56 protein-coding genes and 10 tRNA genes (2 of these 66 only partly in view) are annotated in these 56,321 nt (G+C 55.8%); 48 read left to right on the forward strand and 18 right to left on the reverse strand.

Translation table 11 applies throughout. The annotated features are described in order from the left end of the window. The 8 genes from alaS to ACXAE6_RS11565 form a co-directional block, all read left to right on the forward strand. Positions 1–2,107 carry the 3' portion of an alanine--tRNA ligase gene (gene alaS / locus ACXAE6_RS11530; RefSeq protein WP_475147879.1) on the forward strand. Its footprint begins 497 nt before the window's first position, so 2,107 of the gene's 2,604 nt are visible here — the last part of the coding sequence; its start codon lies off the left edge, out of view; its stop codon occupies positions 2,105–2,107. A gap of 48 nt (positions 2,108–2,155) precedes the next feature. Further along, a complete protein-coding gene (locus ACXAE6_RS11535) occupies positions 2,156–3,388 on the forward strand; it encodes an aspartate kinase (RefSeq protein ID WP_475147884.1) in 1,233 nt (410 codons plus the stop codon). A 196-nt stretch (positions 3,389–3,584) separates the two neighbouring features. Continuing rightward, positions 3,585–3,779, forward strand: coding sequence for a carbon storage regulator CsrA (csrA, locus tag ACXAE6_RS11540; protein WP_108165838.1), 195 nt, complete (start codon positions 3,585–3,587; stop codon positions 3,777–3,779). 112 nt (positions 3,780–3,891) lie between these two features. Beyond that, positions 3,892–3,981, forward strand: a tRNA-Ser gene (locus tag ACXAE6_RS11545). A gap of 82 nt (positions 3,982–4,063) precedes the next feature. Continuing rightward, positions 4,064–4,140 (forward strand) — tRNA-Arg (locus tag ACXAE6_RS11550). Between the two features lie 77 nt (positions 4,141–4,217). After that, positions 4,218–4,294, forward strand: a tRNA-Arg gene (locus tag ACXAE6_RS11555). Between the two features lie 137 nt (positions 4,295–4,431). After that, positions 4,432–5,358, forward strand: a complete 927-nt coding sequence (locus ACXAE6_RS11560; RefSeq protein ID WP_475147889.1) for an AraC family transcriptional regulator — start codon at positions 4,432–4,434, stop codon at positions 5,356–5,358. 165 nt (positions 5,359–5,523) lie between these two features. Continuing rightward, complete coding sequence (locus ACXAE6_RS11565) at positions 5,524–6,438, forward strand: SDR family oxidoreductase (protein WP_475147892.1); 915 nt, start codon at positions 5,524–5,526, stop codon at positions 6,436–6,438. A gap of 22 nt (positions 6,439–6,460) precedes the next feature. Here ACXAE6_RS11565 and ACXAE6_RS11570 read toward each other — a convergent pair whose 3' ends face one another. Then, positions 6,461–7,411, reverse strand: a complete 951-nt coding sequence (locus ACXAE6_RS11570) for a tRNA dihydrouridine synthase (RefSeq protein WP_475147895.1) — start codon at positions 7,409–7,411, stop codon at positions 6,461–6,463. 325 nt (positions 7,412–7,736) lie between these two features. Between ACXAE6_RS11570 and ACXAE6_RS11575 the strand changes: the two genes are divergently transcribed. The 19 genes from ACXAE6_RS11575 (at position 7,737) to ACXAE6_RS11665 (ending at position 23,791) form a co-directional block, all read left to right on the forward strand. Beyond that, on the forward strand, positions 7,737–7,964 hold the full coding sequence (locus ACXAE6_RS11575; protein WP_475147899.1) for an OadG family protein: 228 nt from the start codon (positions 7,737–7,739) through the stop codon (positions 7,962–7,964). Positions 7,965–8,006: 42 nt separating this feature from the next. Then, on the forward strand, positions 8,007–9,800 hold the full coding sequence (gene oadA / locus ACXAE6_RS11580; protein WP_475147902.1) for a sodium-extruding oxaloacetate decarboxylase subunit alpha: 1,794 nt from the start codon (positions 8,007–8,009) through the stop codon (positions 9,798–9,800). Positions 9,801–9,807: 7 nt separating this feature from the next. After that, positions 9,808–10,974, forward strand: coding sequence for a sodium ion-translocating decarboxylase subunit beta (locus ACXAE6_RS11585; RefSeq protein ID WP_475147905.1), 1,167 nt, complete (start codon positions 9,808–9,810; stop codon positions 10,972–10,974). 121 nt (positions 10,975–11,095) lie between these two features. Next, positions 11,096–12,340 carry a hypothetical protein gene (locus ACXAE6_RS11590; RefSeq protein ID WP_475147907.1) on the forward strand — a complete coding sequence of 415 codons (1,245 nt, stop codon included), beginning with the start codon at positions 11,096–11,098 and terminating at the stop codon, positions 12,338–12,340. After that, the gene (locus ACXAE6_RS11595) at positions 12,337–13,035 is read left to right on the forward strand and encodes an OmpA/MotB family protein (RefSeq protein ID WP_475147909.1); all 699 of its coding nucleotides are present in this window, start codon (positions 12,337–12,339) and stop codon (positions 13,033–13,035) included. The genes ACXAE6_RS11590 and ACXAE6_RS11595 overlap by 4 nt, the downstream gene beginning before the upstream one ends. Then, positions 13,035–13,529 carry a hypothetical protein gene (locus ACXAE6_RS11600; protein WP_475147911.1) on the forward strand — a complete coding sequence of 165 codons (495 nt, stop codon included), beginning with the start codon at positions 13,035–13,037 and terminating at the stop codon, positions 13,527–13,529. Before ACXAE6_RS11595 ends, ACXAE6_RS11600 begins: the two co-directional genes overlap by 1 nt. A gap of 75 nt (positions 13,530–13,604) precedes the next feature. Next, positions 13,605–14,450 (forward strand): TRAP transporter TatT component family protein, encoded by an 846-nt coding sequence (locus tag ACXAE6_RS11605; protein ID WP_475147914.1) that lies wholly within the window; start codon positions 13,605–13,607, stop codon positions 14,448–14,450. A 12-nt stretch (positions 14,451–14,462) separates the two neighbouring features. Next, complete coding sequence (locus tag ACXAE6_RS11610; protein ID WP_475147917.1) at positions 14,463–15,467, forward strand: TRAP transporter substrate-binding protein; 1,005 nt, start codon at positions 14,463–14,465, stop codon at positions 15,465–15,467. Then, positions 15,464–15,949 (forward strand): TRAP transporter small permease, encoded by a 486-nt coding sequence (locus ACXAE6_RS11615; protein WP_475147921.1) that lies wholly within the window; start codon positions 15,464–15,466, stop codon positions 15,947–15,949. The genes ACXAE6_RS11610 and ACXAE6_RS11615 overlap by 4 nt, the downstream gene beginning before the upstream one ends. Beyond that, positions 15,942–17,219 (forward strand): TRAP transporter large permease, encoded by a 1,278-nt coding sequence (locus ACXAE6_RS11620; protein ID WP_475147926.1) that lies wholly within the window; start codon positions 15,942–15,944, stop codon positions 17,217–17,219. The genes ACXAE6_RS11615 and ACXAE6_RS11620 overlap by 8 nt, the downstream gene beginning before the upstream one ends. A gap of 565 nt (positions 17,220–17,784) precedes the next feature. After that, positions 17,785–17,860 (forward strand) — tRNA-Val (locus ACXAE6_RS11625). Positions 17,861–17,866: 6 nt separating this feature from the next. Continuing rightward, a tRNA-Asp gene (locus ACXAE6_RS11630) sits at positions 17,867–17,943 on the forward strand. A 203-nt stretch (positions 17,944–18,146) separates the two neighbouring features. Next, positions 18,147–18,223 (forward strand) — tRNA-Asp (locus ACXAE6_RS11635). Between the two features lie 222 nt (positions 18,224–18,445). Continuing rightward, positions 18,446–18,521: transfer RNA gene (locus ACXAE6_RS11640), tRNA-Val, on the forward strand. Between the two features lie 6 nt (positions 18,522–18,527). Beyond that, positions 18,528–18,604: transfer RNA gene (locus ACXAE6_RS11645), tRNA-Asp, on the forward strand. Between the two features lie 433 nt (positions 18,605–19,037). Beyond that, the gene (locus ACXAE6_RS11650) at positions 19,038–21,056 is read left to right on the forward strand and encodes an oxidoreductase (protein WP_475147930.1); all 2,019 of its coding nucleotides are present in this window, start codon (positions 19,038–19,040) and stop codon (positions 21,054–21,056) included. Positions 21,057–21,122: 66 nt separating this feature from the next. Beyond that, positions 21,123–21,986, forward strand: a complete 864-nt coding sequence (gene ylqF, locus ACXAE6_RS11655) for a ribosome biogenesis GTPase YlqF (protein ID WP_475147933.1) — start codon at positions 21,123–21,125, stop codon at positions 21,984–21,986. 121 nt (positions 21,987–22,107) lie between these two features. Next, positions 22,108–23,169, forward strand: a complete 1,062-nt coding sequence (locus ACXAE6_RS11660; protein WP_475147935.1) for a DUF262 domain-containing protein — start codon at positions 22,108–22,110, stop codon at positions 23,167–23,169. 1 nt (position 23,170) lies between these two features. Continuing rightward, a complete protein-coding gene (locus ACXAE6_RS11665) occupies positions 23,171–23,791 on the forward strand; it encodes an MAE_28990/MAE_18760 family HEPN-like nuclease (RefSeq protein WP_475147938.1) in 621 nt (206 codons plus the stop codon). Between the two features lie 56 nt (positions 23,792–23,847). On the opposite strand, the gene ACXAE6_RS11670 is transcribed toward ACXAE6_RS11665, so the two are convergent. After that, positions 23,848–24,771, reverse strand: a complete 924-nt coding sequence (locus tag ACXAE6_RS11670; protein WP_475147942.1) for a histone deacetylase family protein — start codon at positions 24,769–24,771, stop codon at positions 23,848–23,850. A gap of 73 nt (positions 24,772–24,844) precedes the next feature. On the opposite strand from ACXAE6_RS11670, the gene ACXAE6_RS11675 reads away from it, so the two are divergent. Together ACXAE6_RS11675 and nudC are read left to right on the forward strand one after the other, a co-directional pair. After that, a complete protein-coding gene (locus ACXAE6_RS11675) occupies positions 24,845–27,493 on the forward strand; it encodes a bifunctional acetate--CoA ligase family protein/GNAT family N-acetyltransferase (protein ID WP_475147946.1) in 2,649 nt (882 codons plus the stop codon). Positions 27,494–27,504: 11 nt separating this feature from the next. Then, positions 27,505–28,335 (forward strand): NAD(+) diphosphatase, encoded by an 831-nt coding sequence (gene nudC, locus ACXAE6_RS11680; RefSeq protein ID WP_475147949.1) that lies wholly within the window; start codon positions 27,505–27,507, stop codon positions 28,333–28,335. Here the strand turns inward: nudC and ccoM are convergent. The 14 genes from ccoM to ccoN all read right to left on the reverse strand — a co-directional run bounded on the left by ccoM (position 28,290) and on the right by ccoN (position 39,930). Further along, on the reverse strand, positions 28,290–28,436 hold the full coding sequence (gene ccoM, locus ACXAE6_RS11685) for a cytochrome c oxidase subunit CcoM (RefSeq protein WP_475147952.1): 147 nt from the start codon (positions 28,434–28,436) through the stop codon (positions 28,290–28,292). The genes nudC and ccoM overlap by 46 nt on opposite strands. Before the next feature lie 106 nt (positions 28,437–28,542). Next, entirely contained in the window at positions 28,543–29,283 is a 741-nt protein-coding gene (gene fnr, locus ACXAE6_RS11690) for a fumarate/nitrate reduction transcriptional regulator Fnr (protein WP_475147955.1), read from the reverse strand. 114 nt (positions 29,284–29,397) lie between these two features. Continuing rightward, a complete protein-coding gene (ttcA, locus tag ACXAE6_RS11695; protein WP_475147958.1) occupies positions 29,398–30,294 on the reverse strand; it encodes a tRNA 2-thiocytidine(32) synthetase TtcA in 897 nt (298 codons plus the stop codon). A gap of 74 nt (positions 30,295–30,368) precedes the next feature. Then, positions 30,369–30,836: a hypothetical protein gene (locus tag ACXAE6_RS11700; RefSeq protein ID WP_475147960.1), complete on the reverse strand. Its 468-nt coding sequence runs from the start codon at positions 30,834–30,836 to the stop codon at positions 30,369–30,371. A gap of 75 nt (positions 30,837–30,911) precedes the next feature. Continuing rightward, complete coding sequence (locus tag ACXAE6_RS11705; protein ID WP_475147963.1) at positions 30,912–31,520, reverse strand: gamma-glutamylcyclotransferase family protein; 609 nt, start codon at positions 31,518–31,520, stop codon at positions 30,912–30,914. Between the two features lie 2 nt (positions 31,521–31,522). After that, complete coding sequence (locus tag ACXAE6_RS11710) at positions 31,523–32,173, reverse strand: sulfite exporter TauE/SafE family protein (RefSeq protein WP_475147966.1); 651 nt, start codon at positions 32,171–32,173, stop codon at positions 31,523–31,525. Next, on the reverse strand, positions 32,163–32,345 hold the full coding sequence (ccoS, locus tag ACXAE6_RS11715; RefSeq protein ID WP_392802925.1) for a cbb3-type cytochrome oxidase assembly protein CcoS: 183 nt from the start codon (positions 32,343–32,345) through the stop codon (positions 32,163–32,165). The genes ACXAE6_RS11710 and ccoS overlap by 11 nt, the downstream gene beginning before the upstream one ends. 3 nt (positions 32,346–32,348) lie before the next feature. Continuing rightward, entirely contained in the window at positions 32,349–34,745 is a 2,397-nt protein-coding gene (locus tag ACXAE6_RS11720; RefSeq protein ID WP_475147971.1) for a heavy metal translocating P-type ATPase, read from the reverse strand. Continuing rightward, the gene (locus tag ACXAE6_RS11725; protein WP_475147975.1) at positions 34,745–35,248 is read right to left on the reverse strand and encodes a FixH family protein; all 504 of its coding nucleotides are present in this window, start codon (positions 35,246–35,248) and stop codon (positions 34,745–34,747) included. The genes ACXAE6_RS11720 and ACXAE6_RS11725 overlap by 1 nt, the downstream gene beginning before the upstream one ends. A 24-nt stretch (positions 35,249–35,272) precedes the next feature. Beyond that, the gene (gene ccoG, locus ACXAE6_RS11730) at positions 35,273–36,682 is read right to left on the reverse strand and encodes a cytochrome c oxidase accessory protein CcoG (RefSeq protein ID WP_475147977.1); all 1,410 of its coding nucleotides are present in this window, start codon (positions 36,680–36,682) and stop codon (positions 35,273–35,275) included. A 94-nt stretch (positions 36,683–36,776) separates the two neighbouring features. Further along, on the reverse strand, positions 36,777–37,685 hold the full coding sequence (gene ccoP, locus ACXAE6_RS11735; protein WP_475147980.1) for a cytochrome-c oxidase, cbb3-type subunit III: 909 nt from the start codon (positions 37,683–37,685) through the stop codon (positions 36,777–36,779). Further along, complete coding sequence (locus ACXAE6_RS11740) at positions 37,678–37,863, reverse strand: cbb3-type cytochrome oxidase subunit 3 (RefSeq protein WP_392802913.1); 186 nt, start codon at positions 37,861–37,863, stop codon at positions 37,678–37,680. Before ACXAE6_RS11740 ends, ccoP begins: the two co-directional genes overlap by 8 nt. A gap of 9 nt (positions 37,864–37,872) precedes the next feature. Further along, positions 37,873–38,478 (reverse strand): cytochrome-c oxidase, cbb3-type subunit II, encoded by a 606-nt coding sequence (gene ccoO, locus ACXAE6_RS11745; RefSeq protein ID WP_392802910.1) that lies wholly within the window; start codon positions 38,476–38,478, stop codon positions 37,873–37,875. Positions 38,479–38,493: 15 nt separating this feature from the next. Then, complete coding sequence (gene ccoN, locus ACXAE6_RS11750) at positions 38,494–39,930, reverse strand: cytochrome-c oxidase, cbb3-type subunit I (protein WP_475147989.1); 1,437 nt, start codon at positions 39,928–39,930, stop codon at positions 38,494–38,496. Between the two features lie 344 nt (positions 39,931–40,274). Here ccoN and ACXAE6_RS11755 point away from each other — a divergent pair, with 344 nt between their 5' ends. The 16 genes from ACXAE6_RS11755 to nadA all read left to right on the forward strand — a co-directional run bounded on the left by ACXAE6_RS11755 (position 40,275) and on the right by nadA (position 52,541). Beyond that, positions 40,275–40,550, forward strand: a complete 276-nt coding sequence (locus ACXAE6_RS11755; protein WP_475147992.1) for an acylphosphatase — start codon at positions 40,275–40,277, stop codon at positions 40,548–40,550. A gap of 110 nt (positions 40,551–40,660) precedes the next feature. Next, entirely contained in the window at positions 40,661–42,433 is a 1,773-nt protein-coding gene (gene aspS, locus ACXAE6_RS11760; protein WP_475147995.1) for an aspartate--tRNA ligase, read from the forward strand. A 39-nt stretch (positions 42,434–42,472) separates the two neighbouring features. After that, positions 42,473–43,204 carry a YebC/PmpR family DNA-binding transcriptional regulator gene (locus ACXAE6_RS11765; protein WP_475147998.1) on the forward strand — a complete coding sequence of 244 codons (732 nt, stop codon included), beginning with the start codon at positions 42,473–42,475 and terminating at the stop codon, positions 43,202–43,204. A 19-nt stretch (positions 43,205–43,223) separates the two neighbouring features. Beyond that, positions 43,224–43,748: a crossover junction endodeoxyribonuclease RuvC gene (ruvC, locus tag ACXAE6_RS11770; RefSeq protein WP_392802898.1), complete on the forward strand. Its 525-nt coding sequence runs from the start codon at positions 43,224–43,226 to the stop codon at positions 43,746–43,748. 31 nt (positions 43,749–43,779) lie between these two features. Continuing rightward, complete coding sequence (gene ruvA / locus ACXAE6_RS11775) at positions 43,780–44,385, forward strand: Holliday junction branch migration protein RuvA (protein ID WP_475148002.1); 606 nt, start codon at positions 43,780–43,782, stop codon at positions 44,383–44,385. Between the two features lie 28 nt (positions 44,386–44,413). Beyond that, positions 44,414–45,421, forward strand: a complete 1,008-nt coding sequence (ruvB, locus tag ACXAE6_RS11780; protein WP_392802893.1) for a Holliday junction branch migration DNA helicase RuvB — start codon at positions 44,414–44,416, stop codon at positions 45,419–45,421. Positions 45,422–45,549: 128 nt separating this feature from the next. After that, a complete protein-coding gene (tolQ, locus tag ACXAE6_RS11785; protein ID WP_475148008.1) occupies positions 45,550–46,260 on the forward strand; it encodes a protein TolQ in 711 nt (236 codons plus the stop codon). Further along, a complete protein-coding gene (tolR, locus tag ACXAE6_RS11790) occupies positions 46,257–46,688 on the forward strand; it encodes a protein TolR (RefSeq protein WP_392802887.1) in 432 nt (143 codons plus the stop codon). Before tolQ ends, tolR begins: the two co-directional genes overlap by 4 nt. After that, positions 46,678–47,547 (forward strand): cell envelope integrity protein TolA, encoded by an 870-nt coding sequence (tolA, locus tag ACXAE6_RS11795; RefSeq protein ID WP_475148011.1) that lies wholly within the window; start codon positions 46,678–46,680, stop codon positions 47,545–47,547. The genes tolR and tolA overlap by 11 nt, the downstream gene beginning before the upstream one ends. Further along, a complete protein-coding gene (gene tolB, locus ACXAE6_RS11800) occupies positions 47,544–48,854 on the forward strand; it encodes a Tol-Pal system beta propeller repeat protein TolB (RefSeq protein ID WP_475148013.1) in 1,311 nt (436 codons plus the stop codon). The genes tolA and tolB overlap by 4 nt, the downstream gene beginning before the upstream one ends. A gap of 87 nt (positions 48,855–48,941) precedes the next feature. Continuing rightward, entirely contained in the window at positions 48,942–49,472 is a 531-nt protein-coding gene (pal, locus tag ACXAE6_RS11805) for a peptidoglycan-associated lipoprotein Pal (RefSeq protein WP_475148016.1), read from the forward strand. Positions 49,473–49,478: 6 nt separating this feature from the next. After that, positions 49,479–50,273: a tol-pal system protein YbgF gene (gene ybgF, locus ACXAE6_RS11810; RefSeq protein WP_475148019.1), complete on the forward strand. Its 795-nt coding sequence runs from the start codon at positions 49,479–49,481 to the stop codon at positions 50,271–50,273. A gap of 50 nt (positions 50,274–50,323) precedes the next feature. Further along, positions 50,324–50,998 (forward strand): 7-cyano-7-deazaguanine synthase QueC, encoded by a 675-nt coding sequence (queC, locus tag ACXAE6_RS11815; RefSeq protein WP_475148022.1) that lies wholly within the window; start codon positions 50,324–50,326, stop codon positions 50,996–50,998. A gap of 112 nt (positions 50,999–51,110) precedes the next feature. Beyond that, a tRNA-Lys gene (locus ACXAE6_RS11820) sits at positions 51,111–51,186 on the forward strand. A gap of 79 nt (positions 51,187–51,265) precedes the next feature. Further along, positions 51,266–51,341, forward strand: a tRNA-Lys gene (locus ACXAE6_RS11825). 150 nt (positions 51,342–51,491) lie between these two features. Continuing rightward, positions 51,492–52,541: a quinolinate synthase NadA gene (nadA, locus tag ACXAE6_RS11830; RefSeq protein ID WP_475148026.1), complete on the forward strand. Its 1,050-nt coding sequence runs from the start codon at positions 51,492–51,494 to the stop codon at positions 52,539–52,541. Between the two features lie 9 nt (positions 52,542–52,550). Here the strand turns inward: nadA and ACXAE6_RS11835 are convergent, their stop codons facing one another. Continuing rightward, the gene (locus ACXAE6_RS11835) at positions 52,551–53,858 is read right to left on the reverse strand and encodes a M48 family metallopeptidase (protein WP_475148030.1); all 1,308 of its coding nucleotides are present in this window, start codon (positions 53,856–53,858) and stop codon (positions 52,551–52,553) included. Between the two features lie 139 nt (positions 53,859–53,997). On the opposite strand from ACXAE6_RS11835, the gene ACXAE6_RS11840 reads away from it, so the two are divergent. Together ACXAE6_RS11840 and ACXAE6_RS11845 are read left to right on the forward strand one after the other, a co-directional pair. Next, entirely contained in the window at positions 53,998–54,246 is a 249-nt protein-coding gene (locus ACXAE6_RS11840; protein WP_392802868.1) for a sulfurtransferase TusA family protein, read from the forward strand. Then, positions 54,239–55,360 carry an AI-2E family transporter gene (locus tag ACXAE6_RS11845; protein WP_475148035.1) on the forward strand — a complete coding sequence of 374 codons (1,122 nt, stop codon included), beginning with the start codon at positions 54,239–54,241 and terminating at the stop codon, positions 55,358–55,360. Before ACXAE6_RS11840 ends, ACXAE6_RS11845 begins: the two co-directional genes overlap by 8 nt. Here the strand turns inward: ACXAE6_RS11845 and ACXAE6_RS11850 are convergent. Then, complete coding sequence (locus tag ACXAE6_RS11850) at positions 55,357–55,842, reverse strand: peroxiredoxin (RefSeq protein WP_475148039.1); 486 nt, start codon at positions 55,840–55,842, stop codon at positions 55,357–55,359. The genes ACXAE6_RS11845 and ACXAE6_RS11850 overlap by 4 nt on opposite strands. Positions 55,843–56,054: 212 nt before the next feature. Here ACXAE6_RS11850 and dapA point away from each other — a divergent pair, with 212 nt between their 5' ends. Beyond that, positions 56,055–56,321, forward strand: partial view of a 4-hydroxy-tetrahydrodipicolinate synthase gene (gene dapA, locus ACXAE6_RS11855; RefSeq protein WP_392802859.1) — the 5' portion only. It continues 609 nt past the right edge of the window; only the first 267 of its 876 coding nucleotides appear in the window; it begins with the start codon at positions 56,055–56,057; the stop codon falls past the right edge of the window.

The raw sequence follows: 56,321 nt of genomic DNA on the forward strand, positions 1-56,321 counted from the left end.
TCCTTGTGGTCCGTCCTCAGAAATTTTCTATGACCACGGTCCGGAAGTTCCCGGTGGTCCTCCGGGCAGCCCGGATGATGATCTTGATCGCTATATTGAGATCTGGAACCTGGTATTTATGCAATTCGATCAGGCCGCTGATGGCACTCGTACGCCATTGCCGCGTCCGTCTATTGATACCGGCATGGGATTGGAGCGTCTTGCTGCTGTACTGCAGCACGTGCATTCCAACTATGAAATTGATCTGTTCCAGAATCTGATTCGTGCTGTTATGGCGGCGACCGGTTGCGACGATGTCGAAAACCGTTCGTTGCGCGTTATTGCCGACCACATCCGTTCGACGGCTTTCCTGATCATTGATGGCGTTGTGCCTTCGAACGAAGGTCGTGGCTACGTATTGCGCCGTATTATGCGTCGCGCTATTCGCCACGGTTACAAGCTGGGTCAGAACGAGCCTTTCTTTTATAAGCTGATCGATGCGCTGGGTCAGCAGATGGGCGAAGCCTATCCGCAACTGCTCAGTATGAAAGAGCACCTGCAGAAAGTGATTCTGCTCGAAGAAGAACAGTTTGCTCGTACTCTGGACAATGGTATGGAGGTTTTAGAGGCCGGTATTGCTGAGTTAAGTGGTAAAACACTGCCTGGCGAGTTGGTCTTCCGTCTCTACGATACCTATGGCTTCCCGGCTGACCTGACCGCCGACGTCGCTCGTGAGCGCGATCTTGAAATCGACATGGCAGGTTTCGAAGAACAGATGGAAGCTCAGCGTCAGCGCGCGCGTTCGGCCAGCAAATTTCGCATGGACAAGGATCTCGATCTGCAATTGGCAGGTGCTACCGACTTTCTCGGTTATGACAGCCTGGTTGGCGAAGGTCGGGTTATCAAATTACTGCAAAGCGGCGAGTCGGTTGAGCAACTGAACGCCGGCGACGATGGTGTGATCATTCTGGACCGCACGCCTTTTTATGCTGAGTCCGGCGGCCAGATTGGCGATCATGGTCAACTCAGCGCGTCGGGTGTTGAGGTGGTGGTCGATGATTGTACCAAGCTGCAGGGCCATCACTTGCATCAGGTACGCGTGCAATCGGGCACGGTAAAACTGGGTGACACCTTGCAGGCGACGGTTGCCCGCGCCGAACGTGAAAACACCATGCGTCACCACAGTGCGACTCACCTCTTGCATGCGGCTTTGCGTGAAGTTCTTGGCGATCACGTTCAGCAGCGTGGTTCGCTGGTTACCTATGACAAACTGCGTTTTGACTTCTCGCATCTGGAAGCGGTGACACCCAAGGAATTGCGTTTGATCGAACAACGCGTCAACGAGCAGGTGTTCGCCAATACCGACGTGAGCACTGAGTTGATGCCGATTGAGCAAGCCAAGGCAAAAGGCGCCATGGCGCTGTTCGGTGAAAAATACGACGATGAAGTTCGTGTTTTGACCATGGGTATCAATAACTATTCGATCGAACTTTGTGGCGGCACGCACGTTCGTCGCACTGGGGATATTGGTCTGGTGCGTCTGGTATCTGAAACCGGTATTGCCTCGGGTGTTCGCCGTATTGAAGCAGTAGCCGGACCTTATGCTTTGGCTGAGGTTCATCGGCAAGAAGATCGCTTGGACCAGGTTGCCGCTGTTTTTAAAACCGGTACTGACCAGGTTGTTGACCGGGCAACACAGGCGCAGCAGCGGCTGCGTGAACTGGAGCGTTCGGTTGAGCAACTGAAAACCAAACTGGCCTCCAGTGCCGGTACCGATCTGGCCGCCAGCGCTGTGGAAATCGGTGGTATCAAGGTGTTGGCCGCGGTACTTGAAGGTGCCGATGCCAAGACTCTGCGCGCTACCCTGGATCAGTTAAAAGACAAATTGCAGACAGCGGCCATCGTGTTGGCGGCGGTTAACGACGGCAAGGTGCAGTTGGCGGCCGGGGTAACCAAAGACAGCATTGATCGTCTCAAAGCCGGTGATCTGGTTAATCAGGTCGCCAGTCAGGTGGGTGGTAAAGGCGGTGGTAAGCCGGATATGGCCATGGCCGGCGGCAGTGAGCCGGAAAAACTGGCCGATGCATTGGCATCGGTACCAGCCTGGGTTGAACAACAACTGGGCTGAGCGAATTGCTTAGCCTGCAACAGCATCCTGCAGTCGGGAACGAAACGGATGGCGTTATACGTTCATAAGTACGGCGGCACATCAGTCGGTTCGGTTGAGCGCATCGAACATGTCGCCGATAAGGTGAAAGCCGCTCGCGATGCCGGTGACGATATTGTCGTCGTGGTGTCTGCCATGAGTGGCGAAACCAATCGCCTGGTCGATTTGGCCAAAGGCATTACTGAGCAACCCAATCCACGCGAAATGGATGTGCTGCTGTCGACCGGGGAGCAGGTCACCATCGCTTTATTAACGATGGCCTTGCATAAGCGCGGTTGTGCGGCGCGTTCCTATACGGGTGATCAGGTTCGCATTCTCACTGACAGCGCTCACACCAAGGCGCGCATTCGTCATATCGATGTCGATGCCATGCAAAAAGACCTCAAAGCCGGCCGCGTTCTGGTGGTCGCAGGTTTTCAGGGTGTCGATGAATTGGGTAATACCACAACGCTGGGCCGAGGCGGTTCCGACACCACAGCCGTTGCGCTGGCCGCTGCGTTGAAGGCCGACGAATGCCGCATCTATACCGATGTCGATGGTGTTTACACCACCGATCCGCGCGTGGTTGATAGCGCTCGTCGCCTGGAACAAATCACCTTCGAAGAAATGCTGGAAATGGCCAGTCTGGGTTCGAAAGTGTTGCAGATTCGCTCGGTCGAATTTGCGGGCAAATACAATGTACCGTTGCGGGTGCTGTCCAGCTTTGAGGATGGCCCCGGTACCCTGATTACGCTGGAGGAAGAGAGCAAGATGGAACAGCCCGTCATTTCAGGTATTGCCTTCAACCGGGACGAAGCCAAGCTGACGGTCCTCGGTGTGCCCGATATTCCGGGCGTTGCCAGCCGTATTCTGGGCCCGGTCAGCGCTGCCAATATCGAAGTGGACATGATCGTCCAGAACGTCGCGGCCGATAACAGTACCGACTTCACCTTTACCGTCCATCGCAACGATTACGAACGCGTCCAGCAGGTATTAAGCGAAGTCGCCAACGACCTGGGTGCGCGAGAAGTCCGGGGTGATTCGGCGATTGGCAAGGTGTCTATTGTCGGCGTCGGCATGCGCTCACACGCCGGTGTGGCCTCTAAGATGTTCGATACACTGGCGGCCGAAAACATCAATATCCAGATGATTTCGACCTCGGAGATCAAGGTATCGGTGGTGATCGCGGAAAAATACCTTGAATTGGCAGTACGTGCCCTCCATTCAGCATTCGAACTGGATGAGCCTGCGGAAAGCCGCTAAGGTTTCCCAGCATTATTGGTAAGAAACAGCGTTGTTCGCTGCCCCGAACGACGCTGTGGCCTGACAGTAGTTGAGTCGGCCATTGTTAGGTGTAAGTGGTCTTTCTATGGGGTGCTTGAAGTCACGACTAACGGCTGATGGCGAACCTGGTAGGAGCTGGATAATAAGTAGTTCCAGATAACTTAGGAGAATTTCGATGCTTATTTTGACTCGCCGCGTGGGTGAAACCCTGATGGTGGGTGACGAAGTAACTGTCACCGTACTTGGCGTCAAAGGGAATCAGGTCCGTATTGGCGTAAACGCGCCCAAGGATGTTGCTGTACACCGCGAGGAAATTTATCAGCGCATTCAGCGGGAAATGGGTCAGCCTGAAGGTGACGAAGAGGTTTAAGCTCATTTTAAGGCTAGCGTCGCTTGCCCGATAAGATGAGCTAATCGCTTAATTTTATTGAGTTTTTTCCTTTCATTTTGGAAATAACATGGTAAGATGCGCGCCGTTGTTCGGAGAGATGGCCGAGTGGCTGAAGGCGCGCCCCTGCTAAGGGCGTATGGGAGAAATCTCATCGAGGGTTCGAATCCCTCTCTCTCCGCCATTTGCTCTTGCAGTGCTGGTTGATTGACAGCAGCCTGTCGCAGCAAAATCGATGATCGGTCGCTGACCGGTCATCGCGTTAAGCGCCCGTAGCTCAGCTGGATAGAGTACCTGGCTACGAACCAGGCGGTCGCACGTTCGAATCGTGCCGGGCGCGCCATTTTCAAGGTCAACTTAGCCGCTTTGGTGAAGTTGATAACGCTCTCGCTTCAATAGAGCCTAAAGACGAAGCAATCCGCGCCCGTAGCTCAGCTGGATAGAGTACCTGGCTACGAACCAGGCGGTCGCACGTTCGAATCGTGCCGGGCGCGCCATTTCCCCTTTGTAATATCCCTCCTTTTGGCACTGGTCTTCCCCTCTTGTTGCGTCTTTAATCAAGCCGGCTATGGCATCGCTGTTTGGCTGCTGTACGCACTTCGCCAACGCTCTGACTCAACAAATCCAGGGGCCCATGTCGACGTCTCTGATGATGGCTGTGAACGACATTCTTGATCGGCAGCCAACCGATTCCGGTTGTTTCCATACCGCCGTTGCAGGATTGGACATTATTCGATCCTTTGCGCAGGTGGAGGCCAATCACAGCCTCTATCGTCCGTCACTGTGCGTGGTATTAACCGGTGAAAAACAGATCTTGCTGGCAGACCAATGTTTGTCCTACGGGCAAATGCAGGCTTTGGTTGTGAGTATGGACATGCCGGCCTGCGGGCGAATTGTTGAGGCTTCGAAAGCTGGCCCATTCGTGGGGATTACGCTGGAATTGGATTTTTCCGAGCTGAGTGAGTTGATCTCCCAGATGGACCGTCCGCCCGTTCCCAGCTCGGCTGAAGCAACGAGTCTGTATGTCCTTGATATCGATGATCAACTGGCCGACTGTCTGCTGCGACTGATACGCCTGTCGCAAGATCCCCAGGCGGTTCCAATTCTCGCGCCGGCCATGATGCGTGAAATTCACTACTGGCTGTTGCGCAGCCCTTATGGGGTTGAGTTGTGTAAGTTGGCCGAGCCCGAATCGCAGATGCATCGCATCGCTAAGGCGATTCAGTTGTTGCGTCAGCGCTATACCGAACCGCTGCGCGTTGAAGAAATTGCCAAGTCGGTGCAGATGAGCGCCTCGTCTTTTTATCAACACTTCAAAGCCATCACCTCGCTGTCGCCGATCCAGTATCAAAAGAAATTGCGTTTGCTCGAAGCCAGGCGGCTGATGGTCTCTGGTGCAATCCGGGTAACGGATGCGGCTTACCAGGTCGGCTACGAAAGCCTGGCTCAGTTCAGCCGCGATTACAGCCGTGAATTCGGCGCAGCCCCAAAACGCGATATCACGACATTGCGTGCTCAGTTGGCGACGGTCTATAACGGCCTGGCGATGGCTGCTAACTGAGCTCGAGATGCTGCTGCTCTGGAGCGATTTTTATTATTTGGAGAAATGAGCAAATTTTATAAGGAAAGCCGCAAGCAGATGGCCATTTGAAAGCGCACTTTAGTGGCGAATGGGCTGGTAACTATCAAGGCCAGCATTTTTCGTCACTCATTGCAGGAATTTCAGATGGCAAACTGGACTCAAGACAACATTCCCAACCTGGCGGGCCGCCTCGCCGTTATTACCGGAACCGGCGGAATTGGCTTTGAAACAGCACTGGCGATGACGCGGGCGGGAGCCAGTGTCGTCATTGCCGGCCGTGATCCGGCTAAAGGTGCCGCAGCGGTCAAACGTATCAAGCAAGCAGTACCTACAGCGCGCCTAGACTTCGGTCAGATGGATCTGGCGAATCTCGCTTCAATCAAAGCCTTCGCCACAGAGCTGGCACAGCACCAGCAGCGGTTGGATATCTTGATCAACAATGCCGGCATCATGAATCCGCCTAAGCGGCGCGAGACAGCAGACGGCTTTGAATTGCAATTGGGTACGAATTATCTGGGCCATTTTGCGCTGACGGCCCATTTGTTACCGCTGCTGAAAGCGGGTGATAGACCTCGGGTGGTTTCACTGAGCAGTGTTGCAGCCCGTTCCGGTGCTATTGATCTGAGCGACCTGCAGGCACAGCGCCGTTATGTGCCTATGGTGAGTTACAGTCAGTCGAAACTGGCGTGTCTGATGTTTGCGTTGGAACTCAATCGGCGCAGTGAAGATGCAGGCTGGGGGATTAGCAGCCTTGCCGCCCATCCGGGTGTTTCACGCACTGACTTGTTGCCCAATGGCCCTGGTGCGAGCAGCGTGCAAGCGCGGATACGCCGTTATTTGCCGTTTCTGTTTCAGCCTGCTTGGCAGGGTGCTTTACCCAGTCTCTATGCCGCGACTGAACCGATGGCCAAAGGCGGGCACTATTATGGGCCGGACCGACTCGGCGGCACACGCGGTTACCCCAAAGAAGAAACACCGCCGAAACAGGCGTTAGATCAGACGGTATCGGTACAGTTGTGGGCCCGGTCGGAGGCGCTCACTGGGGCGCACTTTGACTGACCCGGTTGGCGTTGATTAAAGATTAAGGCGTCGTCTGGGTCAGTGGTTGCAAGCGCTGATCCAGACGTTTCAAATCCCGTTCGCCTCGCACGCCTTGCCACAGCTGTTCGGCTTCCGGATGGACCTGCCGTAAATGGTTCAGCCACTGTTTCAATCGACCGGCGCAGTAACGTTCCGGCATCACTTGTCTAACTTCGCCCCAAAACTGCGTGATTAACGGCGCCAGCTGTGACCAACGGGTTTTGTCGGTGGTGGCGGTGTTGCGAATGCGTGCCGCCAGATCCGGATTGCGGATTGCGCCCCGACCGAGCATCACGTCCTCGGTGCCGACGATGCTGACACAGCGTCGATAGTCCCCGGGCGTCCAGATATCGCCATTGGCAATCAGTGGCAGTCGAATGTGTTCGGCCAGCTTTGCTAACTGATCCCAGTGCGCCGGCGGTGCATAGCCCTGAGCTTTGGTGCGGGCGTGGACCGTCAGTTCGGTTGCGCCAGCACTCTCAATGGCCTGGGCGTTTTCAATCATCAGGCTGGCATCGTCATAACCCAGACGCATCTTGGCGGAAACCACTACCTCGGCGGGTAATGCCTGGCGGACGGCTTGAACCACTCGATAGAGTGTTTCCGGCTCGCGCAGCAAGATGGCACCTCCCTGGCTGCGATTGACCGTCTTGCTGGGGCAGCCGAAATTCAAATCGATGCCGAAAGAACCCAGTTCAATCGCTTTTTGCGCGTTCGCCGCCATGGCATCCAGATGATTGCCCAGCAATTGCACGCGCACTGGTGTGCCACTGGCGGTTTGCCCGTTATTCAGCAGTTCCGGGCAGACGCGATGAAAGACGCTGTCCGGCAAAGGCCGATCCACCACGCGCACAAATTCCGATACCACCCAGTCGAAGCCGCCTTGGGCGGTAATCAGGCGGCGTAGAAAGTGGTCGGCGAGGCCTTCCATAGGAGCGAGAATCAAGCGCATGGGAGTCTGAATCGGTGGTTTGCAATGCGCCGAAAGTCTAGTCGAACGCTAGGCTGGATCAAGAGAAAAAGCGCTGTCAATTCAAGATCTTGCAATGAATTGTTGTGAAAGTTGCCGAACCGGTCTCGGTTGCTTGTGTTCTCATTCTTGGGGTAACCTTTAGCGCGCTTGGGCTTGTCCGCCCGCTGGTCGCGGATAACAAATAAGTACAATGAAAGGGCCATTTGAGTGCCCGTTTGAAACCCAACAGCCCGGCCGCCAGGGTCCCGGCCATCTCGAATCGGTCGGACCGAGTGCGTCTGCCGGTAGAGCAAGGACCTGTGCAATGACGAATCTGATGATGAACGGACTTGAGCTAATGCTGCTGGGCATGGGCACCGTCTTCGTCTTCCTCACCTTCCTGGTGATCGGCACCCTGGTGATGTCACGACTGATCATGCTGGCACCGGGAACCCCCGAACCTGAACCTAAGCGCGCTGGCCGTAATGGCCGCGACGACCTGTCTGAGGTCGCAGCGGTGGCTGCTGCGGTCAAGGCGGTACACAGCCGCTGAAACTGATAAAGCACTACGAATTCCACCCTAAGGGCGAGCACCATGACGACTCATAAAAATCCAATACAACTGACAGACGTCGTGCTGCGCGACGCTCATCAGTCACTGTTCGCGACCCGCCTGCGTCTCGACGACATGCTGCCGATCTGTGAAAAGCTCGATCAAATTGGCTACTGGTCGGTCGAATCCTGGGGCGGCGCCACCTTCGATGCCTGCATTCGTTACCTGGGTGAAGATCCCTGGGAGCGCATTCGTGAATTGAAGAAGGCGATGCCCAATACCCGTCAGCAGATGTTGCTGCGCGGCCAGAATTTGCTCGGTTACCGCCATTACGCCGACGATGTAGTCGATCGCTTTGTAGAACGCGCCGTGACCAATGGCGTGGATGTGTTCCGAGTGTTTGATGCCATGAACGACCCGCGTAACCTGCAGCGCGCCATGGCGGCGGTGAAGAAAAACGGCGCCCACGCTCAGGGCACCATTTCCTACACCACCAGCCCGGTACACAACACCGACGCCTGGGTGGAGCTGGCGCAACAGGTAGCCGATATGGGCGCCGACTCGCTGGCGATTAAAGATATGGCCGGCATTCTGACACCTTACGACGCTTACGAACTGGTCAGTCGTTTAAAGGCCACGCTCGATATTCCCATTGCGCTGCATTGCCACGCGACGGCAGGTCTATCGTCAATGACCATTATGAAAGCCATCGAAGCTGGCATTGATCGGGTCGATACCGCTATTTCGTCGATGTCGATGACCTACGGCCATTCGCCGACAGAATCGATTGTCGCCATGTTGCAGGGCACCGACCGTGATCCGGGTTTTGATCTGCACAAGCTCGAAGAAATCGCCGCCTATTTCCGCAGCGTGCGCAAAAAGTACGCCGCTTTCGAAGGCCAGTTGCGCGGTGTCGATTCCCGCATTCTGGTGGCTCAGGTGCCTGGCGGCATGCTGACCAATATGGAAAGCCAACTGAAAGAGCAGGGCGCTGGCGACAAATTCGATCAGGTGCTCGAAGAAATTCCGCGCGTGCGTGAAGACCTCGGTTTTATCCCCCTGGTTACGCCGACTTCTCAGATCGTTGGTACCCAGGCGGTGCTCAATGTACTGACCGGTGAGCGCTACAAGTCGATCTCTAAAGAAACCCAGGCCATCCTTAAAGGCGAATACGGTGCCGCGCCGGCGCCGTTCAACAGCGACTTGCAAAACAAGGTGCTCGATGGTTCGGAAGCGATCAGTTGCCGCCCGGCGGATTTGATCGAAGCCGAGATGGATCGACTCAGTGATGAGCTCGCCGGTATCGCCAAAGAAAAAGGCTTTCAACTGGCGGACGCAGCCGTCGACGATGTACTGACCTACGCCTTGTTCCCGCAGATCGGTTTGAAATTCCTGGAAAACCGCGGCAACCCGGATGCGTTTGAGCCGGTGCCGACCGAAGCCAGCGCTGCGCCAGCGAAAGCAGGCGGTGATAGCGGCACTTACACTGTTGAAGTGAATGGCAAGTCTTATGTCGCTGAAGTGGATGCCAGCGGTGATGTCAGTGTCAGCATCAACGGCAAAGCCTATAAGACGCGCATCAGTGAAGGGGGTGACGTCTCGGCATCCGCAGTGCCTGCTGCCAGTGGCTTGGATATACCAGCCCCCCTGGCCGGCAACATCTTCAAGGTGTTGGTGCAGCCGGGCGACAGCGTGGAAGAGGGTGAGGTCGTGATGATCCTCGAGGCGATGAAGATGGAGACCGAAGTCAGTGCTCCGCAGGCGGGCACTGTTAGTGCTGTTTCGGTCAAGGCGGGCGACTCAGTCTCCGTCGGTGACACCCTGCTGACGCTGTGAGGATGGCATGGATAAACTGAATCTGTTGTTGAGTCAGTCGGGTTTCGCCAACCTGACCATCGGCCAGTTGTCGATGATTTTGGTCGGGCTGCTGCTGATCTTCCTGGCCATCCGCAAGGGCTTTGAACCCTTGCTGCTGTTGCCCATCGGCTTCGGCGCCATCCTGGTCAATATTCCCGAAGCCGGCATGTACGCAGCGCCGGTCTATGACGCCGAAGGCCACTTGTTGGCGGCGGGCGGGCTGCTGTATTACGTCTACCACGTGGGTATCGAAAGTGGGGTTTTCCCGCTGCTGATCTTTATGGGCGTCGGCGCCATGACCGATTTCGGCCCGATGCTGGCGAATCCCAAAACCTTGTTCCTGGGTGCGGCTGCGCAGTTTGGCATTTTTGGCACCATCATCGGCGCGGTCTGGATGAGCTCGATGGGCTGGATGGATTTCTCGCTCACCGATGCCGCCGCCATTGGCATTATCGGTGGTGCTGACGGACCGACGTCCATCTTTATCGCCAGCCGACTGGCGCCGGAACTGCTTGGTGCCATTGCGGTGGCAGCCTACAGCTATATGGCGCTGGTGCCCCTGATTCAGCCGCCGATCATGCGCCTGCTCACCACCAAGAAAGAACGCGCCATCACCATGACGCAGCTGCGCGTGGTGTCTAAGCGCGAGAAGATCATCTTCCCTTTGTTGGTGTTGGTCCTGGTGGCGTTGTTTCTGCCGTCGGCGACGCCGCTGTTGGGCATGTTCTGTTTCGGTAATCTGATGCGTGAAAGTGGTGTCGTCGAGCGCCTGAGCGACACGGCCCAGAATGCCTTGATGAATACCGTGACTATTTTTCTCGGTCTGGCGGTCGGCTCCAAACTGAGTGCTGAGGCGTTTTTGAATGTCGAGACACTGGGTATTCTGCTGCTCGGTCTGGCGGCTTTCTGCGTCGGCACCATGGCCGGTTTGCTGATGGCCAAGCTGATGAACGCCTTCAGTAAAACGCCGATCAATCCGCTGATTGGTTCGGCCGGTGTTTCCGCCGTGCCAATGGCCGCGCGGGTGTCCAACAAGGTGGGACTGGAAGCTAACAACCAGAACTTCCTGCTGATGCACGCCATGGGCCCGAACGTGGCCGGCGTGATCGGTTCAGCCGTGGCTGCCGGTGTGTTGCTGGCCTATTTGGGCTGAAACCGGTCGCTGTCGAATCAACGCCGCCTTCGGGCGGCGTTTTTCGTTCTGGTGAGCTATTTGGTCGCCCGCTCGGCCATGGCATACTGCCGTTTTGATTTTTCCTCTTTAAGGATGGTTCATGGAAATTCTGGCGTCGTTTTCGGCCCTGACCTGGTTCTTTATGGTGGCGATTCTGGGCTTATTGCTGTATTTCCACGGCCCGGTTTATTCAGCTCATACGGCCAACTACACCCCCAGTATTCTGACCTCCATCGGCATCTTCGGTACCTTTATCGGGGTGGCGCTGGGTCTGGCCAGCTTTGATACCAGCGATATTCAGGCCAGCGTGCCCGACCTGCTGAACGGTCTGAAAACCGCCTTCTGGACGTCGATTGCCGGCCTGGCGGGCGCCTTGACGATTAAGTTTCGTTACGCCATTTCCAGCATGAGAGTGCGGGCGCATCGCGAAGCCAAACAGACGGCGACAATGGACGACCTGGCCTGGCATCTGGAACGTATTTCCAACCACCTCAGCGGTGAGGAAGACGAAGCGCTGACCGTCATGCTTAAAGATCAGCACCAGGCACAATTGGCGCGTCAGCAGGAAATGGTCGATGTCATCCGTAACTACCAGGCGGATATGACCGAGGCCAACAAGACCGCGCTGCAGGAAGCCATTGGCCATGTGATGCGCGAATTCAATACCCGCATTGAAGAGCAATATGGCGAAAACTTCCGTCGGCTGAACGAAGCCGTGGGCCGCATGGCGGAATGGCAGCAGCAGAACCGTGAACAAATCAACGAGTTGGTTGAGAGCAATAAGATCAGCGCCGAAAGCGCGCGTGCCGGTGCCGAGGCGTTCGAGCGGTTGATCAAGCAGACGCAGTCTTTCACCAGTGTCGCTGAAGATATGGAAACCCTGCTATCGGCGTTGCGTACCCAGAGCGAAAACCTGCGTGATTACCTGTCGACCTTCTCGTCGCTGGTGGCCGATGCGCATCAGGGCTTGCCGCAGTTGGAGAATCGCATTCTGCAATTGACCGATAGCTTGAGAGATGTGGTCGAAGGCCAGGGCGCCCAGATGCGTCAGCTGCTGGAAGATGCTGCCGGCGGCATTCGCGATACCAGCGAGAAAGTGAACGAAGCGCTGGTTAATGGCACCACCACGGCGCAAACCCGTCTGGGTCAGCAGTTGAATGATTTGCTGGAGCGTAATGACGTGCAGATCAAAAAGCTGGATGAAGCCATGGAAGCCGAACTGAACAAGGCACTGAAATCCTTTGGTTATCAGCTGACCGCTTTGTCGGAGAAATTCGTTAACGACTACACGCCGCTGACCGATCGTCTGCATGACCTGATCAAGGCTGCGGAAGCGTCCAAATGAACAGCGATCAGGAACACATCGAACAGGAAGAGCATTGGGTCTCGGTCAGTGACCTGATGGCCGGCTTGATGATGGTCTTTTTGTTAGTGGCCATCGTCTTTATGGTCAATGCCGAAATTGAACGCAACAAGGTGCGCGATGTGGCGATTTTGTACGATCGCTTGCGTACCCAGTTGTATCAGGATCTGGTTAATGAATTCGCTCCGGATCTTGATCGTTGGGGAGCGGAAATCGATCCCGACCTGAGCATTCGTTTTAATCGCGAGGAGCTGACCTTCGCTCAGGGCGAAAGCAATTTGCGGCCTGAATTTGAAGATATTTTGAGTGAATTTTTCCCGCGTTATCTGCGCATTATTACCTCGGAAAAATACCGTCACGACATTGCCGAAGTGCGCATCGAAGGACACACCTCCAGCGGTTGGGCCGGACAAAGCGAAGATGCTGCCTATATTCTGAATATGGGACTGAGCCAGGCGCGTACCCGTTCAGCGCTCGATTACGTGTTGAATCTGGATGCGGTGGAAGGCGAACGCACTTGGCTGAAACAACATATGACCGCCAATGGTTTATCGTCTTCGAAACCGGTGCTCAATGCCAATGGCAATGAAGATTCTGACCGTTCCCGGCGCGTCGAATTTCGGGTACGGACCGATGCGGAAAGTCGTATCGCTTCCATTCTTGAGAGTCAGCTGTAATGGAATTGCAGGACTTTCTGGAGTTCGAACCGTTCAACCAATTACGAGCGGCCATGGGTACCGACCAGCTTGGTTATTTCGAGCTGTTCGATCCTAATATTCACCTGACCGGCGATGAGCGTTCGCTATTGGAGCGACAGGGTCTGACCTTGCCCCGTCAGCAGGTGGGACGGTTGCTCGATCATACGCTGTGCTACAAGAACAGTCGGGTGGTGCTGGTGGGTCAGGGTTGTTATCACCTGTCACACTGCGAGTCGTTGCAGGCGGATCATGAAGTGACCATTGCCACCAGTATGCAGTCTTTGAGTCCGGTATTGTCCGTCTGTCCGGCTTGTCTGCAATTACTGGGTTACCAGGGTTACGACGCCCAGAAGGCGCGTAAGGAAGGTTACAATGCCCGGGTGTTGGCAGACTTTGCACTGCCGCAATTCTGGCAGGAGTATCCGCCTTATCCGATCAAGCGTGATCGTGAATTGGTTAAAGCCCTGGATTGAAACCCTGTTTGCTCTGTCACGGATATTCAATCGGGTTCGGTTATACTGCCGCCCCCATTTTTGATGAGGAATCGCATGTCTCGCCTTCGCCTCTTGGTTGTATCTGTTCTGGTTGTGTTGCTCACCGGCTGCGCAGCCCGGCAAATACCCGACAATCTGTCCAGCGCCATCCTTGACAGCGACGATCTGCAAACCGTGCAAGACGGCTTGCCCAGCTATCTGCTGATGATTGATGCGCTGGTGGAAACCTATCCTAAAAGCGAAGAGATGAAGCGTACGGCAGCCACCTTGAATGGCGCCTACGCCGGTGTCTTTGTCGAGGTCGAAGCGGTTGAACGCCGTCAAAACATGACCGCCAAGGCGCTGAATTACGCCTTCGATGCCTTCTGTACCTATGACAAAGATGCATGCGGTCTGCGCGATGTACCGCCGGACGAACTGGCCTCCATCCTGACTCAGTGGGATGACGAGGATGACCTGCCGTATCTGTATACAGTGGGTACCACCTGGGCGGGCTATATCCAGGCCCACAGTGATGACTGGCTGGCGGTTGCTGAACTCGGTCAGGCGCAGTCTGTTTTAGAGCAGGCAGTGAGTATTGAGCCGGAGTATGAGAAAGGCACGGCCCTGCTGTATCTGGGCGTTATGAACTCGATTCTGCCGCCGAGCCTGGGTGGTAAGCCGGAGGTCGCTCAGGATTATTTTGAACGTGCGCTGGCTGCCGCTGACGGCGATAACCTCATCATTCAGGTCTACTACGCTTCTCAGTACGCACGCTTGTTGTTTGACCGGGAACTGCACGACCGTTTGCTTCAGGAGGTATTAAGCAGTGATCCCTATGTTGAAGGACTGACGCTGCAGAACATTTATGCGCAGCAAGAGGCCGCTCGTTTGCTGGCCAGTGCTGACGATTATTTTTAAAGGATCGAATCGATGACAACCGCTTTATTGCGCAGCCTGATCGCGCTCGCCCTGATGTCGCTGACGGCCATGGTCAGTGCCGCCACTACCTTGAAAATTTCCACCCAATATCCCGACGGCAATGCGGTGCTCAATGAACTGCGCCGTGCTGGCCAGGCGATTGAGAGCCGAACCGAGGGGCGGGTATCGGTGCGCTTTTACCCTGGCGGTGTCATGGGTGACGACCAGGCAGTACAGCGTAAGATCCGTATCGGCCAGCTCCACGGCGCTTTGGTGCAAAGCGGTGCGCTGGCCAACGCCTATCGCGATGCTCAGGTGTTAAATGCACCTTTGTTGTTTCGCAGTTATGACGAAGTGGATGCGGTACGCCGCGAAGTGGACCCCATAATCACCGAGGGTTTGGCCGACAATGGCTGGCTGACATTCGGTTTGATCGAGGCTGGTTTTGCCTATGGCATGAGCCAAAAACCGATTCTGTCGCTGGCCGATCTGGAACAGCAAAAACTCTGGCTGCCGGCGAACGATCCGCTGTCGGAACAGGTTGCACGGGCGTTCGATATCAATCCTATTGTGCTCAATATTGGCGATGTGTTGACTGGTTTGCAGACCGGGGCGATCGACGCCATTGTAGCGCCTCCAGTCGGTGCGATTACTTTGCAATGGTACAGCCGACTGGACTATCTGACCGATGCCCCTTTCATGTACACCTACGGTGTTCTGGCGTTGCATGATCGTGCGTTGCGCGGCGTATCCGAAGCTGACCTGGCCATTATTGATGATGAATTCACAACCGCCAGCCAGGTGATAGACACCCAGACGCGTGAGGATAATTACCGCGCTCTGGATGCGCTGCAGCAGCTGGGTATTGAGGTGTTGCAGCCACAGCCTGAAGACCGCCAGGCGTTGGAGCGCGAATCAACACGCGCGACTCAGCGCCTTATTGAAGAAGGTCAGTTTTCCCAGCAGATATATGATCGTATTGAAGCCTTATTGATGCAGGTGCGCAGCGAATCATGAAATGGCTGTGGCGCATAGATGCTGGCTTGGCCCGGGTTGAAACCCTGCTGTTGGCAACGACACTCTTTGTCATGATCGGCTTTGCCGTTTTGCAAATCGGCTTGCGCAACCTGTTGGGCACTTCCTGGTTCTGGATCGATCCGGCCAACCGCCTGTTGGTGTTGTGGCTGGCCTTGCTTGGCGCTCTGGTCGCTACACGCCGCGGTGAACACATCGCTATCGATGCTTTGCGTCATTATGTCAGTGGCCTTTGGGCGGCCATTATTGAGCGCTTGGCTACCGGTTTTGCTGCGTTGCTGACCGGCATTATGGCCTGGCAGTCGACACGCTTTGTGATCGATGAATATCGCTTCGATACCACCACCTTTGCTGAACTGCCGGCCTGGCCGTTCGAGCTGATCATGCCGATTGCGTTTGGTTTGATGGCACTGCGTTTTGCCGGCCAGGTTGTGACGGGTCGCCCGGAGGTTCGCGATGTCTAGTGTGATGTCGGCCGTTATCGCGGTCTTTGCGGTGCTGGGTGCGCCCTTGTTTGTGGTGATTCTTGCCGCGGCCGCCTGGGGTTTCTGGGCCGCGGGTATCGATCTGATGGTGTTGCCGATCGAGCTTTATCGGCTGACCGAAAACACACTTCTAATGGCGCTGCCGTTGTTTGCCTTTGCCGGTTATCTGCTCAGTGAAAGTCGCACCGCTGATCGGCTGGTACGGGTTTCCAATGCGGCTTTGGGCTGGTTGCCTGGTGGCAGCATTTTGATCGCGCTTCTGGCCTGTGCCTTTTTCACCATGCTGACCGGTGGTTCTGGCGTCACCATCGTCGCCCTGGGCGCGCTGCTGGTGCCAGCGCTGACGCAGGCCGGTTACAGTGAGCGCTTTGCTCTCGGCCTGGTTACCACCTCTGGCAGTTTGGGTTTATTGCTGCCGCCGGCCATCCCGCTGATTTTGTATGGCATTGTGGCACAGCAGATGGATATCAGCGGTGTTGCCATTCAGGATCTGTTTTTGGCCGGTCTCATTCCTGCTTTATTAATGATTGTGGCGCTTTGGGGTCTGGGTCTGTGGCAGCAACGGCATCAATCGGTGCCGTTGGTACCTTTCAATGCGCGTGAACTGGGGGCAGCGCTTTGGGAGGCCAAGTGGGAATTGGGCATTCCGGTGATTGTGATCGGCGGTCTGTTCAGCGGCTGGCTGGTGGTGTCCGACATTGCTGCCATAACAGCGCTTTATGTACTGGTTATTGAAGTTCTGGTGTATCGCGAAGTGCCGGTTCGCCGCCTGGGCAGTATTGCAACCGAGGCGATGAAGGTGGTCGGTGGCATTCTGTTGATTCTGGGTGTGGCCTTGGCCTTTACCAACCTGATGATCGATTTGCGGATACCGGATCATGTCTTTGCCTGGGTCAGTACTCATATCGACAGCCGCTGGGCGTTCTTATTATTCCTGAACATTGCCTTGTTGGTGCTTGGCGCCGTTCTGGATATCTTTGCTGCCTTGATCATCATCGTACCGCTGATCCTGCCGGTGGCGCTGCAATATGGCATCGACCCGATCCATCTGGGGATTATCTTTGTCGCCAACATGCAGATTGGCTACTTCACGCCACCGGTCGGCATGAATCTGTTTATCGCCAGTTACCGGTTTAAGCGCTCCATAACTGAGCTTTATTTAGCGACACTGCCAATGATGTTGGTGCTGATGGCTGTCGTTCTGCTGATCACCTATTGGGAAGGCATGGTGCTTTGGCTGGTGCGTTGAGCGTGACTGGGTAATCTCTAAAAAGTTACGCTAAACGTTTGACTCCATTGAGAAAATCGCTAAAATGCGCAGCACTTTCGGGGGAGCTGAGACGGTTTTAAGTCGCCTGAGTCGCTCGAAAGTGATCAGCCGGAAGGCTTAAAATTCAGCGTTATGGGTGTGTAGCTTTTATGCCCGTAGGGTGCAGCTAGGGCACGAAGTGCTTAGGCGACTCTGGTAACGCAACCAGCCGGAAGGCTTAAAATTTAACAGCGTTATGGGTGTGTAGCTTTTATGCCCGTAGGGTGCAGCTGGGGCACGAAGTGCTTAGGCGACTCTGGCAACGCAACCAGCCGGAAGGCTTAAAATTTAACAGCGTTATGGGTGTGTAGCTTTTATGCCCGTAGGGTGCAGCTGGGGCACGAAGTGCTTAGGCGACTCTGGTAACGCAAAAGCCGGAAGGCTATAAATTTAACAGCGTTATGGGTGTGTAGCTTTTATGCCCGTAGGGTGCAGCTGGGGCACGAAGTGCTTAGGCGACTCTGGTAACGCAAAAGCCGGAAGGCTATAAATTTAACAGCGTTATGGGTGTGTAGCTCAGCTGGGAGAGCATCGCCCTTACAAGGCGAGGGTCAGCGGTTCGATCCCGTTCACACCCACCATAACGCGGAGCGGTAGTTCAGTTGGTTAGAATGCCGGCCTGTCACGCCGGAGGTCGCGGGTTCGAGTCCCGTCCGTTCCGCCATTTTGCTTTACCCAGTGGCATAGACCTGGGTCGCGAGCTGGTACGCCAGCCCGGTCGACTCTCGTCCGTTCCGCCATTTTCACCTTTCGGTGAAAGCGCCACGACTCATCAGTCACTTGGCGCAAAATCTTCCCTGGGCCTAAGGTCAAGTCGAAGACGGGAGCTGATACCCGCCAAACAGAGTGCAGCGCTTAGCTGATAGTGGAGCGGTAGTTCAGTTGGTTAGAATGCCGGCCTGTCACGCCGGAGGTCGCGAGTTCGAGTCTCGTCCGTTCCGCCACTATTTGTAAGACCTGGAGGCATAGGCCTGGGTCGCGAGCTGGAGTGCCAGCCCAGTCGACTCTCGTCCGTTCCGCCACTATTTTTTTGTACAGCCGGAAGGCTTAAAATTTCAGCGTTATGGGTGTGTAGCTTTTATGCCCGTAGGGTGCAGCTGGGGCACGAAGTGCTTAGGTGACTCTGGCAACGCAGCCAGCCGGAAGGCTTAAAATTTCAGCGTTATGGGTGTGTAGCTCAGCTGGGAGAGCATCGCCCTTACAAGGCGAGGGTCAGCGGTTCGATCCCGTTCACACCCACCATAACGCGGAGCGGTAGTTCAGTTGGTTAGAATGCCGGCCTGTCACGCCGGAGGTCGCGGGTTCGAGTCCCGTCCGTTCCGCCATTTTGAAGTCTTTAGGGGTAAACCCGAAGGCAGTGGAGGTCGAAGACCTTGGTCGCGGTCCGGTGTGCCGGCGCAGTCGAGTCCCGTCCGTTCCGCCATTTTGAAGTCTATAGGGGTAAACCCGAAGGCAGTGGAGGTCGAAGACCTTGGTCGCGGTCCGGTGTGCCGGCGCAGTCGAGTCCCGTCCGTTCCGCCATTTCTTTTTCTCCCCTTGCATAGACCTTAGTCGCGCGCCGGAATCCCGGCACAGCCGCACTGGTCAGTGCCTGCATCTATTTCCCCCCTTTTCTGCAATCCTTTTGCTAGCCTCTGATGGAGTAATCAGCGCTACGGTGTTCTGGCCCGGCAAGCACTTCCCGCTTGACTCCAACCACCCCCTGTGGTGCCATTCGCCGGATTAAAACAACTGTTTGAAACGGGTGAAAGAATCGCCATGTCCAGTGCTTATCCTGCTGTGTTCCAACCTCTCGATGTCGGCCCCTTTACGCTGAAAAACCGGTTCCTGATGGGCTCGATGCACACCGGCCTGGAAGAAGCCAAGGGCGGTTTCGAGCGTATGGCGGCGTTCTATGCCGAACGCGCTCGCGGTGGCGTGGCGTTGATCGTCACCGGTGGCATTTCACCCAACGACGAAGGTGTAACCTATCCCGGCGGCGCCAAGCTGACCAATGACGAAGAAGCCAATTCGCACCGCCTGATTACCGAAGCTGTGCATGAAGCCGGTGGCCGTATCTGTATGCAGATCCTGCATACCGGCCGCTATGCCTATGTACCGCACAATGTCTCGGCGTCTTCACTGCAGGCGCCGATCAATCCGTTCCAACCCAAGGAACTGGACGACGCCGGTGTCGAACGCACCATCGATGACTTTGTCCGTTGCGCCCGTCTGGCCAAACAGGCCGGTTATGACGGCGTCGAGGTGATGGGTTCGGAAGGCTATCTGATTAATCAGTTTACTGCGCCGCGAACCAACCATCGCGACGACCGCTGGGGTGGCGAAATCGCCGGCCGTATCAGTCTGGCCGAACACATCGTCAAGGGCATCCGCGCCGAATGCGGCGATGACTTCCTAGTCGTTTATCGGCTGTCGATGCTCGATCTGGTCGAAGACGGCAACACCTGGGATGAGATTGTTGATCAGGCGCACCGCATCGAAGCGGCTGGTGCGCACCTGCTGAACACCGGCATCGGCTGGCACGAGGCGAGGGTGCCAACCATCGTCACCTCGGTGCCGCGTGCGGCTTTTGTGGCGGTGACCGAACGCATCCGCAGCGAAGTCGGCATACCGGTGGTTGCCTGTAACCGCATTAACACGCCGGACGTGGCCGAGCGCATCGTTGCCAGCGGCCAGGCGGATATGGTGTCGATGGCGCGCCCCTTCCTGGCCGACAGCGATTTCGTCAATAAGGCCGAGGCCGGCGATGCCGATGCCATCAACACCTGCATCGCTTGTAACCAGGCTTGTCTCGATCATGTGTTTGAGCTGAAACCGGCGTCCTGTCTGGTTAATCCGCGCGCCGGCCGGGAAACGGAACTGAATTATCTGCCGACCGACAAGGTCAAGCGTGTTGCCGTGGTCGGTGCCGGCCCCGGTGGATTGTCAGCGGCGACGGTGGCAGCGCAGCGCGGTCACAAGGTGACGCTGTTCGATGAGCACGATGTAATCGGCGGCCAGTTCAATCTGGCCCGGCGTATTCCCGGCAAGGAAGAATTCAGCGAGACGTTGCGCTACTTCCGGACTCAACTGGAACGGTTGGGTGTCGAGCAGGAGCTGGGTCGCAAGGTTGGCGCTGATGAACTGGCGGCCTTTGATGAAGTGATCGTCGCCACCGGCATCGTACCGCGCACGCCGGTCATTGAGGGTATCGATCATCCATCGGTGGTGTCTTACGTCGATCTGGTTTCCGGCAAGGTCGCACCCGGCAAGAAAGTCGCCATTGTCGGCGCCGGTGGTATTGGTTTCGACGTTGGCGAAGTGCTGGTTCATGGCGAGCATAGCCCGAGCCTGGATATCGAGGCCTTCGCGCGTGAATGGGGTGTCGATTTCAGTGTCGCCGGCCGCGGTGGGCTGATCGCACCGCAGCCTGAACCGAGCCCGCGTCAGGTCTGGCTGTTGCAGCGCAAGTCATCGAAGCTGGGTAAAAACCTCGGCAAGACCACCGGCTGGGTGCATCGCGCTACTCTGAAACAGAAGGGCGTCGAATTTCTCTCTGGTGTTGACTACCAGCGTATCGATGATGAGGGTCTGCATATTCTGGTTGATGGCGAAGCCAGGACACTGCCGGTCGACCAAATCGTCATCTGCGCCGGCCAGGAATCGCGTCTTGATTTGTTTGAGGCATTGGAAGCCGCTGGCAAAAGCTCACATCGCATCGGCGGCGCCTTCAAGGCGGGCGAACTGGATGCCAAGCGCGCCATTCGCCAGGGCGCAGAAGTAGCGGCTGAGCTGTAATACCTAAGCCGGCCAAACAGGCCGGCTGTGTTACACTGCGCGCCTTTCATTCAGCCAGAGATTTTCATGGCCAAGATTAATTGGTTTCCCGGCCATATGGCCAAGGCACGACGTCAGATCGGCGAGTTGATGCCGAAGATTGATGTGGTTATCGAAATCCTCGACGCCCGCCTGCCACAGTCCAGCATGAACCCCATTCTCGGCCAGGTGCGCGGCGATAAGCCGGTGGTGCGCCTGCTGTCGAAAGTCGATCTGGCCGACCCGGATATCACCGAAGCCTGGCGTCGTCATTTCAGCGAAGAGCACAATATCAGCGTATTGCCGCTGGAAATCACCGACCGTCGTCAGATCAAACGCGTGCCCGATCTGTGCCGTAAGCTGGCGCCATACAGAGGCGGCGTCGGCAAACCGGTGCGCGCTTTGGTGATGGGCATTCCCAATGTCGGTAAGTCGACTTTATTGAACGGTCTCGCTGGTAGGCGTATTGCCAAGGTCGGTGACGAACCGGCCGTCACCCGCCGTCAACAACGCATCCAGATCGCCGATGATTTCACACTGATGGATACCCCGGGCGTGATGTGGCCATCACCGGACAGCGAAGTCGGTGGTTACCGCTTGGCTGCCTCCGGCGCGATTCGCGACACCGCCGTCGAATACGAAGACATCGCCCTGTTCGCGGTCGACTACCTGATGCAGCGCTATCCAGAGCGCCTGCAAGAGCGCTACAAGCTTAAAGAACTGCCCGAGACTGCGATGGACTGCATGGCCGCCATCGCCCGCCAACGCGCCTGTGCGCCGGGAGGACATGTTGACTGGCATCGTGTCAGTGAGATTGTGCTGAAGGAGTTGCGTGGCGGTGTGTTGGGCAGAATCAGTCTGGAAGAGCCCGGTCGGGAAGTGCCGTATCGAGAACTTAGCATTGATGCTTGAAAGTTCTAGCTGCGTAGTGTTTTCTTGTGTCATAGGAAGAAAGTTAAAAACATAGAATAACTTCATCTTTCGAAACGTATGACTTCGCCTATTCATCTTCTTATATATAAGGAGACACCTGATGTCTGAGAATGACTTTCTTGATAGAGAAATAAGAACAACAGCAGTCGATTTTTCATTTGGCGAACTTTTAAATCTACATAATGAAAATGAAGTTGTGATTAGACCAGAATATCAGCGGCTATTCAGGTGGACATATGAACAGCGCTCTAGGTTAATTGAGTCAATTGTATTAGGTTTACCGATTCCACCAATCTTTTTGATTGAAGGTGAGGAAGGTATATTGGAACTGATAGATGGTCTCCAGAGGACCAGTTCAGTTCTACAGTTTCTAAACCATGAAGCGATTGAGGAGCCCGAGCTCAGGCTTTTAGGGTGTGATATTGTAAAAGAACTAAATGGTAAGGTTTTTTCGGATTTACCGTTATCAGTCCGATTAAAAATAAAGCGTTCACCTATTAGAGCAACTATTATTAACAAATCAGGGGATGCGTTTGTTAAATATGAAATGTTTAAACGATTGAATACTGGTGGGTCATTATTGTCTGCTCAAGAAATTAGAAACTGCAGTTCTAGAATGGTTCAAGGTGGCAGTGAATTTTATGATGCAATTCAAGATATGGCGAACTATCCTAGCTTTTCAAAGTCCATAACTCGACTCCCTGAAACTTTTAAAGAGAAAAGGGGGGATGAAGAATTAGTTCTTAGGTTTTTTGCAGTCACTTTATTCCGAAATATGTACCACGGTAATATTGAAGAGTGGCTAGATTCAATTATGGAATCCATACTATTTTCAGAGGTGGAATTCGATTTGGCAATTCAAAGACCAAATTTTGAAAGGGTTTTTAACTTAATCGAATTAAAATTGGGTGAATCTGCATTTACTAGATTCACAGAAGATGGAGAGTCAACAGGCCGATTGGCTCCTGCGTACTATGAGGCTGCGGTTTGTGCGTTTTCAGATTGTTTTGATTGTGTAAAAAATCTTGAGCCTGGCGATGTTCGAGCGAGACTAATGGCTGCTTATTCTGATAAAAAATTTCTTGAGTCAACAGGCCCAGGAGCCAATACAATTCCAAAGTTAGAGCAAAGAATTCAAGTGGTTTCGGAGTATTTCTCCTAACATGAGCGTATTGGATGATGTGATTCGGGACCTTTCATGGAGAGAGTCAGAGATTTCCTCTATGCGAATATTGCTTGTTTCTACATCTGTTTCAAAAGTCCAAAAATCTGCATTGTTAAGAGCAGCATGGGCGATTTTGTACGCGCACTATGAGGGGTTCTGTAAAAATATATTAACTGCATATTATGACGATATATGTTCAATGGGGATTCTCAAGTCGAGTTTACCCGGAGCGACAAAGTTTTTGGCTTTGAGAAGTACAATAAAAGCTCTAAGAGGGCTAAGTGATGAGGAATTTTTAAACGAACTTGAAAATTTTCAGAAGCATCATGTCGAAATTCCTGCAGATTTTCCTGATGTAGATACACAGTCAAACTTATGGCCGAATGTCTTAATAGAGTTGCTTGAGTTTGCCGATTTGTCTTCAAGTAAAGTTCAAGAGCATAGAGTTAAGTTAAAAACACTTGTGGCTCGAAGAAATAAAATCGCGCATGGAGAAGATAATTTCATCCCAGAGTTCGAGTATTATAAAACTTATGAAGACGTAGTTTATGATGTTATTTACGATCTTATATATCAAGTTCAAACACGGCTTAAAAAGCCGCCATTTAATAAAGCATAGCTACCGAAATATATCTTTATTCTACAGTTTGTCAGGAATTGATATTTAATAATTGTTTATTCCATCAACGCCCGTATATGCACCTCAGCGCTGTCAGCCAGCGCCTTGAGGTGATAACCCCCTTCCAGCATCGAGACGATGCGCCCGTCGCAGACTTCCTCGGCCACCTCGACGATGCGCCGGGTGATCCAGTCGTAGTCTTCGGTTTGCCAGTTCAACTGACCCATTGGGTCGAGCGTATGGGCATCGAAGCCGGCGGAGATAAAAATCATCTCCGGTTGGTGTTCTAACAAGGCCGGTTTCCAGCGCGCTTCCCAGTCGGCTTTTAGATCGTCGGCGGTGGCGAAGGTGATTTGCGGCGACAGCACGATGTGCGGATGCTCGCTGGCCCAGTGCGAATTCGGGTAGAACGGATGCTGGAAGCTGGAGCAGACCAGGATTTCCGGCCGGCTTTCGAAGGCTTCGATGGTGCCGTTGCACTGGTGGACATCGAAGTCGATGATGGCGACGCGTTTCAGGCCGTGCTCGGCGATGGCGTGAGCCGCGGCCACGGCGATGTTGTTGAAGAAGCAGAAACCCATGGTGACGTCGGGTTCGGCGTGGTGGCCGGGCGGGCGGATGGCGCAGAAGGCGCGCTGGTATTCGCCGGCCATAATGGCGTCGACAGCGCCGGTGCCGGCACCGACGGCGCGGTAGGCGGCTTCCCAGGTGTATGGACCCATCAGCGTATCGGGGTCGGCCTGAATCAGGCCGTGTTTCGGGCTGATGCGGTCGAGCTGTTCGATGTAGATATCGCTGTGCACGCGGCGCACAGTTTCCGGGCCATCGAGGCGGGCCTCGCGAACAATCAGTTGGTTGACCAGGCCGGTTTCATCGAGCCGGTTGAGGATGGCTTCGAGGCGCTGCGGCGATTCCGGATGACCTTCGCCCATGTCGTGCAGCTGGCAAACCGGATGCTGGATGAGCGCTGTTCGAGTCATGCGGACGGTCCATTGAAAGGCAAGGCAGTATAAGGCTAGTCTTGTCGCGATTCATCCCGACTTTGGTGGTACCGTGCCCGACCTCAGTGCTTTTTTCCAGCCCAAGAGCGTTGCTGTTCTGGGTGCCTCTGAACGACCCGGCAGTATGGGCGCTGTGGTCACCACCAACTTGAAAGACGCTGGCTTCGAAGGCCGCATTTACGGCGTTAACCTCAAAGGTTACGACAGCGTTTACGGCTTCCCCTGTTATCGCTATGTCCGCCAGATTCCCGACCCGGTTGATCTGGCGCTGATCTGTTTGCCGCCGGAAACTATTTTGCGCGTTTTGCCGCAACTTGGCCGTAAAGGCATTAAGGCAGCGATTATTCTGACTGGCGGCCTGTCGCGGCGTCTGGCGGTGGAACAGAAACGCCGTCACCAGCGTATTGAAGAGCTGGCGCGCGAGCTGAATATCCGCGTGCTCGGCCCGCATTGTCTGGGTGTGCTGGTGCCGGATGCGCACCTGAATGCGAGTTTCGCGCATCTGAATGCGCAACCGGGGCGTTCGGCTTATGTCGGTCATTCGGCGGCGCTGGGTTCGGCCTTGTTGGATTGGGCCGGAGCCCGTGGTATTGGCTTCTCGCACTTTCTGACTGCCGGTTCCAGCGCCGATCTGCGCATCTCCGACATCGTCGATCACCTGTCCACCGATCGCCGCGTGCGCGCCATTCTGATTCATCTGGAGCAGATCCGTGACGCCAACCGTTTGTTGATTGCCATGCGGGCGGCGGCGCGTTCGAAAAAGGTGCTGGCGATCCGCACTCAGGTACAGGACAAATTACCGCCGGGCCTGATCGACCGCCGCGCCGTGGATGACGAATTCTTCGCCCGCGCCGGTGTGCTGCAGGTCGATAGCGTCGATGGTTTGTTCAGCGGCCTGGAGGTGCTGTCGCGGGCGCGGCCGTTGCACCGCCCTAACCTGGCCATCGTCAGCAATGGCCTGGGTCCGGCGATGCTGGCACGGCAGCAGTTGCAGGCGCTCGGTGGACAGTTGGCGCCGGTCGACAAGGTCAGCGAACGGCTGACCGATCTGTGGTATGCCGACGAAACCGGCTACAACCCGGCCATCCTGCCGGCCAACGCCAGCGGCGACGACTATGTGCGAGTGCTGACTGAGTTGGAAAAGGAAGGCGCCATTGGCGGCATTCTGGTGGTGCACGGCCCCAACCGACGCTCCGACCCGACCGAGGTGTCGAAAAAACTGTTGCCCTGGGTTAAACGCAGCCGGCGACTGGTGCTGACCTGCTTTTTGGGCGGCGTCAGTATTGGGCCGGCCCGAGCCGCCTTTGATGCCGCTGGCCTGCTGAATTTCGATTCGCCCAACGACGCCGTCGAGGCGTTTTTTACGCTGGCCAAACATGAAATGGCGCAAGAACGCCTGCGTGAGACGCCAACGTCCATGGCGCTGGGTTTTCAGCCCGATCGCGACCAGGCGTTACAGCTGTTCCGTCAGGCAGAGGAAAACAAACGACGCTATTTCACCTGGGCCGAAGCGCGGATGTTGATGCGGCTTTATGGTTTCCAGATGGTCGATTCCACCTTTGGCGTCGACTTCGACCGGGTGCTGGAACGACTGACCGGGCGCTATTTTCCGGCCTCGCTGCGACTGGTTCATGAAGCCTATTGCTATCCCTTTGCCTACAACGAAACGCCCGCCGAACGTTGGCGTGGTGTGCGTATCGAATTGAATTCTGCGGAAGAATTGCGGCAGGCGCGGGCTGAGCTGGAAGCTGAAAAAGCCGAGCGCTTTCCCAACAGCCGTACGCTTGGTTGGGGCGTACAGCCGATGCGGCGTAAGATCGATCATCTGCAATTCAGTCTGGGTATGACGCGCGATGAAGCCTACGGGCCGTTGATTTTGTTTGGCGAAGGCGGCTCGCGCGCCGATATGCTGGCCGACCGTCAGGTGGCATTGCCGCCGCTCAACGCCAGTCTGGCGCGGCAAATGATTCAGCGCTCACACGGTTATCAGGTTCTGGCTGAGCGTTCTGATCATCTGGAAAAAGATCTGGCGCGTTTGACCCGGGCGTTGAAGACGCTGTCGCAGATGGTCATCGATCTGCCTGAACTGGCCGGGCTGGAAGTGAATATTCTGCTGCAGCCGGGCGAAGAGTTGCTGGTGTTGGGCGTGGCCGCCTGCCGTGGTCCGGCTCAGCGTCCGGCCTTGAATCCCTATCCGAGTGAACTGGTTGAACGTCTGAGCCTGAAAGATGAGCGTTCGGTGCTGATCCGTCCGATTCGCGGTGAAGACGAGCCGTTATTGAAAGCCTTCTTCGGTGGCTTTGACAGCGAAGCCCTGCGTTTGCGCTTTTTCGGCAGCCGGCTGCACTTTGAACATCGAGAACTGGCGACTCTGTGCCAGATCGATTACCGCCGGGAAATGGTCTTTGTGGCGCTCATCGATGGCGCCATCGTCGGTGAAATGCGGCTCTGGACCGATGTGAACACCAACGAGCTGGAGTTCGCCATCATGGTCCTGCCGGCTTATCAGGGCAGCGGTCTGGCCGGTCAGTTGATGCGTAAGACGCTGGATTACGGCCGAGCTCAGGGCGTGGATCGGATCGTGGCGGATGTGTTGGCGGAAAATCAGCCGATGCTCGGTCTTGGCCGGCATTTTGGTTTTAGCGTCGAACCCGACGAAGAAGGCGTGGTTCGGCTAGTCTTGCCGCTGAAAGCGGATTAAGGAGTGCGCTTGTGTTGTATGAATTAGGCCAGCACCGGATTGAACTGCCTGGCTCGGCGCCGGCAGTCCGTTCGGATGACCGGTTATTGCTGTGGCAAGACGGCGAACTGGTCAGTCCGGAGGATAACTGGGTACAACGACGCAGTGATTGGCCGAGCGATCAATTGGTCAGCGAAGAATTTGTTGGCTTGCTCGACGGCCATCCTTATTACACCGCCGAATTGGATAACACCGAAAACTGGCCGAGATTGGGTTTGAGAGACATTGGTCTGCGCAGTGAAACGGCCTTTATGTTGGCGGCGCGAGCTCGTGGTCTGTTGGATTGGCGTCGTCAGCATCGGTTTTGTGGCCAGTGTGGCCAGCCGACAACCAGATTGTCGGGCGAGTCGGCCATGGTCTGTGAGCCCTGCAAGCTGCGCTTTTACCCGCGTGTCAGCCCCTGCGTGATTGTGCTGATTACCCGGGGGCCCCAAGTGCTGCTGGCTCAGGGCGTGCGCCATCGCAGTTCCGGCTGGTACAGCACCCTGGCCGGTTTTGTTGAAACCGGTGAGTCGCTGGAACAGGCGGTACACCGCGAAATCCGCGAGGAAGTCGGCGTCGAGGTAACCAATCTGCGCTATCAGGGCAGTCAGACCTGGCCGTTCCCGCATCAGTTGATGCTCGGCTTCTGGGCCGACTACGCCGGTGGCGACATCGTTCCGGAACCGGGTGAAATTGCTGATGCGCAGTGGTTTCACGTCGACCAGCTGCCGCAATTCCCGCCCGGTTTTTCCATTGCCGGCTATATGATCGAGGCTTACCGGCGTTCCTGGTCGTCCGTTGAGGCGCCATTTTCCGGGTGAGCGCGTAAGTCTTGGCGCACGAACCAGGCAATGCCGCCGAAGAAGGCGAACATCAAACCCACGGTGACTAAGCCAGCGATAACTACAGTGTCGAAATACATGGTTGGAACCCCTTGGACTGGAGGATGCGTTCAGTCTAGGGGAGGTCGGGGAGGGGCTATTGATGTGGATCAAGGCCGCGCCGGCGGCCAGTTGATCCAGATCAATTCAGGCGCTGATGCCCAGTTCCAGGCGCTCGCAATCGGCCAGAGAGGCCATTTGCGTCAGCGCATCGAGATCGACGATTTCGATATCCCGCGCACTGCTGCTATCGGCCAGGATGCCCTGGCGCTGAAAACGGGTGAAGACGCGGCTGACGGTCTCTACCGCCATGCCCAGATAGTTGGCAATGTCACTGCGCGCCATGGTCAACCGGAACTGGGTACCGGAGTAGCCGCGGCGGCGGAAACGGGCAGCGAGGTTGAGCAGGAAGGAGGCGATGCGTTCCTCGGCGCTCTTCTTGCTCAGCAGCAACATCATTTGTTGGTCTTCACGCAGTTCGCGCCCCATCAAACGCAGCAGTTGGCGACGCAACTCTGGCAACTGGCCCGATAACGCATCCAGACGATCAACCGGAATTTCACAGACGTTGGTGGTTTCCAGGGCGCGGGCCGAGGCTGGGTAAACCGGAGAGTCGTAGGCGTCCAGGCCAACCAGTTCGCTGGCCAGATGGAAACCGGTGATCTGTTCATCACCTTCCTGAGTCAGCGTATAGGTTTTAACGGTACCGGTCCGTACAGCAAAGACCGAATTGAAAGGTTCACCCTGCGCAAACAGTAACTCGCCTTTTTTGATCGGTCGGCCACGGCGGATGATCGCATCCAGTTTATCCATTTCACTGGTTTTCAGTGACAGCGGCAGGCACAACGGATGCAGACTGCAATTGCTGCAGTGAGTGGTCAGCGACATCGTTTCTCTCCCGTCCAAGGGTGGGATAATCACCTTCCTACAGCCAGAGTAGAACGCCGATTATCTGTTGTTCGCCATCTTAGCCGAAACCGTCGTGCTGTACAGGGTTGTGGCTCAATCGTCGTTCGGCGGAACCCAGGTATTGACGCGGGTTTGCGCCATTGGGCTGTACTCACTGCCTTCATTAACCGGCGCTAATGGGATGCCCGTCGCCTGTAGCGATAGAAAATCGAATTGCTCACGGTCCGCCAGTTGGGACGGTGCGATGTTCTGGATGGACCGAAAAATATTTTCGACTCGACCGGGATGCTGTTTTTCCCAGTCGCGCAGCATGGCTTTGATGGATTGACGCTGCAGATTGTCCTGCGAACCACAGAGGTTGCATGGAATGATCGGGAATTCCCGCTCGATGGCGTATTGCTCGATATCGCTTTCGCGGCAATAGGCCAACGGCCGGATCAGCACATTGGTGCCGCTGTCGGACAACAGTTTGGGGGGCATGGCTTTCAGCTTGCCGCCGTGAAACATGTTCAGAAACAGCGTTTCCAGAATATCGTCACGATGGTGGCCTAAGGCAACCTTGGTGGCACCGATCTGATCGGCAAAGGCATAGAGCGTGCTGCGTCGCAGCCGCGAGCAGATACCGCAGGTGGTTTTGCCCTCCGGTACCATTTCCTGAACCACGCTGTAAGTATCGCGTTCCAGGATGTGGTAAGGCACGCCCAGGTTTTTCAGGTACTGCGGCAGGATGTGTTCCGGGAAACCCGGTTGTTTCTGATCGAGATTGACCGCCACCAGCTTGAAGTCGACCGGGGCGCTGCGCTGCAGGCTGATCAGGATATCGAGCATGGTGTAGGAATCTTTGCCGCCGGACAGGCAGACCATGATGGTGTCGCCGTCTTCAATCATGTTGAAGTCAGCGATGGCGCGGCCGGTTTCCCGGCGCAAGCGTTTTTGCAGCTTGTTGAATTCGGTGCGCGATTTTTTCTCAGCGAGGGTCTGGGCAGTCATGGACAATCGGGTGGCTCGGGGTTGGGCGCGTGTTCTACCACCTCGGGCGCCGAGGGACAAGTGTTGTCGTGAAATCAGGCGGCCTGTTCAGAGGGTTCCATCGAATAGACGCGCCGGAACGGCCGGTCGTCAACCCGGTGGCCGCGATGACAGGCCTGACGCCATAGCTCGACCGCCTGGTCGCTGTCCAAAATGGGGACCTCACCGCCGGCATAAAAGCGGGCGTTCAAGGCCGCCAGGGCCGTGGCATAACCCCAGTTCAGGCTGAGTTCCTGATGGGGATCTTTGAGGAAGCAGCGTTGGCTGGCCAGGCCACGAATCTGACAGGCCAGTTCCGGCCATTGCGCGATGTATTCATCCCAGACGCGTTTGTGTTGCCAGGCGGTCATGCCGAACGGGCCATAGCGGTTGCTGCTGCGACGTTGTTGTTCAGCGCCGGCGACCGCGTCGAGCCAGGCCGGCAGACCCGGATCGGTTAATTGCGCCTGCTGCAGCGCCGGTTCGATGACACAGCTTTTCAAATCCAGACAATACGCCTTCATAGCGGACACCTCCTGAGGTTCGCAGTCAGCCTGCAAAAACAGCACTGAACTCGACCTGAACTGCCTATATCTGGGTTAACGGCCGGCGCTTTCAAGGCTGAAGCGGGTGCGCTGATGAAACAGCTCGGGCAACTCATCGGCGAGTAGTGCATCGATGCGCGGTGGCAGGCGGTGATCGTCCATGGCGCGCGGGTATTGTGGTGCCAGACGGTCATCACTCAGGTGTTGCCAGGGGCTGGTGGAGTGCAGAAAGCGGCGGGCGAAGTCGTCACCGTAGCTGAGGCAGCCGTGCAGGATGACATCGACATAGGTCTGCATAATGGGTCGATGCGGCTGGGGTGTTTCGCTGGAATAACCGACATAAGCCCACAAGGGCAACTCCGTTGGTAAGGACTGCTGGCCGAGCGAACGCACCTCGGACCAGTCGATGCGATGCCGATCATAGCCTTGTTCGCGCTCATCAAAGCGCGCCAGGTTGGTGTCATCGACGATAAAGACGACACCATTGCAGCGACTGTCCGGATTCAGATGCGCACCCACAGCAGTAGCGCCATAATCCGGTACTGGAACTGACCAGCGGCGCTCAATGCCGTCGATCTCCACGGCCAGGGCATCGCCACCGATACCCGTGCGGCGCCGGCTTTCCGCGCTGATCAAGCTGCCATAACCGAAAATTGCCTGCATCGTTAAAAGACCCCCAGCATGCGCGCGGAATTGAACATCAGCCAGCCGGCGAAAAATAACAGCGTTGCCCCGATCAGCGCGCGTAGCGCGGGGCGTCGTAACCAGCCATTCAACTGTTGGCTAAAGGCGCCGGTGGCCAGCATGGCCGGCAGCGTACCGACACCAAAGGCCAGCATCAAAGCGGCGCTGCCCAGGGCGTCGGCCTGGGTCGCCGCATAGCCAAGGGCGGTATAGACCAGGCCACAGGGCAGTAATCCCCAAATCATACCGACCGGATAGGCTTGCAGCGGATGGCGTAACGGCACCCAGCGCCGGGCCAGAGGTTGCAAGCGGCGCCACAGCGGCAGCGCCAGCTTCTCCAACTGAGTGATCCAGGCTTTGATGTTCAGGTAATAGAGCGCGATCAACACCAGCAGCGCAGCGGCGATCAAACGCAGAATAGGGGTGGCAGAGGCGGGCAGCCAATGCAGACCGGCGCCGATCAGCAGGCCGAGCAGGGCGTAGGTGGAAATGCGCCCTAAATTATAAAACAGCAAGCTGCCTGAGCCTTGGCTGTGTAGTCCAAGCGCCAGCGTAATGCCTCCGCACATGCCCAGACAGTGGCCGGCGGAAATCAGCCCGATCAGGGCCGCAGATAGCAGATCAGCGATCACGGTGGGACTTATGGTCGTCGGGAATCATGTCGTCATCGTCGTCGAAGAGGATGCGTTGCGCCGGGCTGTCCAGGTCGTCGTATTGGCCGGAGCGCACCGTCCACCAGAACAGGCCGCCGCCGATCAGCAGCAGGAAACCGGTGATGGGCAGCAAAAGCAGCAGAATATCCATGGCTTAATTCAAACGTCTCAGTCGCAATGCATTGAGCACGACCAGCAAGGAGCTGGCCGACATGCCAATAGCCGCTTGCCAGGGTGTTACCCAGCCCAACGCAGCCAATGGCAGGGCGACGCCATTGTACACCAGAGCCCAGAGCAAATTCTGGCGAATGATGCGCCGGGTCTTGCGCGCGGCCCTGACGGCCGCTGCCAGCACGGTCAGTTTGTCATTCAGCAAGAGCGCATCTGAAGCTTGCTTGGCCAGGTCGGTACCTGAGGCCAGGGCGATGGATACGGGCGCACCGGCCAGCACCGGCGCATCGTTGATGCCGTCGCCGACCATGGCGATGCGCAAGCCGTCGTCCTGTTGTTGATGCAACCAACTTAGCTTATCCGCCGGGCTTAACCCTGAACGGTAGTCTCCGCTCAGCGATAAAGCGTTTAAGCGCGCATCGGGCATGGGGTTGGGATCACCGGTCAAGACATGGCAGCGCAGACCCAGCTCGGCCAATTGCTGTAACGCCGGTGCGGCGGTGGCGCGTAATTCGTCCGCCAGTTGAAACCGGGCCAGGGGGACGCCGTTGTAGCTGAGCCAGAGAGTACCTGGTGTTTGTGGCGTTTGACTCGGCTCGGTCAGTGCAAAGGCGGCGCTGCCCAGACGGTATTCACCGCTGCTATCGCGTCCGGAAACGCCTTGCGACGGGTGCAAGGTTCGCTCGACTAACAAGGGTAACGATGCACCAGCGGCGGCTTCTCGAAAGGCCCGGGCCAGGGGGTGATCGCTGTCGGTTTCGAGGGCGGCGGCCAGTTCGATCAGTTCCGAGGCACTGCGCTGTGCCGATGGCTGTACTTCTGTCTGTACCAGTCGAAACCGGCCTTCGGTCAGGGTGCCGGTCTTGTCGAAGGCAAGATCGGTGATGTCGGCCAAGCGTTCCAGGGTATGGCCGCGGGTGACGATCAGGCCTTCTTTGGCCAGGCTTTGTGTCGCCTGCGCCAGGACGGTAGGCGTTGCCAGGCTGAGTGCGCAGGGGCAGGTGACCACCAACACACTGATAACGATCCAGAAAGCGCGGTCCGGGTCGATCCACAGCCAGGCCAGGCCAATCAGCGCGGTGATGATCAAGGTGGTCCAGACGAAATGTCTTGCCCCGCGATCGGCCAGTTCTGCCAGGCGCGGTTTCTCACTGGCGGCTTGTTCGAGCAGTTGCGTGAGGGCTGAGGCTGAGCTGTCGGCGCCGAGTCGTTCGACCTCGATTTCGACCGCCTGGCTGAGGTTGGTGGTGCCTGCCAGTACCGTATCGCCGCTGGCTTTTGGTTGAGGCGCAACTTCCCCGGTCAGCCGCGCTTCATCGAATTCGCTGGCGCCACTGACAACACGGCCATCGACCGGGCAGAGTTCGCCGGCGCGGACCTGAATGCGCTCGCCGATGACCAGATCGCGTACCGCCTTTTGCTCAAAGTCGTCACCCTGACGCACCCGGCAGGTGGGTGGCAGTTGGCGCGCCAGCGCATTACTGGAGGCATGGACAGAGGTACGGGCACGAAATTCCAGGAAACGGCCCAGCACCAGAAAGAAGGTGAACATCGAGACCGATTCGAAATAGACCTCGCCCTGGCGGGTCAGGGTGGCCCAGACGCTGGCGCCGAAAGCGCCACCGATGGCCAGCGACACCGACACATCCATGCTCAGACTGCGCGCTCGAATAGAGCGCCAGGCGGCGGTGAAAAAGGGGCCGGCGCCGATGATGACGACCGGCAGGGTGATCAGCAGCGAGGTCCAGCGCAGCCAGTGCACATAGGTCGCTTCGATACTGCCGCTGTACAGCGCCACCGCATTCATCATCGCCTGCATCATGCCAATGCCGGCCACGCCCAGACGCAATAAGTAACGTCGTCCCGTTCGCTGACGCAGCGCTTCCTCGGCGTCGGCCTGGTACGGCTGTGCGCGGTAACCGAGCGAATGCAGCGCAATAAACAGCGTCGACAAAACAGCTTCGCCGGGTTGCCAGCGCAGCAGCAAACGGTGAGTGGTCTGATTGAACCGCGCCTCGGCAACGCCGGCTTGCTGATGCAGCCGCTTTTCAATCAGCCAACTGCAGGCGGCGCAACTGACGCCATCGATCATTAACGTCGCTTCGCATTGGCCGGAATCGAGCTGGCGTACAAAATCGGCCTGGACATCATCGCGGTCGTAGAGCGCCAGCTGTTCGCGGTCACGCTCGCTGACCGGTGGTGCGGCCGGGGTCTGGTCGGGATCGTGGAAGCGGTAATACTCGCCCAGACCGCTGTCGATAATGGTCTGGGCAGCGGCCAGACAGCCGACGCAACAGAAAACCCGGGCCTCGCCACCTACCTCGAGCTGAAAACGCTCATCGAAGGCCGGCAGACCGCAATGAAAGCAGGCCTGCGCCATTAGAGTTTGGGCGCAAGCCTGATAATGCTGCGATCGGGGAAGGTGGCTTCGCCATGCAAGCGCCAGTTGGCCTGATCACCAACCGGTTCCAGAATCAGCTGGCGTGTTTCGCTGATCGCTTCGGGCAAGGTACCCAGGTAGCGACCATCGGGCTGACGCTCGAGTTGCACGCTGACGTCCCAGCTGGCTCGTGTTGGGAAAGCATAGGTGAGCTGGAGGGTATTCGGAATCGAATCCAGACTGCCTTCCAGGCGCAGCTGCACACGCTCGCCGAGCGTCTGCAACTGGGCGCTGAGATCGTGCTCGGCCGCCCATTGCGACTGGGTGTTGCGTTCAATAACCGTCATGCCGTCCTCGTAGTAATTATCGAGGATGGCGCCGTCGTTGGTCTGGATGGCAACGGGGATCAACCAGGCCCAGAAACTGACCACGGCGATGATCGGCGCCAGAATGAACCATATCCAGAATTCACGGTACCAGGGTTTGCGAGCGCTCGTGTTCACGTCAGTGTTCTCCTAAACCGTCTATTAAAACCGGGCCGGGCCAAAGAAACGGCTTTCCGCCTCGACGCTCTGGCTTGGGTCGTCGACGGCGACAGCGGTGAAATGAATTTCGTTATTGGGCAGTTGTAACTGATTGGGGTCGATCAGCAGACGCACCGGTAATTGCACCACACCGCCGGCGGTGACGCTGATCACGTCCGGCGCCAGCAGTTGCAAACCGTCCAGACCATCGACGCTGAGGCGATAGCGTCGATCCTGCTCAGTCATATTCATCAGACTGATCTGATAGGAGTTTTCCACCAGCCCGGTGGGCGTCATGCGGTGCAGCGCACCCCGGCCGCGCTCAATGGACAGATCCATCGGAATACGGGTGGCGATGACCCAACTGAACAGCCCAATCATGACCGCCAGCGCCAGCGCATAGCCAATCAGGCGGGGTCTGAGGATACGGCTGGGTTTGCCTTCCAGGCTGTTTTCGGTGGTGTAGCGGATCAGGCCGGGCTCGTAGCCCATCTTATCCATGACCGAATCGCAGGCATCAATACAGGCGGCGCAGCCGATGCATTCGTACTGCAGGCCATCACGGATATCAATACCGGTTGGGCAGACCTGAACGCACAGTTCGCAATCGATGCAATCACCCAGACCGGCATCTTCTGGTTTGATGCCGCGCTTGCGCGCACCTCTGGGTTCGCCGCGTTTTTCGTCGTAGCTGACAATCAGGGTGTCCTGGTCGAACATCACCGCCTGGAAGCGGGCGTAAGGACACATATAGATGCACACCTGTTCACGCAACCAGCCGGCGTTGCCGTAGGTCGCCAGCGTGAAGAAGGCGATCCAGAAAATGGCCCAGCCACCGGCGCTAAAACCGGCCAGTTGCGGCAGCAGCTCCTTCACCGGTACGAAATAGCCGACGAAGGTGATGGCGGTAATCAGCGCCACTGCCAGCCAGAGCAGATGTTTGGCGGCTTTGCGGGCAAACTTTTGCGCGGTCATGGGTTGATCATCGAGTTTGATGCGGGCGTTGCGTTTGCCCTCGGTCTTTTCCTCGATAAACATGAAGATCCAGGTCCAGGCACTTTGCGGGCAGGTGTAACCGCACCAGACCCGGCCGGCGAAAACGGTGACCAAAAACAGCGCAAAGGCGCAGATGATCAGCGCCCAGGACAACAACATAAAATCCTGCGGCCAGAAGGTGATGCCGAAGATGTGGAACTGGCGCGCGGGCAAGTCAAACAGGACGGCCTGGCGGCCGTTCCAGTCCAGCCAGAGGGTGCCAAAGTAAAGCGCGAACAGGGCTGCGCCACCGTAGACTCGCAGGTTTCGATAAAAACCTTTGATGCGGCGGACGTAGATTTTTTCCCTTTCTTGGTACAGGTCGACGGTCGTTACGGCGTCGTCCGTGACGTCTTTGACCTCTATTTTATCGGTCATGTTTTTAGGGGATCAGGAATGGTTTGGGAAGGGCAGGCACGCCCGACCTTTCCAAGCCAGTCCGGGGTGCGTGGGCACGCACCCCGTTGGTCTGTTATTGCTGCGGGTCCAGACTCAGGCTATAGACATAACCGGCGACGATATGCACGCGCTCTTCTCCGAGCACGTTGGCCCAATCCGGCATCCGTCCAGAGCGACCATTTTCCAAGGTGTACTGAACCGAGGCGCGCAGCGTTTCACCCGGAATGCGGTACAACCAAATATCGTCGGTTAGGTTGGGCGCACCCAGAGCGTGGTTACCGGTGCCGTCCTGGCTATGGCAGGCAACACAGCTGGCGTTGAACAGGGCTTGCCCCTGAGTGGCCAGGCTGGTATTGACGTCGTCCTGACCGGACAGCTGCATGACGTACTCTGCTACCGCCCGCACACCGCTGGCACCCAGGGCATCACCCCAGGCCGGCATCTGGCCGCTACGACCCGCCATGATGGTGGTCTTGATGGTGTCACCCTCGCCGCCGTAGAGCCAATCGTCATCGGTCAGGTTAGGGAAACCATAGCTGCCGGTGCCAGCCTGGCCGTGGCACAGGGCGCAGTTGTCTTCGAACAGACGCTGGCCGACGCGCATGGCTTGAGGGTAGTCGTGCAGCTGTTCAACCGGAACCGAGGCCAGACGCTGGTAGATTTCGCCATAGCGGCGTTCATGGGCAACCTGATCGGCGGTCAATTCACCGACAGAGGTCCAGCCCAGTACGCCTTTCCAGTTACCCACCGGCATAGCGATGAGGTAGCCGACGGCAAAGATAATGGTCAGCCAGAACAGATTGAGCCACCACTTGGGCAGAGGATTGTTGTATTCCTCAATGCCGTCGAACTGGTGACCCGTGGTCTGAGCGCCTTCACCGCCCGGATCGGGCATCCGTCGAGTAAAATAAAGCAGTGCGACGATGCCCACCAGAAAGACGGCGGTGATTGCAATAATGTAGAAACTCCAAAAGCTACTCATCGTCATTCCTCTTCTTGTCCGAGGCGGCGTCCATCTGTTCGTCGCGTTCGGCGAACGGCAAGTTGGCCGCATCGTCAAAACGTGCTTTGCGCTTACTGGAATAGGCCCAGAACACCACGCCAAAGAAAGCGATCATGGTGAATACGGTGGCCAGTCCGCGCCAAGTATTGATATCCATGACAGTCCCCTAGCGACCGGTTACGACGGTACCGAGGTGCTGCAGATAAGCGACCAGGGCGTCGATTTCGGTGGTTCCAGCGACGGCTTCCTGAGCGCCAGCGATCTGTTCGTCGGTGTAGGGCACACCAACGGTACGCAGGGCGCGCATCTTGGCCGCAGTATGTTCACCATCAAGAGTGCGTTCGAACAGCCAGGGGAAGGCCGGCATGTTGGACTCGGGAACAACAGAGCGCGGATTGTACAGGTGAGCTTTATGCCACTCATCGCTGTAACGTTCGCCGACACGGGCAAGGTCCGGGCCGGTGCGCTTGGAGCCCCACAGGAAGGGATGCTCGTAAACCATCTCGCCAGCCTGGGAGTAAGGACCGTAGCGCTCAACTTCAGCACGCAGCGGCCGTACCATCTGGGTGTGGCAGACATGGCAGCCTTCGCGAATGTAGATATCGCGACCTTCCAATTGAACCGCGGTGTAAGGTTCCAGACCTTCGACCGGTTCGGTGGTGTCGTTGATGAAGAAGAGCGGCACGATTTCGACCAGACCGCCAAAGCTGATGGCGATGACGACCAGAAAGGCCATCAAGCCAACGTTCTTTTCAACCTTTTCGTGTTGCATCTTATGTCCTACCTATCAAGCGGCCTGGGGCGCGGGTTCAGCCTGAGTCGCCTGATCATTGCGCACAGTGCGCCAGACGTTATAGGCCATCAGCAGCATGCCGGACAGGAAGACGATGCCTCCGATCAAGCGCACCACATAACCGGGCCAACTTACCTCGACACCCTGGACGAAGCTGTACATCAAGGAACCGTCGGTATTGACTGCACGCCACATCAGACCCTGGGCAATGCCGTTAACCCACATGGCCGCGATGTACAGCACGGTACCGATGGTCGCCAACCAGAAATGCACATTGATCAGCGCGATGCTGTACATCTGAGTCTGACCAAAGAGACGCGGAATGGTGTGATAGATAGCACCGATGGAAATCATCGCCACCCAGCCCAGTGCGCCGGAGTGAACGTGACCGATGGTCCAGTCGGTGTTGTGCGACAGAGCGTTGACCGTCTTGATGGCCATCATCGGGCCTTCAAAGGTGGCCATGCCGTAGAACGACAGTGATACCACCAAAAAGCGCAGAATCGGGTCGGTACGCAGTTTGTGCCAGGCACCGCTCATGGTCATCATGCCGTTGATCATGCCGCCCCAGGAAGGGACCAGCAGAATAACGGACATCACCATACCCAGGTTCTGAGCCCAGTCGGGCAGAGCAGAATAATGCAGGTGGTGACCACCAGCCCACATATAGATAGCGATCAGCGCCCAGAAGTGCACGATCGACAGCCGGTAGGAATAAACCGGGCGCTCAGCCTGTTTGGGTACGTAGTAGTACATCATGCCGAGGAAGCCAGCGGTCAGGAAGAAACCAACAGCGTTGTGGCCGTACCACCACTGCACCATGGCATCCATGGTACCCGGATAGACAGAGTAAGCTTTGAACAGAGTGACCGGGATGGCGATGTTGTTGACTACATGCAGCACCGCCACGGTGATGATGAAGGCCAGATAAAACCAGTTACCCACATAGATGTGCGAGGTACGGCGGCGGTGAATGGTACCGACGAAGACCGCCAGGTAAGACAGCCAGACGGCGGCGATCAGGATATCGATCGGCCATTCCAGTTCGGCGTATTCCTTGGACGACGTCAGACCCATCGGCAGGGTGATGACGGCCGCGACGATGACCGCCTGCCATCCCCAAAAGGTAAACTTGGCGAGTCCCTCAAAGGCCAACCGGGCCTGAGTGGTTCGCTGGACGACATAATAAGACGTTGCAAAAAGGGCACAGCCACCAAAGGCAAAAATGACCGCATTGGTGTGCAGTGGGCGCAAACGACCAAAGTGAAAGTAAGGACCGAGATTCAATTCAGGGAAGGCTAACTGGGCAGCAATAATAACACCAACCAGCATGCCGATAATTCCCCATACGACAGTCATGATGGCGAACTGACGAACAACCGTATAGTTGTACGTTTCATTCACCTCAGTAGCGGGGCTAGCATGGCTCATGGATCAGCTTCCGAGGGGCAAAGGGTTAGATACAAAAAGCGGCGCAAGTATGCTCAGCCGCTTGGGGTTTTGCAAATGACCCAGGTCAATTTCCAAGGTAATAGCATTGCAGATGTGCCGCCATTACCCGCTTTGGAACAGAGCCTAGCAAAGGTTTTTCGACTCTGCCGATTGTTCGAAGCAATAGTAAAACGATGCGTTTTTTTAAGATTGTTCGGTGGGTGAATATCGCAATAATTATAATGAGAATTGTTATTATTTAATGCCTGGTTGAGATATCTTTGATTGAACGATGGGCACCGTTAAACTGGCGTGCTTATTAAAGTCGGACTGAGAGGTTTGCAATGCAGTGCATGAAGGCCTGGGTTTACGGCAAAGTGCAGGGTGTCGGCTACCGACTGTTCTGTCGGCGCCGTGCTCGTGAGTTGGGAGTGACGGGCCATGCCATCAATCTGCCGGACGGTCGTGTTGAAGTGATGCTCTGTGGCACTGAACAAGCACTGTCCGATATGGTTGACGCTTTGCACCAGGGGCCGCGCTTTGCTCAGGTTGCCGGTGTCGATGTCGAACGCATCCAACTCGATGAAAGCAAGCTGCCGGCCGACTTCGTCACCGGCTAAACCGCCTTGGCTAACCGTTTTGCCACAGATCACCGGTAGTTAAACGACCGACACCTAGGTATAATGCCGGCCCTTTGCGAACTCCCTAAGCACCAGATTCAGGAACTCCTATGCGAAGCCATTACTGCGGGGAACTCAACGCTTCCCTGATTGACGAAACCGTGACCATCAGCGGCTGGGTTCACCGTCGCCGCGACCACGGCGGCGTGATCTTCCTCGATGTCCGTGACCGTGCCGGCATCACCCAGGTGGTCTTCGACCCCGACGCACCGGAAAGCTTCAATATTGCCGACCGGGTCCGCTCGGAATACGTCATCGAAGTGACTGGCCGGGTGCGTGCCCGCCCTGAAGGCACCGTCAATCCGAATATGGCGACCGGCGAAATTGAATTGCTGGGCAAGGAAATCACCGTCCTGAACTCAGCCAAGACGCCGCCCTTCCCGCTGGACGAATACTCCGACGTCGGTGAAGACGTGCGTCTGCGCTACCGTTTTATGGATCTGCGTCGTCCGGAAATGCAGCAGAAACTGGTGTTGCGTTCGCGCATTACCTCCAGCATTCGGCGTCATCTGGAAGACCAGGGTTTTCTGGATATCGAAACCCCGATTCTGACTCGCGCCACACCCGAAGGGGCGCGTGACTATCTGGTGCCCAGCCGGACCCACCCGGGTGAGTTCTTTGCACTGCCGCAGTCACCGCAGCTGTTTAAGCAATTGCTGATGGTGTCGGGTTTCGATCGCTACTATCAGATCGCCAAGTGTTTCCGTGACGAAGACCTGCGCGCCGATCGCCAGCCGGAATTTACCCAGATCGACATCGAAACCTCCTTCACCGATGAAGCCGGCATCATGGCGCTGACTGAAACCATGATCAGCAACCTGTTTAAGGATGTGCTGGATGTCGATTTCGGCGAATTCCCGCGCATGCCGTATTCCGAAGCGATGGAAAAATACGGCAGCGATAAGCCGGATCTGCGAATCCCGCTGGAGTTGACCACCGTCAGCGATCTGATGACTGAGGTCGATTTCAAAGTCTTCTCGGGTCCTGCGACCGATCCCAAAGGTCGTGTGGCTGCTTTGAAAGTACCGGGTGGCAGTGAGCTGACCCGTAAGCAGATTGACGATTACACCAAGTTTGTTGGCATTTACGGTGCCAAAGGTCTGGCTTATATCAAGGTCAACGACAAGAGCAACCTGCCGGACGGTCTGCAATCGCCGATCGTTAAGTTTATTCCGGAAGCTGTGCTGGCTCAGTTGATCGAACGTCTGGACGCTAACGATGGCGACCTGATCTTCTTTGGTGCCGATAAAGCCACCCTCGTTAACGATGCATTGGGTGCGTTGCGCTGCAAGATCGGCGAAGACATGAATCTCTATACTCAGGATTGGGCGCCGCTGTGGGTGGTCGACTTCCCGATGTTTGAAGAGACTGGTGAAGGTCGCCTGGCCGCGCTGCATCATCCATTCACGGCGCCGTCGTGCAGTCCGGAAGAATTGAAAGCTAACCCGGAAACGGCCTTGTCACGCGCTTACGACATGGTATTGAACGGCGTTGAATTGGGTGGTGGTTCCATCCGTATCCACGACGAAGCCATGCAGCACGCGGTGTTTGAAGTGCTCGGCATCAGCGAGGAAGAGCAGGAGGAGAAGTTTGGCTTCCTGCTGTCGGCGCTGCGCTATGGTGCACCGCCGCACGGTGGTCTGGCCTTTGGTCTGGACCGTCTGGTCATGCTGATGACCGGCGCAGAATCGATTCGTGAAGTCATCGCCTTCCCGAAAACCCAGACCGCTGCTTGCCTGTTGACCCAAGCGCCGGGTGAAGTCAGCCAGGAACAGTTGCGCGATCTGAATCTTCGCATTCGCAAGCCGGTGGCCGAATCCTGATTCGCGTCACCCAAGGAAAGAGCACGAGGTAATAAAGCTATGGCAGGTCATAGTAAGTGGGCCAACATCAAGCACCGCAAGGCGGCTCAGGACGCCAAGCGAGGCAAGGTCTTCACAAAAATCATCCGCGAACTGGTGGTCGCTGCAAAAAACGGCGGCCCTAACCCGGAAGATAACCCGACGTTGCGTTCGGTCATGGATAAAGCCCTGACCGCCAACATGAAAAAAGACACCATCGAAAAAGCCATCGCCCGTGGCGCGGGCAATGCCGATGGTGATGATTACGAAGCCATGACTTATGAAGGTTATGGCGCCAGCGGCGTGGCGGTGTACGTTAAGTGCTTGTCCGATAACCGTAACCGTACCGTTTCCGAAGTGCGTCATGCCTTCACCAAATGTGGTGGCAATCTGGGCACTGACGGTTCTGTTGCTTATTTGTTCAGCAACGCCGGCCAGCTGTTTATCGAAAGCGGAGAAGAAGACGCCATTATGGAAGCGGCGCTGGAAGCCGGTGCCGAAGATGTGATCAGCAACGATGACGGCAGTTTCGAAATCCGCACCAGCCCGGAAGATTTTCTCGACGTAAAAAACGCTCTGGTCGAAGCCGGTTATGACGTGGAAGGCGAAGTCACCATGATTCCCTCCACCGAGACTGAACTGGACGTTGAAACCGCCGAAAAAGTGCAGCGGCTGATCGATATGCTCGAAGATCTTGATGACGTGCAAAACGTCTACACCAACGCGGCCTTCCCCGAGGAAGCGGAAGCCTAGTGATGGTGGCGGTGCGCCCATGGCATTGATACTGGGTATTGACCCCGGTTCGCGGAAAACCGGCTTTGGCATTATCAATGTTGTGGGTAGCCGCCAGGACTATGTCACCTCTGGCGTGATTCGCCTGGAATCCTTCGATACATTCGCGGAGCGGCTCGACAATTTGTTTCGCTTTCTGCGCGAAGTGATCGAGCAATATTCACCCGCGGAAGCCGCTATTGAGCAAGTATTCATGGGCCGCAGTGCTGCCTCGGCGTTAAAGCTGGGTCAGGCGCGCGGCGTGGCGATTCTGGCTGCGACGCAATCCGGCCTGGCGGTCAGCGAATACGCTGCTCGTAAGGTTAAGCAAGCTGTGGTTGGCAATGGCGGCGCTGATAAGGTCCAGGTTCAGCATATGGTGCAGCGCATGCTGAAGCTGCCAGGCCTGCCTCAGGAAGACGCCGCCGATGCCTTGGCTATCGCCCTCTGTCATGCTCATACCAGCGCGGGTTTGGTCCGGGTAGCCGGTAGTCGCCACTCACGGCGCGGACGCTGGCTGGATTAACCGTCCAACGACGCTATAAAGGAAGCACCTCATGATTGGTCGTTTGCAGGGTACATTGCTGGAGAATCGGGCGCCGGATTTACTGGTCGACGTCGGTGGAGTGGGCTATGACGTTCAGGCACCGCTGTCGACGGCCTTCAAGTTGCCGGCTGTTGGCGAGACTGTGGTTCTGCATACCCATCTGGCTATTCGTGAAGATGCGCATGTGCTCTTTGGTTTCGGAACCCGCGAAGAACGCAGTCTGTTCCGTGCACTGATTAAAACCAGTGGTGTTGGCCCGAAGCTGGCTTTGGCTATTCTCAGTGGTATGGAGCCGGATCACTTTATCCGCTCTGTCCAGCAAAAGGATGCGACCATGCTGGTGAAGGTGCCGGGCGTGGGCAAGAAAACCGCCGAGCGGTTGATTGTCGAAATGCACGACCGTATTGCTGATCTCGGTGGCGCAGAGCGTTTATTGGCCATGCCGACCGTGCCGGAAGCCATGCCGCGTCCGGCCAGCGCTGAAGAAGATGCCGAAAGCGCTTTGATCGCTTTGGGTTACAAGCCTCAGCAGGCAACACGCGCCATTGCGCAGGTCGCGCAAACGGGTATGGATTCCGAAACCTTGATCCGCGCTGCGCTCAAGCAGATGATGTAAACCACTTTCTGGCCGAACCGACTGACCGATGATCGAAACCGACCGTTTTATCGCGCCTGAGCCGCAAAACGTCCGCGAGGAACAGTTTGACCGGGCCATCCGGCCGCTGTCCCTGGCTGAATATATTGGTCAGGCGGTGGTGCGCGAAAAGATGGAAATCTTTATCAGCGCCGCCCGCAAACGTGAAGAGCCGCTCGATCATACTTTGGTATTCGGGCCGCCCGGCCTGGGTAAAACGACGCTGGCCAATATCATTGCCAATGAGATGGGCGTCAACATCAAAACCACCTCCGGTCCGGTGCTGGAAAAAGCCGGTGACCTGGCGGCCATGCTGACCAATCTGGAATCCGGTGATGTGCTCTTTATCGACGAGATTCATCGGCTGTCGCCCCAGGTTGAAGAAGTGCTCTACCCGGCGATGGAAGATTATCAGCTCGACATCATGATCGGCGAAGGCCCAGCAGCGCGTTCCATTAAACTCGATTTGCCGCCCTTTACCCTGGTCGGTGCGACGACCCGGGCGGGCTTGCTGACGTCGCCCTTGAGGGATCGTTTCGGTATTGTCGAGCGACTGGAGTTTTATTCGGTCGCTGAACTGACTGAGATCGTGCTGCGTTCTGCCAATAAGCTCGGTGTGGAAATTGATCGCGAAGGCGCCGGCGAAGTGGCGCATCGTTCCCGTGGTACGCCACGGATTGCCAATCGCCTGTTGCGACGGGTGCGTGATTATGCCGAAGTTAAGCACGAAGGCAGTGTCAATCAGGTCATTGCCGATGACGCCCTGAATTTGCTCAATGTCGACAAAGCCGGTTTCGATCATCTCGATCGTCGTATGTTGATGACGCTGATCGAGAAGTTCGGTGGCGGTCCGGTTGGTGTGGAAAGTCTGGCCGCTGCCTTGAGTGAGGAGCGCGATACGCTCGAGGATGTGGTCGAACCCTATCTGATACAGCAAGGATTTTTGACCCGCACTCCGCGGGGTCGGATGGTGACCGATCTGGCCTACCAGCACTTCGATTTACCCCAATCCAAATAACCTTTCCGGCGTTGCTCGCGGCCCTGTGCAAAGGGAGTGAAAACCGTCTTCAGCGCAATGGCGCCGTCTAGTATTTGCCAAAAAACTTCTTTAGTCTGGCCCGCTGAAAGTCTCTGAGGATGACGGTAGTGGGCAGTCAAATATCAATATGGGAATTGGTCAGCGAAGCGACACTGTTGGTGCAGTTTGTCATGCTGACGTTGTTAGCCGCTTCGGTTGCAACCTGGGTGTTTATCTTCGAGCGCCGTAAGGTGCTGACGACCGCCTATCATCGATTTGCCAGTTTTGAAGAACGTTTCTGGTCCGGCATGGACCTGTCTCAGTTGTATCGTCAGATCAACGCCAACCCGGATCCCGATAACGGCGGCGAGCATATCTTTCGCGCCGGTTTCAAAGAATTCAGCCGCCTGCGCCAGCAACAGGTGACCGACGCCGATGCCATCATGGCCGGCTGTCAGCGCGCCATGCGGGTCGCGGTCAGCAAGGAAATGGAAAAGCTCGACCAGCACCTGCCGTTTTTGGCAACGGTCGGTTCAACCAGTCCCTACGTCGGTTTGTTCGGTACCGTCTGGGGCATCATGAATTCATTCCGTGGCCTGGCATCAGTCACCCAGGTAACGCTGTCGACGGTAGCTCCGGGTATTTCTGAAGCATTGATCGCTACGGCGATGGGCCTCTTTGCTGCTATCCCAGCGGTGATCGCCTACAACCGTTTTTCGGCACGCTCCGATAAACTGGTTGCCAACTACGAAACCTTTGCTGAAGAGTTTGCCGCCATTTTGCACCGTCAGGCACATTTGCTGGCGGGTCAGGGTCGCAAACAGGAAGTGGCTGAATGAGCCTGGTGCGCAAACGGCGCAAGCCGATGTCCGAGATCAACGTGGTGCCTTATATCGACGTCATGCTGGTCTTGCTGATCATCTTTATGGTGACCGCGCCAATGATGATGCAGGGCGTTGAGGTTGAGGTGCCGCAGGTTGAGTCCGGCCCGCTTGAGCGTGATGAAAACCAGGAATATTTAATTGTCGCTGTTGATGCCGGAGGCCAGGTGTATGTCGAGCGCGGTGAAGAAGAGCCCGAGGCCGTTGAACCGAATGGTGTAGGGCAGTATGTCGCCCGCGTTCTGGGACAGCAGCCCAGTTTGCAGGTTTATATTCGCGGCGACAGCAGTATCTCCTATGGTCGTGTTATGCAGGTTATGGCGAACTTACAGACTGCTGGTATTGAGTCTGTGGGTCTGATCACCGAGGCGCCGGATGAAGAGTGAGTGGCGCTTAAATTTAAGTCGTCGCCATTTGGCGTTGCCGGCTGTGCAAGCTGTTGGCTTGCATGCATTGTTGGCGGCGTTGTTTTTGGTTGGCTTTAGCGTGACTCATCCGTCGCCGGACCGGTTCGAACTGCCGCCGACCTTGACCGCCAATCTAATGATGGAGCCACAGCCGCAACCGGTTCGTGAGCAACCGCCGACAGCGCAGCCGGCTCCAGAACCGGAACCACAACCCAAACCGGAACCAGAGCCCCGGCCTCAGCCTGAGCCAAAACCGACGCCGCCGGCTCCGCAGCCAGAGCCACAACCCGAACCAGCACCGCAGCCGGCGCCTCAGCCGCAGCCAACGCCAGCGCAACCTAAGGCGCAGCCGGAACCAGAACGGGTGCCGCCGGCCAGCAGCAATACAGCGCCAGCGGAAAGCCAGCCGGCTCCGACGAATAGTGAAGATCTGTTTGATGATTTATTGGCGGGTCTGGACAGTGAAGATTCACAGTTGGAGCGGCAGCAGGAAGAGCTGGCTGCAGCTCAGGCACAACGTGAGCGTGATGCGCAGGTGACCTCGACCTATACCGACCGTATTTATCAACAGATCAGTCGCGCCTGGTCGAGACCAATGGAACTGCAGATTATGGATTTGACCGGTCGGGAAACCGTCGTACAGGTATCGTTGTTACCGACTGGTGAATTGCTGTCCGCCGAAATCGTATCCAGCAGTGGTATTGCTGCACTGGACCAATCTGCTATCAGGGCGGTGCAGCGTGTGCGTCGCTATCAGGTGCCGGATGATATCAATATTTTTAATCGTAACTTTCGAAGCTTTCGCTTTCGTTTCAAACCAGAGGACCTGATGCAGTGAGAGTTCAACGACGTCTGGCCATTCTGGCTATCGCTTTTATGTCGCTGGTGGCTGGAACACTGGCCCAAGCTGAAGACCTGGAAATTGTGGTTACCCGCGGTTACGACGCCCGCACCAAAGTCTCTGTTGTGCCGTTTTTCTGGGGTGGGTCGGAAGCTTTGCCGGAACAGGTCGATGCGGTTATTCGTGCGAATCTAAGCCGCACCGGTCGGTTTGATTTGTTGCCGGCGAGTGAAATGCTCAGTCAACCAACATCCCAGGATGGAGTTTTTTATCGCGACTGGCGTTTGCTGGAGCAGGAATACTTGGTGATTGGTCGAATGGAGCCGGTGGCCGGAGGGCGTATTCGGGTCAACTTTTCGCTGTTCGATATTGTCCAGGGCCGACGAATGGTCGGCGGCAGTCAGACGGTCGCGGTTTCTCAGTTAAGGGATCTGGCGCATTCTATTTCTGATCTGATTCATGAGCGTATCACCGGCATTAAAGGCATCTTTTCCACCAAGATCGCTTTTGTGACCCGCCAGCCAACCAGTGTCGGTAATTTTGAGTATCGCTTGCAGGTGGCGGATGCCGATGGTCAACGCGCCCGCACTATTTATCAGTCCGATGAACCGATTATTTCGCCATCCTGGTCGGGTGATGGTCGACGTATCGCCTTTGCAAATAAGGTCGGAGATCGTTGGAAAGTTTTTGTACAGGAGTTGGCTTCCGGTCAGTCGGATACCTTGTCGGGTCGACGGGGTTATACCAGCTCGCCGGCATTTTCTCCTGATGGTCGATATTTGGCTTATGTATCCAGTACGGAGGGTAATCCAGAACTATATCTGTATGATTTTTCCACGGGACGAAGTACTCGTTTAACGCGCAATAGTTATATTGATACCGAACCGAGTTTCTCGCCTGATTCTCAATCTTTGATCTATACCTCGGAAAGAGGAGGTAGACCACAAATTTATCAAATGGACCTTGCCACTAAGCGTATTGAGCGCTTAACCTTTGAAGGCAGTCAAAACCTGAAAGCCCAATACAGCAGCGACGGGCAATACCTGGTCTTTATTCACCAAACAGAGGGCAGGTTTCACGTTGCAGCAATGGATCTGGCATCACGTAATATTAGAGTGCTGACAGAAACCAACCTGGATGAGTCTCCCAGTATTGCGCCAAATGGCACCATGCTGGTCTATGCGACTAAGAGAGGGGGTGAGGGGGTTTTGGCCTGGGTGTCCCTGGATGGGCAGGTCACAAGCCAGATGCCGTCGATATACGGTGACGTAATTGAACCGGCCTGGTCTCCCTACTTGAACTAGGGTCATTTGCAGGGCAATATGCCAATAAGGGCAAATTGGTCTGTAAATAACCAATAAAACGACATATAACCGATGGGATAAAGGAAAATGGCTAAATCCAAACTGATTCAAGCTGCTGCTATTACATTCGCGGTATTCCTGGCCGGCTGTGCCTCTACTGAAGAGACTGCCTCTACTGGCGAGTCAAGCACAACGGGTACTACTGGCTCTGTGCAGGAAGAAGAACAGCTGACACTCGATACTGAACCAACTGAAGCCGAACAAAGCGTTACCAGCGAGTTCCAAGCTTTGCTGGATCAGACCATCATCTACTTCGATTTTGACAAGTCTGAAATCCGCACTGAGTTCCGCACTGTGCTGAACGCACACGCTATGAACCTGGTTGCCAACCCGAACATGAGCATCGTTCTGGAAGGGCATGCTGATGAGCGCGGTACTCGTGAATACAACCTGGCCTTGGGTGAGCGTCGTGCGCAAGCCGTTGCTGACTATCTGATGCTGAAAGGTGCCGCTGCCAGCCAGATCGACACCGTAAGCTATGGCGAAGAGCGTCCGGTTGCTTTGGGTAGCACCGAAGCAGATTACGCCGAAAACCGTCGTGTAGAGATTGTTTACTAATCGTCCATGCTGAACAAACAAGCTCTAATCTACAGTGCTGCCCTTTTGGGCAGCACTTTTGTTTTTATAGGGTCGCTTTCTGCTGAACCCGCGATTGTTGAATCGCAACCTGACGGTGGTTCGGGAACATCGAGTCTCGGTACTTTGGGTGGTCCGGAAAGTTCCGCGCGTACCAGCAGTAACGGTCCATCCGCTGCCTTTGTAGAAAACCTGATGTTTCAGGTTCAGGACTTACAGCAGCAGGTTGCTGAGCAAAGAGGGAAGATTGAAGAGCTCAGTTATCAGCTCGATGTGATGCGCGAAGAACAGCGCGAGCGTTACATTGATCTGGACCAACGTATTCTGTCTTTGCAGCAAAATCCTGGTTCAGCTTCAGCGTCTAATAAAACCGCTCCTGCTGCTTCCGCTGATTTTGATGCGGTCAGCGACGAAGACATTCTGGCGGAATACAATGCAGCTCGAGAGCATATCAGAGCACGAGAATTTCCTGAGGCAATATCGTCGTTACAGGCCTTTGCAGACAGCCATCCTGAACACTCTTTAACTCCTAATGCATGGTATTGGCTGGGTGAGGTTCAACTGGCCAGCCGCAATGTCGATGAAGCACGCACGGCCTTCCAAACGGTCATTGATCAGTTTCCGGATGACGCCAAGGTTCCAGACTCCCTTTATAAGTTGGGAATTATTGCTCAGCAGGGCGGCAACTCCGACCAGGCACGTCAATTGTTCCAGCGCGTGATAACTGACTACCCTGATAGCCAAAGTGCGCAATTGGCTCAGGCGCGACTCAACTCCAATTAAAGACGACAGCCTTTGGGCTGTCGTCTTGTTACTACTCGCGAGATATACCCATGACAAAGAAAGCCGTGGTTCTTCTGTCCGGAGGCCTCGATTCGACGACGGTGTTGGCGCAGGCCAAGGCGGACGGATACGAGCTCTATGCGCTGAGCTTCGACTATGGTCAACGGCATGATGCTGAATTGGATGCGGCCAAACGCATTGCTAAATCAATGGGCGTGGTGGAGCACAAAGTCATTCCAATTGATCTGGCTAGCTTGGGCGGGTCGGCTTTGACTGATCACAGCCTTGAGGTGCCAACCGAAGAGACTGAAGGCATTCCGGTAACCTACGTGCCAGCACGGAACACTGTTTTTCTATCGATCGCTCTGGGCTGGGCTGAGGTGTTGGAGGCACAAAATATTTTTATCGGTGTCAGTGCCGTCGACTACTCCGGATATCCGGATTGCCGACCGGAGTACATTGAAGCCTATGAACGCCTTGCCAATCTGGCAACCCGGATGGGTGTCGAAGGGCGTGTCATTAAAGTCCACACCCCGCTGATCAACCTGAGTAAGGCTGAGACGGTCGCGCTCGGTACTCAGTTGGGTGTGGACTATGGTCTTACTGTCAGTTGCTACCAGGCCAACGAATCGGGTGAAGCCTGTGGTCGGTGTGATTCCTGCCGGTTGCGCCAAAAAGGCTTTGCAGAGGCTGGCTTGTCGGATCCGACGCGGTATCAGGCCTAAACGGTCTAAAGTACTGTTGGCAAAGCCCTTTTAGATCAAAGGCTTGGCAGCAAAAAAAGACAATGCCGGGGTTGCGTCCGGGATAAAAATACATATTATATGCGCCTCCTTTGGGTCGTTAGCTCAGTTGGTAGAGCAGTTGGCTTTTAACCAATTGGTCGCAGGTTCGAATCCTGCACGACCCACCACCTTTACTCTGTTCACGGTCCTGAGGCGGAGTAGCCAGTAAGCGATTCGGGTTGAAAGGGTGATCAGGCCAGCTACCAAGGGTCGTTAGCTCAGTTGGTAGAGCAGTTGGCTTTTAACCAATTGGTCGCAGGTTCGAATCCTGCACGACCCACCATATTTCCAAAACAGGAGAGTTCGGCTCTCCTTTTTTATGCCTGCTAAAACCCCATTGTGCCGCCTGCCAACCGTCCCCATCATGGAGGCCATAGGGCTCCGCTTTGTTTCGGAGTACAATACCAGGCGGTAAAGAGGCTGCTGAGTAACCATGACCGATTCTGCTGTGTTGTCCGATCTGACCATCAATTTTGACGTTCCTATCGCTGAGCGAATAACCAGCCTCAGTGCTGCGGAAGTGAATGCGTTGAATGAAGAAATCATTGAGCTGATGCGGGCTCAGAAAGCGGTGTTGGTCGCCCACTATTACACTGATCCGCTGGTGCAGGCACTGGCCGAAGCATCGGGTGGCTTTATTGGTGACTCGCTAGAGATGGCGCGTTTCGGTCGCGATGTCGATGCCCAGACAGTGCTGGTTGCGGGGGTTCGCTTTATGGGTGAAACCACCAAAATCCTCAGCCCGGAAAAGCGTGTACTGATGCCGACGCTGGAAGCAACTTGCTCGCTGGATCTGGGGTGCCCGCCTGATGAATTTGCCGCTTTTTGTGATCAACATCCAGACCGTACTGTGGTGGTGTATGCCAATACGTCAGCAGCGGTCAAAGCCCGTGCCGATTGGGTTGTAACCTCCAGTATTGCGCTCGATGTGGTGGATTATCTGGACCGACAAGGAAAAAAAATACTCTGGGCTCCGGATCAGCACCTGGGTCGCTACATTCAGCGTGAAACTGGTGCGGATATGCTGCTGTGGAACGGCTCCTGTATCGTCCACGAAGAATTTCGCGCCAAAGGTCTGACCGACCTGAAAGCGCTGTATCCTGAGGCGGCCATCCTGGTGCACCCGGAATCGCCCGAAGCCGTTGTCGAATTAGCCGATGTGGTGGGCTCAACCACTCAGCTGTTGAAGGCGTCGGAGCAGTTGCCCAACCAGCAGTTTATTGTCGCAACCGACAGAGGCATCTTCTATAAGATGCAGCAACGCTCGCCGAACAAGACCTTTATTGAGGCGCCGACCGCCGGTCAAGGTGGTAGTTGTCGCTCCTGTGCTCACTGTCCCTGGATGGCCATGAATGATCTGGAGCGCATTAAGTCGGTATTGTTGAATCCGACCGAAGAAATCGAGGTGAGTGCCGAGTTGATTGAGCGAGCTCGGTTGCCGCTGGATCGTATGTTGAACTTTTCCTCCCAGCGCGCGGCTTAAACCGCGCCTTTAGCTGGGTAACAGGTTTCGTTGCCGTTCGAATTCCGTTAAGCGCTGACGTAGCCGAGCCAATTGGCTGGTGCTCACCGGCTGTTCAATGGCTTGCCGCAGCAGGTTAAAAGCTGCGCTTTCCTCTCCGTTGTGCCACAGCCACAGCGCTCGGGCTTCGGTTTCCCGTTCGGGCTGGCACCGAGCCGCCAACTGTTGCGAAAGTGCCAGCACTTCAATGTAGACAGCGTCGATTTTATCCAGATGGTTGCGTGCTTCCAGGCAGGCGCTGTCGCCCTCTTGTTGCGCTCTAGTTTTAGCTTGCCAGAACCAGCCCGGGTCAAAATCGGGAAACAATTGAGTCAGCATTGCCAGTTGCTGGCTGACCTGCACGGTTTCAAATTGATCTTGTTGGTGCAAAATCCAACCCAGTATTAAATCGGGATCCGCCTGATTGAGTAGTTCTTCGGGTAATGCTGAATCACCTGGTTCTGCTGACAGCAACTGTTGGTAGCGGCTTGGCCAAGCGGCGAAGTTGTCATCGGGTAAGTGCGTTTGGCTCAGATGCCAGCGCAGAATATCGTATTGGTGGTCGGGTGAGTCCTGGGTGGTGACATCATCCATTGACTCCAGTCGGGCCACTCGAGAGGCCGGCAAGGGGTGTGATTGCCAGTAGTCTGAGCCAGAGGACTGGTAGGTGATCTGCTGTTGCATGCGCCGAAACACCTGAGCGCCTGCCTGGGCGTTATAGCCGATTTCTGCCAGCGTCTTGCTGGACAGGTCATCGGCTTCGGATTCCATGCTGCGGCTAAACGCCAGACTTTGCTGAATGGCGCCGGCCTGAGAGCTGGTAAAGGTGGCGGCCCCCAATTCTGAGTTGCTGCTCATCAGGGCGATACCCAGCAGGGCGCCACTGATGGCTAACCAGCTTTGCTGGCGGTTGGCGTTTTGCATGCGGCTGAAATGGCGCAACCTAAGGTGAGCCAATTCATGGCCCATTACCGACAGAAACTCAGCTTCCGTCTCGGCGGTACGCCACAGTCCCAGGTTAAAACCCATAACATTACCGGGCAGTGCAAAGGCGTTAAAGCTGCGTTCGTTGATCGTTAGCGCGGACACTTCATGCAGTGGAATATTTGATGCCTGCCGCAATCGTTCGGCGCGCTCATTTAACCAATACTCAACCCAGACATCATTGATGACCTGCCCCTGTCGCTGTAATCTGCGCTGCAGATAGCCAGCGACGGCAGCTTCCTGGTCGCGGGTCCAGCCTAAAGACTGGTCACCAAAACCTTCGGCGCTGAGTTGGCTTGGTCCGGTGCATGTCAAGGCCAGTGTCAGTCCGGTGAATAAGGCTGAACAACGGCGTCGAAAGTGGCCTTTGCAAAATCGCACAACGACTCCATAGAGTGGAAAGATTGCGCCTATCATAAGGGTGCCGACTTCGGCTGACACCAGGAGGGTGTAATTGAGTTGTAAAACCAAAGCGACACACTGTCTGGATGTGCGAGGTTTGCGGTGCCCGTTGCCGCTGCTACGCACCAAGCAGCAGTTGCTGAAACTTCAGCCGGGTGAGGTGTTGGAGGTTAAAGCAACAGATGCCGGATCCTGGCGCGATATTCCTGCCTATTTGGCCATGAGCAACCATCGTTTGCTGGAGCAGCATGATACGGCAGACGGTGAGTTTCATTATTGTATTGAACGAGGAGTTGACTGACTTGAAGCTGTATCGGGTTATACAAGGATTTTTCCAGCGTTATTTCTCCGATGAAGAAGCCGTCATCCTCTTCATTTTCCTAGTGCTTTTCGGGGTACTTGTTTATGTACTTGGCCAGGCATTAGCACCGGTATTTACCGCCGTTATTTTGGCGTATTTATTGTCTCCTCTGGTTGATCGGCTGAACGGTTTACGCGTTCCACACCTGCTGTCAGTCGGCCTGGTCTGCCTGCTGTTCTTTGGCGTTTTATTTGTGGCAACGCTGATCATTGTGCCGTCGCTGGTGCGACAGGTAACCAGTCTGGTGACTGAACTCCCGGCCATGCTGCGGTTGTTCCAAGATCAGATTCAAGGTTTGCCGGAGCGTTATCCGGAACTGATTTCCAGCGATCTGGCGCAGCAGTGGTTGCGCGGTCTTGATCTGCGCGGTATCAGTCAGCAATTGTCCGGCTGGTTGCCACGGATGTTGACGATTTCACTGAACACCTTACCCAATGTGGTCGGCGTGTTGATCTATTTGATCGTTGTACCGCTGATGGTTTTTTTCATGTTGAAAGACCGCACCAAGCTCTGGAACAGTGTTAAATCCCGGCTGCTACCGGCTCAACGTGGGCTGATGACGCAGATTGCGGTGGAAATGAACCAGCAGATCGCCAACTACTTACGTGGCAAAGCGATCGAAATCCTCATTGTTGGGCTGGTGTCCTTTGTTACCTTTGAATTATTCGGGCTTCAGTATTCGGCGTTGTTGGCGACCTTGGTCGGCTTGTCCGTCCTTATTCCCTACATCGGAGCCACGGTCGTGACGATACCGGTCTTCTTGATCGGCGCTTTTCAGTGGGGTTTCACCAACGAGCTGTACTACGTCATGCTGGCCTATCTGATCATTCAGATGCTCGACGGCAATGTGTTGGTACCGTTACTGTTTTCTGAAGCGGTCAACCTCAACCCGGTTTCCATCATCATTGCTGTGCTGGTATTCGGTGGATTGTGGGGCTTCTGGGGTGTCTTTTTCGCCATACCGCTGGCGACTTTCGTTAAGGCCATTTTTAATGCCTGGCCACAACACCCCACCAGCCCCGAACCGGAATCCGATACATCTTCCAAAATCTAGCCGGTTCGTAGCGACCCTTGGCTCGCGTTCAGTTCATCGAGTAATCGATGCACGTGTTCGCGAGCGTCGACATCGCGCCAGGCGCGTATCAACTGGCCGTCTTCATCAATCAGAAAGGTCGATCGAACCAGGCTGTGAATCTTGCGCCCGAACATTTCCTTTTCACGCAAAACACCAAACAGTCGGCACAGTGCTTCGTTGCTGTCGGAAATCAACTCGAACGGTAAGCTCTGATCGCGTTTGAATTGCTCGTGGCTGACCAGGTCGTCTCGACTGACACCGAAAACCAAAATGCCCTGGCTGCGAAAACGTTGATAGTTGGCGCCAAAGTTTTGGGTTTCGATGGTACAGGCCGGAGTGTGGTTTTTAGGGTAGAAGTAAAGCAGCACCTTATAACCGCGTAAGGCGCGCAGGTGGACGTTCTTATTGTTTGTCGCGGGAACGACGAAATCGGGCACGATCTGGCCCACTTCAAGCATCATGGCAGTTGCCTCCCTGAATCCCTCCAGAGTTGAATCTTTCAGTATGGTCGATATTTGAGCAAATGCCAGTGGCTCAGCCTTGTGTCAAAGCAAGGCGCCCAGTACCATTGCGCCGATAAATCAGGCTCGCTCGTCGGGCGTCCTTTATTCGACGATTCAATCGTTTCGAACCACCCATCCGATTCCGGAAACAGCGGGGAGACGCAACATTCATGATCACTGGCAGTATTGTGGCCTTGGTGACACCCATGCGCGCAGACGGTTCTGTGTCCTGGGAACATCTGGAGCAGCTGATCGAGTTCCATATTGACAATGGTACAGCGGCCATTGGCGCCGTTGGCACAACCGGCGAAGCCTCTACGCTGGACATGAAGGAACACGAGGAAGTGATCCGCTTTACCGTCGATAAATGCGCCGGCCGTATCCCTGTGATTGCTGGCACTGGCGGTAACTCGACGCGCGAAGCCATGCACCTTACC

The sequence above is a fragment of the Saccharospirillum sp. ABV4_185 genome (assembly GCF_056159245.1).

Excerpts from the sequence above, each read along its gene's own strand:
- ACXAE6_RS11535 (WP_475147884.1), top strand. The coding sequence starts at position 2,156 with ATGGCGTTATACGTTCATAAGTACGGCGGCACATCAGTCGGTTCGGTT.
- csrA (WP_108165838.1), top strand. The coding sequence starts at position 3,585 with ATGCTTATTTTGACTCGCCGCGTGGGTGAAACCCTGATGGTGGGTGAC.
- ACXAE6_RS11560 (WP_475147889.1), top strand. The coding sequence starts at position 4,432 with ATGTCGACGTCTCTGATGATGGCTGTGAACGACATTCTTGATCGGCAG.
- ACXAE6_RS11565 (WP_475147892.1), top strand. The coding sequence starts at position 5,524 with ATGGCAAACTGGACTCAAGACAACATTCCCAACCTGGCGGGCCGCCTC.
- ACXAE6_RS11570 (WP_475147895.1), bottom strand. The coding sequence starts at position 7,411 with ATGCGCTTGATTCTCGCTCCTATGGAAGGCCTCGCCGACCACTTTCTA.
- ACXAE6_RS11575 (WP_475147899.1), top strand. The coding sequence starts at position 7,737 with ATGACGAATCTGATGATGAACGGACTTGAGCTAATGCTGCTGGGCATG.
- oadA (WP_475147902.1), top strand. The coding sequence starts at position 8,007 with ATGACGACTCATAAAAATCCAATACAACTGACAGACGTCGTGCTGCGC.
- ACXAE6_RS11585 (WP_475147905.1), top strand. The coding sequence starts at position 9,808 with ATGGATAAACTGAATCTGTTGTTGAGTCAGTCGGGTTTCGCCAACCTG.
- ACXAE6_RS11590 (WP_475147907.1), top strand. The coding sequence starts at position 11,096 with ATGGAAATTCTGGCGTCGTTTTCGGCCCTGACCTGGTTCTTTATGGTG.
- ACXAE6_RS11595 (WP_475147909.1), top strand. The coding sequence starts at position 12,337 with ATGAACAGCGATCAGGAACACATCGAACAGGAAGAGCATTGGGTCTCG.
- ACXAE6_RS11600 (WP_475147911.1), top strand. The coding sequence starts at position 13,035 with ATGGAATTGCAGGACTTTCTGGAGTTCGAACCGTTCAACCAATTACGA.
- ACXAE6_RS11605 (WP_475147914.1), top strand. The coding sequence starts at position 13,605 with ATGTCTCGCCTTCGCCTCTTGGTTGTATCTGTTCTGGTTGTGTTGCTC.
- ACXAE6_RS11610 (WP_475147917.1), top strand. The coding sequence starts at position 14,463 with ATGACAACCGCTTTATTGCGCAGCCTGATCGCGCTCGCCCTGATGTCG.
- ACXAE6_RS11615 (WP_475147921.1), top strand. The coding sequence starts at position 15,464 with ATGAAATGGCTGTGGCGCATAGATGCTGGCTTGGCCCGGGTTGAAACC.
- ACXAE6_RS11620 (WP_475147926.1), top strand. The coding sequence starts at position 15,942 with ATGTCTAGTGTGATGTCGGCCGTTATCGCGGTCTTTGCGGTGCTGGGT.
- ACXAE6_RS11650 (WP_475147930.1), top strand. The coding sequence starts at position 19,038 with ATGTCCAGTGCTTATCCTGCTGTGTTCCAACCTCTCGATGTCGGCCCC.
- ylqF (WP_475147933.1), top strand. The coding sequence starts at position 21,123 with ATGGCCAAGATTAATTGGTTTCCCGGCCATATGGCCAAGGCACGACGT.
- ACXAE6_RS11660 (WP_475147935.1), top strand. The coding sequence starts at position 22,108 with ATGTCTGAGAATGACTTTCTTGATAGAGAAATAAGAACAACAGCAGTC.
- ACXAE6_RS11665 (WP_475147938.1), top strand. The coding sequence starts at position 23,171 with ATGAGCGTATTGGATGATGTGATTCGGGACCTTTCATGGAGAGAGTCA.
- ACXAE6_RS11670 (WP_475147942.1), bottom strand. The coding sequence starts at position 24,771 with ATGACTCGAACAGCGCTCATCCAGCATCCGGTTTGCCAGCTGCACGAC.
- ccoM (WP_475147952.1), bottom strand. The coding sequence starts at position 28,436 with ATGTATTTCGACACTGTAGTTATCGCTGGCTTAGTCACCGTGGGTTTG.
- fnr (WP_475147955.1), bottom strand. The coding sequence starts at position 29,283 with ATGTCGCTGACCACTCACTGCAGCAATTGCAGTCTGCATCCGTTGTGC.
- ttcA (WP_475147958.1), bottom strand. The coding sequence starts at position 30,294 with ATGACTGCCCAGACCCTCGCTGAGAAAAAATCGCGCACCGAATTCAAC.
- ACXAE6_RS11700 (WP_475147960.1), bottom strand. The coding sequence starts at position 30,836 with ATGAAGGCGTATTGTCTGGATTTGAAAAGCTGTGTCATCGAACCGGCG.
- ACXAE6_RS11705 (WP_475147963.1), bottom strand. The coding sequence starts at position 31,520 with ATGCAGGCAATTTTCGGTTATGGCAGCTTGATCAGCGCGGAAAGCCGG.
- ccoS (WP_392802925.1), bottom strand. The coding sequence starts at position 32,345 with ATGGATATTCTGCTGCTTTTGCTGCCCATCACCGGTTTCCTGCTGCTG.
- ACXAE6_RS11720 (WP_475147971.1), bottom strand. The coding sequence starts at position 34,745 with ATGGCGCAGGCCTGCTTTCATTGCGGTCTGCCGGCCTTCGATGAGCGT.
- ccoG (WP_475147977.1), bottom strand. The coding sequence starts at position 36,682 with ATGACCGATAAAATAGAGGTCAAAGACGTCACGGACGACGCCGTAACG.
- ccoP (WP_475147980.1), bottom strand. The coding sequence starts at position 37,685 with ATGAGTAGCTTTTGGAGTTTCTACATTATTGCAATCACCGCCGTCTTT.
- ACXAE6_RS11740 (WP_392802913.1), bottom strand. The coding sequence starts at position 37,863 with ATGGATATCAATACTTGGCGCGGACTGGCCACCGTATTCACCATGATC.
- ccoO (WP_392802910.1), bottom strand. The coding sequence starts at position 38,478 with ATGCAACACGAAAAGGTTGAAAAGAACGTTGGCTTGATGGCCTTTCTG.
- ccoN (WP_475147989.1), bottom strand. The coding sequence starts at position 39,930 with ATGAGCCATGCTAGCCCCGCTACTGAGGTGAATGAAACGTACAACTAT.
- ACXAE6_RS11755 (WP_475147992.1), top strand. The coding sequence starts at position 40,275 with ATGCAGTGCATGAAGGCCTGGGTTTACGGCAAAGTGCAGGGTGTCGGC.
- aspS (WP_475147995.1), top strand. The coding sequence starts at position 40,661 with ATGCGAAGCCATTACTGCGGGGAACTCAACGCTTCCCTGATTGACGAA.
- ACXAE6_RS11765 (WP_475147998.1), top strand. The coding sequence starts at position 42,473 with ATGGCAGGTCATAGTAAGTGGGCCAACATCAAGCACCGCAAGGCGGCT.
- ruvC (WP_392802898.1), top strand. The coding sequence starts at position 43,224 with ATGGCATTGATACTGGGTATTGACCCCGGTTCGCGGAAAACCGGCTTT.
- ruvA (WP_475148002.1), top strand. The coding sequence starts at position 43,780 with ATGATTGGTCGTTTGCAGGGTACATTGCTGGAGAATCGGGCGCCGGAT.
- ruvB (WP_392802893.1), top strand. The coding sequence starts at position 44,414 with ATGATCGAAACCGACCGTTTTATCGCGCCTGAGCCGCAAAACGTCCGC.
- tolR (WP_392802887.1), top strand. The coding sequence starts at position 46,257 with ATGAGCCTGGTGCGCAAACGGCGCAAGCCGATGTCCGAGATCAACGTG.
- tolA (WP_475148011.1), top strand. The coding sequence starts at position 46,678 with ATGAAGAGTGAGTGGCGCTTAAATTTAAGTCGTCGCCATTTGGCGTTG.
- pal (WP_475148016.1), top strand. The coding sequence starts at position 48,942 with ATGGCTAAATCCAAACTGATTCAAGCTGCTGCTATTACATTCGCGGTA.
- ybgF (WP_475148019.1), top strand. The coding sequence starts at position 49,479 with ATGCTGAACAAACAAGCTCTAATCTACAGTGCTGCCCTTTTGGGCAGC.
- queC (WP_475148022.1), top strand. The coding sequence starts at position 50,324 with ATGACAAAGAAAGCCGTGGTTCTTCTGTCCGGAGGCCTCGATTCGACG.
- nadA (WP_475148026.1), top strand. The coding sequence starts at position 51,492 with ATGACCGATTCTGCTGTGTTGTCCGATCTGACCATCAATTTTGACGTT.
- ACXAE6_RS11850 (WP_475148039.1), bottom strand. The coding sequence starts at position 55,842 with ATGATGCTTGAAGTGGGCCAGATCGTGCCCGATTTCGTCGTTCCCGCG.